General features: G+C 69.4%; 59 protein-coding genes and 1 pseudogene (2 of these 60 only partly in view). 30 read left to right on the forward strand and 30 right to left on the reverse strand.

Translation table 11 applies throughout. From position 1 onward, the window contains the following. Positions 1-270, reverse strand: the beginning of a protein-coding gene (locus tag BW733_RS09490) for an HAD-IA family hydrolase (protein WP_077349978.1). The gene continues 369 nt to the left of window position 1, outside the view; the window shows 270 of its 639 coding nt (coding positions 1-270); it begins with the start codon at positions 268-270; the stop codon falls past the left edge of the window. Positions 271-909: 639 nt separating this feature from the next. Here BW733_RS09490 and BW733_RS09495 point away from each other — a divergent pair. From BW733_RS09495 to BW733_RS09510, 4 genes are all read left to right on the forward strand, one after another. After that, positions 910-2,220: a hypothetical protein gene (locus BW733_RS09495; RefSeq protein WP_077349980.1), complete on the forward strand. Its 1,311-nt coding sequence runs from the start codon at positions 910-912 to the stop codon at positions 2,218-2,220. Between the two features lies 1 nt (position 2,221). Further along, positions 2,222-5,398, forward strand: coding sequence for a DUF7824 domain-containing protein (locus BW733_RS09500; protein WP_152024647.1), 3,177 nt, complete (start codon positions 2,222-2,224; stop codon positions 5,396-5,398). A gap of 101 nt (positions 5,399-5,499) precedes the next feature. Further along, positions 5,500-7,830 (forward strand): alpha-amylase family glycosyl hydrolase, encoded by a 2,331-nt coding sequence (locus tag BW733_RS09505; RefSeq protein WP_077349984.1) that lies wholly within the window; start codon positions 5,500-5,502, stop codon positions 7,828-7,830. 31 nt (positions 7,831-7,861) lie between these two features. Beyond that, positions 7,862-8,845, forward strand: a complete 984-nt coding sequence (locus BW733_RS09510; protein ID WP_161490198.1) for a diacylglycerol/lipid kinase family protein — start codon at positions 7,862-7,864, stop codon at positions 8,843-8,845. A gap of 39 nt (positions 8,846-8,884) precedes the next feature. Here the strand turns inward: BW733_RS09510 and BW733_RS09515 are convergent, their stop codons facing one another. From BW733_RS09515 to BW733_RS09540, 6 genes are all read right to left on the reverse strand, one after another. Then, a complete protein-coding gene (locus BW733_RS09515) occupies positions 8,885-9,484 on the reverse strand; it encodes a DUF4126 domain-containing protein (RefSeq protein WP_077349988.1) in 600 nt (199 codons plus the stop codon). A 48-nt stretch (positions 9,485-9,532) separates the two neighbouring features. Next, on the reverse strand, positions 9,533-10,171 hold the full coding sequence (locus tag BW733_RS09520; protein WP_077349990.1) for a hypothetical protein: 639 nt from the start codon (positions 10,169-10,171) through the stop codon (positions 9,533-9,535). Positions 10,172-10,285: 114 nt separating this feature from the next. Continuing rightward, positions 10,286-10,822 (reverse strand): hypothetical protein, encoded by a 537-nt coding sequence (locus BW733_RS09525; protein WP_077349992.1) that lies wholly within the window; start codon positions 10,820-10,822, stop codon positions 10,286-10,288. After that, the gene (locus BW733_RS09530; RefSeq protein WP_152024648.1) at positions 10,819-11,451 is read right to left on the reverse strand and encodes a hypothetical protein; all 633 of its coding nucleotides are present in this window, start codon (positions 11,449-11,451) and stop codon (positions 10,819-10,821) included. Before BW733_RS09530 ends, BW733_RS09525 begins: the two co-directional genes overlap by 4 nt. A 14-nt stretch (positions 11,452-11,465) precedes the next feature. Next, positions 11,466-11,930: a hypothetical protein gene (locus tag BW733_RS09535; RefSeq protein WP_077349996.1), complete on the reverse strand. Its 465-nt coding sequence runs from the start codon at positions 11,928-11,930 to the stop codon at positions 11,466-11,468. Between the two features lie 141 nt (positions 11,931-12,071). Beyond that, complete coding sequence (locus tag BW733_RS09540) at positions 12,072-12,641, reverse strand: hypothetical protein (RefSeq protein WP_077349998.1); 570 nt, start codon at positions 12,639-12,641, stop codon at positions 12,072-12,074. Positions 12,642-12,765: 124 nt separating this feature from the next. Between BW733_RS09540 and BW733_RS09545 the strand changes: the two genes are divergently transcribed. The 9 genes from BW733_RS09545 (at position 12,766) to BW733_RS09580 (ending at position 21,459) form a co-directional block, all read left to right on the forward strand. Further along, complete coding sequence (locus BW733_RS09545) at positions 12,766-14,853, forward strand: NAD(+) synthase (protein WP_077350000.1); 2,088 nt, start codon at positions 12,766-12,768, stop codon at positions 14,851-14,853. Between the two features lie 155 nt (positions 14,854-15,008). Beyond that, positions 15,009-15,359 carry an amino acid permease gene (locus BW733_RS18975; RefSeq protein ID WP_202970162.1) on the forward strand — a complete coding sequence of 117 codons (351 nt, stop codon included), beginning with the start codon at positions 15,009-15,011 and terminating at the stop codon, positions 15,357-15,359. Positions 15,360-15,455: 96 nt separating this feature from the next. Beyond that, positions 15,456-16,043 carry an amino acid permease gene (locus tag BW733_RS18980; RefSeq protein ID WP_202970163.1) on the forward strand — a complete coding sequence of 196 codons (588 nt, stop codon included), beginning with the start codon at positions 15,456-15,458 and terminating at the stop codon, positions 16,041-16,043. A gap of 71 nt (positions 16,044-16,114) precedes the next feature. After that, entirely contained in the window at positions 16,115-17,047 is a 933-nt protein-coding gene (locus BW733_RS09555) for a siderophore-interacting protein (RefSeq protein WP_077350002.1), read from the forward strand. Between the two features lies 1 nt (position 17,048). Beyond that, a complete protein-coding gene (locus BW733_RS09560; protein ID WP_077350004.1) occupies positions 17,049-18,083 on the forward strand; it encodes a FecCD family ABC transporter permease in 1,035 nt (344 codons plus the stop codon). Next, positions 18,080-19,117: a FecCD family ABC transporter permease gene (locus BW733_RS09565; RefSeq protein ID WP_077350006.1), complete on the forward strand. Its 1,038-nt coding sequence runs from the start codon at positions 18,080-18,082 to the stop codon at positions 19,115-19,117. Before BW733_RS09560 ends, BW733_RS09565 begins: the two co-directional genes overlap by 4 nt. Next, positions 19,114-20,007, forward strand: coding sequence for an ABC transporter ATP-binding protein (locus tag BW733_RS09570; protein WP_335755075.1), 894 nt, complete (start codon positions 19,114-19,116; stop codon positions 20,005-20,007). Before BW733_RS09565 ends, BW733_RS09570 begins: the two co-directional genes overlap by 4 nt. Further along, a complete protein-coding gene (locus tag BW733_RS09575; protein WP_077350008.1) occupies positions 19,959-20,999 on the forward strand; it encodes an iron-siderophore ABC transporter substrate-binding protein in 1,041 nt (346 codons plus the stop codon). The genes BW733_RS09570 and BW733_RS09575 overlap by 49 nt, the downstream gene beginning before the upstream one ends. A gap of 106 nt (positions 21,000-21,105) precedes the next feature. After that, complete coding sequence (locus BW733_RS09580) at positions 21,106-21,459, forward strand: ArsC/Spx/MgsR family protein (RefSeq protein ID WP_077352864.1); 354 nt, start codon at positions 21,106-21,108, stop codon at positions 21,457-21,459. A gap of 21 nt (positions 21,460-21,480) precedes the next feature. Here BW733_RS09580 and BW733_RS09585 read toward each other — a convergent pair whose 3' ends face one another. Next, positions 21,481-21,942, reverse strand: a complete 462-nt coding sequence (locus tag BW733_RS09585) for a hypothetical protein (protein WP_152024649.1) — start codon at positions 21,940-21,942, stop codon at positions 21,481-21,483. Between the two features lie 107 nt (positions 21,943-22,049). Between BW733_RS09585 and BW733_RS09590 the strand changes: the two genes are divergently transcribed. Then, positions 22,050-22,679, forward strand: a complete 630-nt coding sequence (locus BW733_RS09590; RefSeq protein WP_077350012.1) for a DUF1345 domain-containing protein — start codon at positions 22,050-22,052, stop codon at positions 22,677-22,679. A gap of 2 nt (positions 22,680-22,681) precedes the next feature. On the opposite strand, the gene ald is transcribed toward BW733_RS09590, so the two are convergent. Next, complete coding sequence (gene ald / locus BW733_RS09595; protein ID WP_077350014.1) at positions 22,682-23,794, reverse strand: alanine dehydrogenase; 1,113 nt, start codon at positions 23,792-23,794, stop codon at positions 22,682-22,684. Positions 23,795-24,019: 225 nt separating this feature from the next. Between ald and BW733_RS09600 the strand changes: the two genes are divergently transcribed. Continuing rightward, positions 24,020-24,868: a septal ring lytic transglycosylase RlpA family protein gene (locus BW733_RS09600; protein WP_169836075.1), complete on the forward strand. Its 849-nt coding sequence runs from the start codon at positions 24,020-24,022 to the stop codon at positions 24,866-24,868. Positions 24,869-24,927: 59 nt separating this feature from the next. On the opposite strand, the gene BW733_RS09605 is transcribed toward BW733_RS09600, so the two are convergent. Genes BW733_RS09605 through BW733_RS09615 form a run of 3 tightly spaced genes read right to left on the reverse strand, consistent with a single transcriptional unit; the run spans position 24,928 to position 27,509 of the window. Next, positions 24,928-25,830 carry a PfkB family carbohydrate kinase gene (locus tag BW733_RS09605; protein WP_077350016.1) on the reverse strand — a complete coding sequence of 301 codons (903 nt, stop codon included), beginning with the start codon at positions 25,828-25,830 and terminating at the stop codon, positions 24,928-24,930. Further along, positions 25,827-26,807, reverse strand: coding sequence for an ADP-ribosylglycohydrolase family protein (locus BW733_RS09610; protein WP_077350018.1), 981 nt, complete (start codon positions 26,805-26,807; stop codon positions 25,827-25,829). The genes BW733_RS09605 and BW733_RS09610 overlap by 4 nt, the downstream gene beginning before the upstream one ends. 33 nt (positions 26,808-26,840) lie before the next feature. Further along, positions 26,841-27,509 carry a DUF1707 SHOCT-like domain-containing protein gene (locus BW733_RS09615; protein WP_161490199.1) on the reverse strand — a complete coding sequence of 223 codons (669 nt, stop codon included), beginning with the start codon at positions 27,507-27,509 and terminating at the stop codon, positions 26,841-26,843. A 132-nt stretch (positions 27,510-27,641) separates the two neighbouring features. Here BW733_RS09615 and BW733_RS09620 point away from each other — a divergent pair, with 132 nt between their 5' ends. The 3 genes from BW733_RS09620 to BW733_RS09625 all read left to right on the forward strand — a co-directional run bounded on the left by BW733_RS09620 (position 27,642) and on the right by BW733_RS09625 (position 29,695). Then, positions 27,642-28,844, forward strand: a complete 1,203-nt coding sequence (locus tag BW733_RS09620; RefSeq protein WP_202970164.1) for an L-lactate MFS transporter — start codon at positions 27,642-27,644, stop codon at positions 28,842-28,844. A 312-nt stretch (positions 28,845-29,156) separates the two neighbouring features. Then, positions 29,157-29,399: a hypothetical protein gene (locus BW733_RS18265; RefSeq protein WP_161490200.1), complete on the forward strand. Its 243-nt coding sequence runs from the start codon at positions 29,157-29,159 to the stop codon at positions 29,397-29,399. Beyond that, positions 29,396-29,695 carry a sortase domain-containing protein gene (locus BW733_RS09625; protein ID WP_161490201.1) on the forward strand — a complete coding sequence of 100 codons (300 nt, stop codon included), beginning with the start codon at positions 29,396-29,398 and terminating at the stop codon, positions 29,693-29,695. Before BW733_RS18265 ends, BW733_RS09625 begins: the two co-directional genes overlap by 4 nt. A gap of 8 nt (positions 29,696-29,703) precedes the next feature. On the opposite strand, the gene BW733_RS09630 is transcribed toward BW733_RS09625, so the two are convergent. Then, entirely contained in the window at positions 29,704-30,300 is a 597-nt protein-coding gene (locus BW733_RS09630) for an HAD-IA family hydrolase (RefSeq protein WP_077350024.1), read from the reverse strand. 225 nt (positions 30,301-30,525) lie between these two features. On the opposite strand from BW733_RS09630, the gene BW733_RS09635 reads away from it, so the two are divergent. Both BW733_RS09635 and BW733_RS09640 read left to right on the forward strand, forming a co-directional pair. After that, positions 30,526-31,965, forward strand: a complete 1,440-nt coding sequence (locus tag BW733_RS09635; protein WP_077350026.1) for a purine-cytosine permease family protein — start codon at positions 30,526-30,528, stop codon at positions 31,963-31,965. Between the two features lie 7 nt (positions 31,966-31,972). Continuing rightward, positions 31,973-32,320 carry a YnfA family protein gene (locus BW733_RS09640; protein WP_077350028.1) on the forward strand — a complete coding sequence of 116 codons (348 nt, stop codon included), beginning with the start codon at positions 31,973-31,975 and terminating at the stop codon, positions 32,318-32,320. A 19-nt stretch (positions 32,321-32,339) separates the two neighbouring features. Here the strand turns inward: BW733_RS09640 and BW733_RS09645 are convergent, their stop codons facing one another. The 10 genes from BW733_RS09645 to dnaB form a co-directional block, all read right to left on the reverse strand. Further along, positions 32,340-32,993, reverse strand: coding sequence for an HAD-IA family hydrolase (locus tag BW733_RS09645; RefSeq protein ID WP_077350030.1), 654 nt, complete (start codon positions 32,991-32,993; stop codon positions 32,340-32,342). A gap of 70 nt (positions 32,994-33,063) precedes the next feature. Next, positions 33,064-33,414 (reverse strand): VOC family protein, encoded by a 351-nt coding sequence (locus tag BW733_RS09650; protein WP_077350032.1) that lies wholly within the window; start codon positions 33,412-33,414, stop codon positions 33,064-33,066. A gap of 35 nt (positions 33,415-33,449) precedes the next feature. Beyond that, the gene (locus BW733_RS09655) at positions 33,450-34,619 is read right to left on the reverse strand and encodes an FAD-dependent monooxygenase (protein WP_077350034.1); all 1,170 of its coding nucleotides are present in this window, start codon (positions 34,617-34,619) and stop codon (positions 33,450-33,452) included. Next, complete coding sequence (locus BW733_RS09660) at positions 34,616-35,140, reverse strand: TetR/AcrR family transcriptional regulator (RefSeq protein ID WP_077350036.1); 525 nt, start codon at positions 35,138-35,140, stop codon at positions 34,616-34,618. The genes BW733_RS09655 and BW733_RS09660 overlap by 4 nt, the downstream gene beginning before the upstream one ends. A gap of 38 nt (positions 35,141-35,178) precedes the next feature. Continuing rightward, positions 35,179-36,048 carry an iron-sulfur binding domain-containing protein gene (locus BW733_RS09665; protein ID WP_202970165.1) on the reverse strand — a complete coding sequence of 290 codons (870 nt, stop codon included), beginning with the start codon at positions 36,046-36,048 and terminating at the stop codon, positions 35,179-35,181. Then, positions 36,045-36,563 carry a DUF6553 family protein gene (locus tag BW733_RS09670; RefSeq protein WP_077350038.1) on the reverse strand — a complete coding sequence of 173 codons (519 nt, stop codon included), beginning with the start codon at positions 36,561-36,563 and terminating at the stop codon, positions 36,045-36,047. The genes BW733_RS09665 and BW733_RS09670 overlap by 4 nt, the downstream gene beginning before the upstream one ends. A gap of 9 nt (positions 36,564-36,572) precedes the next feature. Then, positions 36,573-36,899, reverse strand: coding sequence for an anthrone oxygenase family protein (locus BW733_RS20115; RefSeq protein ID WP_202970166.1), 327 nt, complete (start codon positions 36,897-36,899; stop codon positions 36,573-36,575). A gap of 21 nt (positions 36,900-36,920) precedes the next feature. Continuing rightward, positions 36,921-37,067: a hypothetical protein gene (locus BW733_RS18985; RefSeq protein WP_202970167.1), complete on the reverse strand. Its 147-nt coding sequence runs from the start codon at positions 37,065-37,067 to the stop codon at positions 36,921-36,923. Between the two features lie 62 nt (positions 37,068-37,129). Then, on the reverse strand, positions 37,130-37,789 hold the full coding sequence (locus BW733_RS09680; protein ID WP_077350040.1) for a hypothetical protein: 660 nt from the start codon (positions 37,787-37,789) through the stop codon (positions 37,130-37,132). 76 nt (positions 37,790-37,865) lie between these two features. Beyond that, entirely contained in the window at positions 37,866-39,224 is a 1,359-nt protein-coding gene (gene dnaB / locus BW733_RS09685; protein WP_077350042.1) for a replicative DNA helicase, read from the reverse strand. 590 nt (positions 39,225-39,814) lie between these two features. Here dnaB and BW733_RS09690 point away from each other — a divergent pair. The 5 genes from BW733_RS09690 to BW733_RS09710 all read left to right on the forward strand — a co-directional run bounded on the left by BW733_RS09690 (position 39,815) and on the right by BW733_RS09710 (position 43,680). Then, complete coding sequence (locus BW733_RS09690; RefSeq protein ID WP_077350043.1) at positions 39,815-40,129, forward strand: metal-sensitive transcriptional regulator; 315 nt, start codon at positions 39,815-39,817, stop codon at positions 40,127-40,129. A gap of 9 nt (positions 40,130-40,138) precedes the next feature. Continuing rightward, the gene (locus tag BW733_RS09695) at positions 40,139-40,348 is read left to right on the forward strand and encodes a heavy-metal-associated domain-containing protein (protein WP_202970168.1); all 210 of its coding nucleotides are present in this window, start codon (positions 40,139-40,141) and stop codon (positions 40,346-40,348) included. 170 nt (positions 40,349-40,518) lie between these two features. After that, positions 40,519-41,703, forward strand: coding sequence for a septal ring lytic transglycosylase RlpA family protein (locus BW733_RS09700; protein ID WP_077350045.1), 1,185 nt, complete (start codon positions 40,519-40,521; stop codon positions 41,701-41,703). A gap of 196 nt (positions 41,704-41,899) precedes the next feature. Beyond that, positions 41,900-43,288 carry a class II fumarate hydratase gene (gene fumC / locus BW733_RS09705; protein WP_077350047.1) on the forward strand — a complete coding sequence of 463 codons (1,389 nt, stop codon included), beginning with the start codon at positions 41,900-41,902 and terminating at the stop codon, positions 43,286-43,288. Between the two features lie 50 nt (positions 43,289-43,338). Continuing rightward, the gene (locus tag BW733_RS09710; RefSeq protein WP_077350049.1) at positions 43,339-43,680 is read left to right on the forward strand and encodes a hypothetical protein; all 342 of its coding nucleotides are present in this window, start codon (positions 43,339-43,341) and stop codon (positions 43,678-43,680) included. Here the strand turns inward: BW733_RS09710 and BW733_RS09715 are convergent. Continuing rightward, positions 43,620-44,222, reverse strand: a complete 603-nt coding sequence (locus BW733_RS09715; RefSeq protein ID WP_077350051.1) for a glycoside hydrolase family 127 protein — start codon at positions 44,220-44,222, stop codon at positions 43,620-43,622. The two genes, BW733_RS09710 and BW733_RS09715, sit on opposite strands and share 61 nt — an antisense overlap. Positions 44,223-44,224: 2 nt before the next feature. Between BW733_RS09715 and BW733_RS09720 the strand changes: the two genes are divergently transcribed. Beyond that, entirely contained in the window at positions 44,225-44,302 is a 78-nt protein-coding gene (locus tag BW733_RS09720; RefSeq protein WP_077352874.1) for a hypothetical protein, read from the forward strand. A gap of 43 nt (positions 44,303-44,345) precedes the next feature. Next, positions 44,346-45,162 (forward strand): annotated as a pseudogene (locus tag BW733_RS09725) (nucleotidyltransferase domain-containing protein). 12 nt (positions 45,163-45,174) lie between these two features. Here the strand turns inward: BW733_RS09725 and BW733_RS09730 are convergent. Beyond that, complete coding sequence (locus BW733_RS09730) at positions 45,175-46,458, reverse strand: glycosyltransferase (RefSeq protein ID WP_077350053.1); 1,284 nt, start codon at positions 46,456-46,458, stop codon at positions 45,175-45,177. A gap of 84 nt (positions 46,459-46,542) precedes the next feature. Here BW733_RS09730 and BW733_RS09735 point away from each other — a divergent pair, with 84 nt between their 5' ends. Then, positions 46,543-47,610 (forward strand): glycerate kinase, encoded by a 1,068-nt coding sequence (locus tag BW733_RS09735; protein ID WP_077350055.1) that lies wholly within the window; start codon positions 46,543-46,545, stop codon positions 47,608-47,610. Positions 47,611-47,617: 7 nt separating this feature from the next. Here the strand turns inward: BW733_RS09735 and cydC are convergent, their stop codons facing one another. From cydC to BW733_RS09755, 4 genes are all read right to left on the reverse strand, one after another. Continuing rightward, entirely contained in the window at positions 47,618-49,180 is a 1,563-nt protein-coding gene (gene cydC, locus BW733_RS09740; RefSeq protein WP_077350057.1) for a thiol reductant ABC exporter subunit CydC, read from the reverse strand. After that, positions 49,177-50,787: a thiol reductant ABC exporter subunit CydD gene (cydD, locus tag BW733_RS09745; RefSeq protein ID WP_077350059.1), complete on the reverse strand. Its 1,611-nt coding sequence runs from the start codon at positions 50,785-50,787 to the stop codon at positions 49,177-49,179. The genes cydC and cydD overlap by 4 nt, the downstream gene beginning before the upstream one ends. A gap of 101 nt (positions 50,788-50,888) precedes the next feature. Beyond that, positions 50,889-51,965: a cytochrome d ubiquinol oxidase subunit II gene (gene cydB / locus BW733_RS09750; protein ID WP_077350061.1), complete on the reverse strand. Its 1,077-nt coding sequence runs from the start codon at positions 51,963-51,965 to the stop codon at positions 50,889-50,891. Between the two features lie 14 nt (positions 51,966-51,979). Beyond that, complete coding sequence (locus tag BW733_RS09755; protein ID WP_077350063.1) at positions 51,980-53,470, reverse strand: cytochrome ubiquinol oxidase subunit I; 1,491 nt, start codon at positions 53,468-53,470, stop codon at positions 51,980-51,982. A 78-nt stretch (positions 53,471-53,548) separates the two neighbouring features. Here BW733_RS09755 and BW733_RS09760 point away from each other — a divergent pair, with 78 nt between their 5' ends. Next, a complete protein-coding gene (locus tag BW733_RS09760; RefSeq protein WP_077350065.1) occupies positions 53,549-53,902 on the forward strand; it encodes a BlaI/MecI/CopY family transcriptional regulator in 354 nt (117 codons plus the stop codon). Between the two features lie 116 nt (positions 53,903-54,018). After that, positions 54,019-54,462 (forward strand): cyanase, encoded by a 444-nt coding sequence (gene cynS, locus BW733_RS09765; protein WP_077350067.1) that lies wholly within the window; start codon positions 54,019-54,021, stop codon positions 54,460-54,462. A gap of 57 nt (positions 54,463-54,519) precedes the next feature. On the opposite strand, the gene BW733_RS09770 is transcribed toward cynS, so the two are convergent. Next, positions 54,520-55,144, reverse strand: the 3' portion of a protein-coding gene (locus tag BW733_RS09770) for a PPK2 family polyphosphate kinase (protein WP_077350069.1). Its footprint extends 605 nt past the window's final position; only the last 625 of its 1,230 coding nucleotides appear in the window; its start codon lies beyond the right edge, outside the window; it ends in the stop codon at positions 54,520-54,522.

The following is a 55,144-nucleotide window of genomic DNA, read 5'->3' on the forward strand; positions in this document are numbered from 1 at the left end:
CGCGGCGGCCCCCTCCATGGCGGGGGCGGGATCGCTCGACCACTCCACCTTCAGCGCCTCGTTGGCGGCCTCGAACTCCTCGGCCGGGATGTCGAAACGGGACGACAGTTCCTCGATGGCATGGCCGGTCGACTTACGCGTCAGCTTCGCCACCTCGGTCTCGTCGATGCTCCCGCCGTGCGAGCGCACGACGCCCGCCAGAGCCGCGTCCAGCGCGGGGTAGGTGTCAACGAGAGTGCCGCCAAGGTCCCAGAAAACGTGTCGAAGCATGGTCACACCCTAACCGGGCCGACCTGCCGGGCCGTCGCTCGTGGCTGGTGGCGTCGGGCAAGGTGGCAGTGCGCAACGGCCCGCGTCAGGGAGGGCGTCAGGTCAGTCTCGACGAGCCCCCGCGTGGGGATGACAGGGGTGAAATCCGGGCCGTCGATGGCGCCGGAGCCTGGTGCCCGATGACCAACTGATGGTGACACCCATACCGCGCTCGGCAGCAGGAGCACAGCCTGGCGCATGCATGGCACGGGCCTGGCGGCGCATCGCACAGCGCGGGAGCGCCCCGCTTCCGGGTGTGGTCGGCTCGGCTCTGGCCGCACGCCGGCGGTTGCCTCGTCGTCGTCGCTCCCAGAACCGGCAGGACGGTCGCGCTGCGCTGCGCGGTCCAGCACGAGTGGGGCGCCGCAGTCCGCTGGTTTTGTCGAGTGGATGACGTGCGCGCCGTGCCGCACGAGTGGGCGCCGAGCACGGAAGCGGTCTCATCGCACGCGGTTGCCTCGACGCCTCTCGGTACGAGGCGTCACCAGCGCCGCGGTGGGGCTTTCTTCGGCTGGACCGGCAGTCTGGCGAGTTTGACGCCTGGTAATTACTCTCGACTGGTCCAGCAGGAGTGTCGGGGGCGTGGCCTAGACTCCCCACATGAGTCGAGCCTTCCACGATGCGTCTGCCCTCGTCGACGACAACCTCGCGCTCGCGCTCGCCCCTGCACTGACTCCCGACGGACTGGCCGAGTCACCCATCTTCTTCAGCGGCTTCGCGGCCCAGCCGCTCGTGCTCGCCCGTGGCCTGCTCACCCTCGCCGACATCACCTCGACGCGCTACTTCCAGTTCTCGCCGTCGGCCCAGCGCGACCCCGTGCTGACGGCGCACGGAGACAGGCTCCGCGCCGAGGTGTTCTCCGCCTGCAACAGCGTCTACGCCAGGCTCGACCTGCTGCCTGACGCCTTCGACTCCGGTGAACTCGCCCACGGCACGACCAACGTCGACATCAACCTGGCCACCCGCGCCGCGCTCGGCCGCGTCGCGCGTGACCAACTCCTCCATCTGGACATCGGCGCCTCAGGCCTGACCGTCTCCACCCTCGACGAGACGGCGACCGAGCGCCCGGTCGAGATGCCGGCCAGATGGGTGCGTGCCTTCGGCAACGTGGCCGAGCTGCACCACGGGCTTCCGCACGCCTTCACGCTGAGCGGCCCGCTCGCCAAGGCCTTCCTCGCCGCGCTGCCCGGAGTCACCTCCACCGGCCGCGACGGCTGGCTCACGGCCAAGGGACAGCTCAGCCCCAGACGAGCGGCCGGAGGCGTCAAGGTGCGCGGCCTGCACCGGCTCGGGGCGTTGAAGCGGCTGCTGCCACACGTCACGGGTGCCTCCGTCCATGGAACGCAGGAACAGGGGTCGGTCGTCGTCACGGTCGACCTGCCCGGCGCCCGGATCACCCTCGGCCTGACCGACGAGGCATGGCGCGGCCACTCCGGCGAGGGATCCCTGCTGACCGGGCTCGCCGGTCCCCAGGCGCTGGAGGACGCCGACCTGCTCGCCGCTCTCCTGGCCTTCGAGCCGGTCATCGACCTGGGGCGCCTCGAACGTGACTCCGGGCTGACCACGCAACGGGTCAGGGGCGGCCTGGCCGTCCTCGCGGCCTCCGGCCGGGTCGGCTGGGATACGGCCGACGACGCCTGGTTCCATCGCGAGCTGCCGCACGACCCCAGCCACGTCGACAAGGACAACCCTCGCCTTGTCAAGGCCCGCGCCCTCGTCGAGTCCGGCTCGGTGCAGCAGGACGGTGACGGGGTGTGGAGGGTGACCTCCGGTGACGGCCCCGGCTACACCGTCAGGCGCGGCGACGGAGCGCTCACCTGCACCTGCACCTGGTACCTGCGTCACGGCACCGGCCGCGGCCCCTGCGCCCATGCGCTCGCCGCCGACCTGGCGAGCCGGGAACGGGCGTGACGTGAAGCAGAACCCGGATCTCTCCGCCGCGCTGGCCGTCTTCTACGAGCTCGGCTGGGGCACAGCCGACGTCTCCGAGGCCGCCACCTTGCCGCTCGGGACACCGGAGCAGCAGGCCATCGCCCGCCGCGGACTGGCGTCGGGCGACTGGGGAGAGTACGTGCGGGAGCGCGGCACCCACCGATGGAAGACGGCCGTCGACGCGAACGACGAGATGCTCGGCATCTTCGCGGTCCGGGTCGGCGTGAGCGCCGCCCGCGCGGCGGTCGTGTTGCCTAGGCGCGCGACCCCGGTCCTGATCAGGGTCGTGGAGGAACGCGGCGCCGCCTTCGTCCAGGCCTATGCGCGAAGGCGTGGATCACTGGGGCCGGTGATCGTCCCGCTGGTGATCCGGCTCGGGCTCGACCTTCCGGATGACCCCGGATACTTGCGGGCATGGGCGTGGTTCGCCTCCCATGTGCTGACGGGAAACGCCGCCCCCCGCGACCCCGGTGAGGTGTGGCCGGACGCGGAGCTGCTGTCCCAGCGGTTCGAGGAGCATCTCGAGGCCTGCGTCGCGGCCCAAGCCTTCCAGGACGGTGCGGTGGAGGAGATCGTGGCGCCGGCGGTCGAGAAGGGCTGGCTCGGGCGAGGGGTCGCCGTCGAGTTGGCGTTCACGGCGTTGAACGTCGCCACCCGGCCGGTCGACCGGAAGCTGTGGCTCAGGGTGCTCGATGACCTGTCGGTGACGGACGCGGAGATCCTGGCGCGGGGCGACCTCGTCGTGTCGGTGCTCAGCTACGGCGACAGCCAACCCATCGGGCGACTGGCTCCCGCCTTGATCGCGGGCGGCGACGACTCTCTGCTCGGCGACGTGCTCGCGGTCTCGCTCCCCACGACGGTCAAGAAGACCACCCTCCTCCTGCTGCGGGCGATGGCACAGCGTGAGCGGCCCTCCGGCGAGGTGGTCGAGCTCGCCGCGGCCCTCATCCCTGCGCAGTTGGTCAGCGGCGACGACCAGATCGTCAAGGCCGCCAAGGCCGTGACGGCGGCGTGGGGGATCGAGCCCCCGACAGATCAGGACCCCCAGGAACTGGTCCCGTGGCAGGATGCGCCGCGCGTGTGGGACGGAATGCGGTTCAGCACGCCCGAGCCCACTCCCGCCGCGCTGACCGAGGCGGCGGCCGTCCTGTTCGGACGTGGAGGTTCCGTCCACGATGTCGAGGTCGACCGCTTCCTCGTGCTGGCCAACGAAGTGGCGGCCACCGACCTCGAGGGATGCAGGTCGGCCCTTGCCGGGGTGCAGGAGAGTTGGACGCCCGGCCTGGCCCACGTCGGTCACTGGCGCTCCGGGAACATGGCGCATCTCCGTGCCAGCCGGAACGCAGACCCCGTCGGGGAGCGTGAGGCGCAGGTGATGCGGCGTCTCGGCGAACTGCCCGTCCTGGTGTCCATGCCGAGTTGGGAGGACCTGCGCATCGAGCCAGCGGACCTCCTGGCGCGCCTGCAGGAGTACGAGCGCCTCGGCGTCCCGGTCAGTGAGGCTGACCTCGGCCTTGCCCTCATGCGGACCGACCACCGAACGGCCGACCAGGAACTGCGGGCGTCGCTGCGCGGCCTGCGGGTCGCCGTAGAGACTGGCGGCTCGGCGGGCGCGATCGCCGCTGACTACCTTGACCAACCCCAGCAGGAGCCCGCCCTCGTCGAGGTTGAGCACTGGGGCTTCTTCGTGCCCGCAGAGACCCGGCCGGCCGCGGCACTGAGGCGCTTGCCCTCGCACTTTGTCGACGACCGCATGGACGCCTACGCCTTTCCTGGCTGGGGAGACGCTGGCTGGATCGATCTGCGCCAGGAAGACTGGGTCGACATCGGCCCCCTTGCGCGTCAGGCGGCCCGAAGGTCCGCCCCCCTCACGCCGGGGATGGCGGTGAATCTGATCGCCGCCCAGAGGGCCTATCCGCCCGCCGCGGGCGACGAGTTGACCACCGCCGTGCGCGAGGCCTGGGAGCGCGGACTCCTCCGCCCGGGCGTTCCCGACGTCGGACTGCTCGACTGGCACCCCACGCCCACCGCGCTCGCCGCCTTCGCCCGCGTCTGCCTCGAGCTTGCCGAGGAGTCGATGCTCGCGCTCGTCTGGCCGCTGCTCGACGACCTCGTCACGCTCTCACTCCAGCGGCCGAAACTGCTCGCCGGGACGGCAGACCTCGTCCAGGCGATGCTGTCCCTGCTCCCCTCCGTCCGCCACGCCGTCTCCGCAGGCGCGACCGGCGCCGACGCGCTGGCCCTACCGGGAGTGCGTGCCCTGGCCGAGCGGGGTGGTTCGACACGTGCGGCGAAGCTCGCGCGGTCCCTCGTGGCCGACCTCCCAGCCGCAACGCCTGCCCCGATCCCGGCACAGGCGCCGCCGCCGCGTTCCGAGGCCGACCTGACCAGCAGGTGGACGCAGACGGACGCCGCGGTGCCAGTGATCGGCGACGGCGTGGGGTTCACGCTGGTCGAGGACGAATGGAAACGTATCTGTCTCGACGCGACGCTCCCGAGTGGTGAACGGTTCCTCTGGAACGGGGTCAGCGACTTCGAGCTCTTCGCGGGGAGACTGCCGGTGCGCTCCATCGCCGAACGCACGGCCCGGCATCCGGACCTGTGGCTGTGGCTCACGCCCCGCGACGGGAGCCTCTGGGTCGAGCCGATCGAGATGAAGGACGGCCTCCCCGTCCGCGACACCCGGCCCGAGGTGACGCCTACGGAACTGACCGTCGCGACGGTGGCCGCCCTCCTGGTGACCTGGTCCCGGGTGGGGGAGGCCGGGCACCGACGGTCCGGGTTTGACGAGTCCGCACCCCGCCCGACCGCTGACGGCGTGCGCGAGGCGATCCGCCTCCTGCTGGAGAAGGGCCTCAACCCGAGGCCCCTCGCGCGGCTGATCGACCTCGAGCCGACCTGGTTGCCCACCCTGTGGCCGGTGCTGGCGCAGGCGGTCAGCGCCGCCGCAACGCTGCAGAGGCTGCCGACCTGGCTCAACCCCGTGCTCGACACCGCGCTGTTCCTCTCGCCCCAACTGGTGGAGGCCAGGCGTCACGGCTGGATGCCTGTACTCGACGAGGCTTGGCCGGGGCTGCGCGAGCTCGCCCAGCGCAAGGGGACGGGCAAGGCCCTGATCAAGGCGCGCGAGCTGCTGGCCGAGCTGGAGTCGGCCTGACGCCGTGACCCGCCCCCGACTCCGCGTCCATCACCGAGATGAATTCCCCCCCGACGACGGGAAATCACGTCAATTCGCTTGAACGTTCTAGAATTCGCATCATGTCCGAAGTCATCGCCATCGACGAGTCCTCCTGGTCGACCGCGGATTGGGCGCTCGGCGCCCACCCGTCGGCCGAAGGGATGACCTTCGCGGTCTACGCGCCAGTCGCCACCCGAGTCCTGCTCGAGATCTACCCCGAGGCCATGGGTGCGTTCGCCAGCGCCTCTTTCCCCCTCGCCAAGGGCCAGGACGGGGTCTGGCGCGGCAAGCTCCAGGGCCTCCAGCTCAACGCCCTCTACGGCTACCGCGTCTGGGGCCCGAACTGGACCTATGACGAGGAGTGGACCCCGGGGTCGTCCGCAGGCTTCGTGGCCGATCTCGACGAGGCGGGCAACCGGTTCAACCCCAACAAGGTCCTCTTCGACCCGTACGCGCGCGAGATCACGCACAACCTGTACACGGACAAGCTCGCGAAGCTCGGCGTCAACGACGGCGTATTCGGAGGCGGAGGCGACGACGTCAACGGCGTGCCCCGTCGCCTGATCGACACCGCCATCTACGCGCCGAAGGGCGTCGTGATCGCCGACTACACCGAGGTGACGGCCAAGCCGAACATCCCGGGCGAGCGCACCGCCATCTACGAGGTCTCCGTCGACCAGGCGACCGCGCATCCGTCCTCGACCCGGCTCGGCGATCTGCTCGCCGACGAGCCCGGCTTCGGCGCCGTCGCCAACATCCCCGACGAGTACCGCGGCACCTACAAGGGCGTCGGCATGCTCGCCCCCTACCTCAAGGCGCTCGGCCTGACCACGATCGAGCTGCTGCCCGTGCACGAGACCAACGCCTCCGAGTCGGGCCGCGACTCGAAGACCAACTCGTGGGGCTACATGACGCTGGACTTCTTCGCGCCCAACCGGCTCTACGCCCACGACCAGAGCTGGGGCGGCCCGACGCGCGAGTTCAAGGAGATGGTCTCGGCCTTCCACGACGTCGGCCTCGAGGTCTACCTCGATGTCGTCTACAACCACACCGCCGAGGGCGGCAACTGGGGAGGCGACGTCAACACCGTCGGTTTCACGACGCTCGGCGGCTTCGCCACGGCGGAGTACTACCAGATGACCGAGTCGAAGACCCTCGTCGACGGCGCGACCGGGACCGGTAACCAGATCAACTACTCCTCCGACGTGGCGCGCCAGCTCGTCCTCGACTCGCTGAGGTACTGGACCGACGACATGCAGGTCGACGGGTTCCGCTTCGACCTCGCCACCGTGCTCGGCCGCCTTCCGGGCGACGCCGATCCCGAGGACTGGGGCAATCAGAAGCGGTTCTTCAGCGACCACCCGCTCCTGGTGGCGATCGCCGACTTCGCGAACGAGAACGACATCGAGGTCATCGCCGAGGCCTGGGATCTCTGGGGCTACGAGGTCGGAAACTTCCCCAAGGGCTGGGGCGAGTGGAACGGCCGCTACCGCGACGCAGTGCGCCGGTTCACCAAGGGCGACGGCAACGCGCCCGGCTTCGTCGACATGTTCAACGGCGACTACCACCACTTCCACACCTCGGGTGGGGCGCAGAAGACGATCAACTTCGTCGACGCGCACGACGGCTTCAACATGGCCGACCTGGTCAGCTACCAGAAGAAGAACAACGACCAGCCCTACCCCTTCGGCCCGTCCGACGGCGGATCCGACGACAACCTCTCCTGGGATTCGGGGGGCTCGCAGCCGCTTCGCCGCCAGCGCGTCCGCAACCTGTGGGCGATCCTCTTCCTTTCGCGTGGCGTCCCCATGGTCGTTGCGGGCGACGAGTTCGGCCGCACCCAGAACGGCAACAACAACCCGTGGGAGCTGCACTCGCTCGCCATGTGCAACAACTACGCCATGATCCCGACCAACGCCCCGCAGCGGGTGCCCGTCGAGGCAGGCGTCGAGGCGCAGTACCACGACAACTTCGGTGAGTTCGACACCGATGCCGACGTGAACGGGCTGTTCCGGTTCGCCACCTTCATCGCGAACCTGCGCCAGCGGCATGACGCCCTCCAGCAGAACCACTGGGGCGATCTGCTCGCCGACGACCAGGACGTGTCCTACCTCTTCCGCACCCCGTCCGGCCAGGGCCACCCGGTTGACGGGGACCGCGCAGTGGGTGTTTACATCAACTCTCCCGGCGACAACTTCTGGGTGATGATCAACATGGCGAGCGTGCCGATCACGTTCACCGCCCCCGAACTGGAGGTGGGAACCTGGCGCGCGCTGATCAACACCGATGTCAGCGAGGAGTCGCACTGCAACTACTGGCCGGAGGGCGAGGGCCCGAACGTCTCCGGCGCCGTTGAACTGCCTGCGTGGACGGTTGCCGTGTGGCAGGAGCGTTCGTCAGATCACCGCTGACCGAGAGCCGACCATCGGTCAGAATGGGCAGATGCCAAACGCTGCAGTCGTCTACAACCCGACCAAGCTCAAGCGCGACGCGCTTGACGAGGTGCTCGAGCTCGCCAGGAAGAAGGCGGGTTGGAGCGAGACCAGGTGGTACGAGACCGAGAAGGGCTCGCCCGGCACCGAACAGGCGCGACAGGCCGTCGAGGACGGCTGCGACGTCGTGATCGCCGTCGGCGGTGACGGGACGGTCCGTGCGGTCGCCGAGGGCCTCGCCGGATCGGACGTGCCGCTGGCGCTCGTCCCGCGGGGCACCGGCAACCTTCTGGCCAAGAACCTGAAGCTGCCGATCTACGACCTGCCTGCCGCCGTGCAGATCGCGCTCGAGGGCCCCAATCGTGACATCGATCTCGGCTTCGTGGACTGGAAGCGTCCCGAAGGCGAGGAGGAACGCAAGGCGTTCGTCGTCATCGCGGGCATGGGCCTCGACGCCCAGATCATGTCGTCGACGGACGAGGAGCTGAAGAAGAAGGTCGGCGTGCTCGCCTACGTGAAGGCCGGCATGACCGCCCTGCTGAAGGACCGTCGGATGCTGATCCAGTACCGCGTCGACGACGATTCCCCGAAGCAGGCGAAGGTGCACACGATCCTCGTCGGCAACGTCGGGACAATCGGCCACAACGTCACCCTGATGCCGGACGCCTCGGTCGACGACGGCCAGCTCGACATCGTCGCGGCCCAGCCAAGCGGGCCGTTCGGCTGGTTCCGTCTCGCGTGGCGGGTGCTGGTTGACAACACCCTGCTGCGCAAGGTCAAGCCCCGCAAGTGGCGCGACCGCGACGACAACGCCAAGGAGCTCAGCTACCGCCAGGCCAAGGAGGTCACGCTCGTGCTGCGCGAGCCTGAGGAGATTCAGCTCGACGGCGACCCCTTCGGCAAGATCCGCGCGGTGCGCGTCTCGGTCGAGCCGAACGGGCTCGGCGTCAAGATGCCGATGGGCTGGGCGCCGGGCCCCAAACACGCCGCCTGACCTGTGCACCTTGGCTCATCGCAGCCTCCCGCATCACAGTCAGAGGCTTGGGTTCGGCTCCCGCTGGGCCCTGCGGTTGCGCAGCCAACGCCAGCCCTTCCTCGCGAAGCGCAGCAGCACGATGGCAAGGATCACCATGATGATCAGCAGGATGCCCGCGACGACGGCGGCCGCCACCGGGTAGAGCACCGCGAGCGTCGTGACGCCGACCACGCCGACATCGCCGGCGAGGGAGGCCCCGACGTTGGTCACCGGCTCCGGGGAGCTGTTCGCTGCCAGCCGGATGCTCGCCTTCGCGAGATGGCTGACCAGCGCGGTGAGGCCGCCGACCGAGGCGAGGGTGATGGTCCACAGGTCGCCCTGCGCCCCCGCCATGAGAGCGCCGATCGCGGCTCCCGCCACGGGACGGATCACGGTCGAGGGGACGTCCCAGATCGAGTCGACGACGGGAATCTTGTCCGCCACCAGCTCGATCACGGCGAACACGCCCATGATGATCAGCACGTCGGTGCGCTGCAGCCCGGCGGGGACGCTGTCGACGCCGAGGAAGCGGCCGAGCAGGCCGAGCAAGAGCACCGTCGCATAGGCGTTGATGCCTGAGGCCCAGCCGGCCGCAAACGTCATGGGAAGCATTTCCATGCCCAGCAGTATCTCCTGTGAAGGGGTTCTGCGTCGCGATGCGCGTGCTCAGGCGCGTCGTCGGAGCCAGGCGATCAGCCCCGCGAGCAGGCCCGCCCCCAGCGTGAGGGCCAGCGGGATGAGCATGCCACCCGGCACGCCCTCCACCAGGCCGGGCCGGTCGACAGCGATGGGGTGCCCGGTGCCGGGATCGACGAGCGTCGGCGGCGGAGCGCCGTCGGACGGGGTGAGCGGGTCGCCGAGCAGCGCCGTCAGATCAGCCGTCACCTGGGGGTCGCTCGTCCCGGTGCCGTCGCAGAGCGTGGTGCCCCAGCCGTCGATCCGCTCACCCATCACGTCTGCGTGGCGGGCGAAGACGAGGATCGTCGTGTCCTTCCTGAGGCCGTCGAACCCGCAGGAGGCCGAGCTCGAGGGTGTCGAGATCTCGATCGTCGAGGCGGCCTCGCCCTTCCAGACGCGGTCCACGTCGACGGTGACGACCGTCGGGTCGGAACTGCTGACGATCACCCCGCCCGGCGGCCTGACCTCGGTGATCGTCCCCTCGACCACAAGTTCGGCGAAGTCGGCGCGCTCCTGCGTCGTCGAGATCGCACAGCTGCAGGCGGCCGCCGGTGCGGCCTGCTGCCAGGCGATCCCCATCGAGCCGGCCACCATCAGCAGCGCGAGCAGACCAGTCCGGATGCGCATCACGGCACCGCCTTTCTCAGCCGGGTGTCGCCGTCGACACCCTGACCATACGACGCCGCGAGCGGCCACCCAGGTTGCCCCGGCCGAATGCTCCAGGTGCCCCGCGGGTGGCGGTCAGGCGAGCGTCAGGATCCAGGAGAGGGCGACGGTCGCGCCGATCACCTGGCGCACGTCTCGCAGGTCGGGCAGCCGGAAGGCTGGCTCCACGCCCGCGTTGTCGACCGGGTGCGGCTCACCGAGGTTCTGCACGACGAGACCGCGGAGGTGGTCGAGTTGGGCGCTGATTGCGTACTCATCGCTGACCTCCGGCTCGACGAGCAGGACCCGGTCGCCGACGTCCAGTCGCAGCGGCCCCTCGTGGCAGGGCGCGAACTCGGTTGTGACCGTCGTGCCCGCCCGTGGTACGCCCTTCCAGGTCTCGACGTAGGCGACGTCGTAGGTGGCCTTGCCGTCGCCGAAGGGCTCTGACTCGTCGATCACCTCGACCATGGCGACCAGGTCGGAGTCGGTGAGGCGCTGCGCGAACTGGGTCTCGAACAGGTCCTGCGTGACGGGGGTGCAGGCCGACGCGGGAGAGGCGGCGCCCCAGGTGAGAGCACCGACAACCGTCGCTGCGAGCAGGCACCGGGAGATGATGGCGCGGGTGGTCATTGTGACGTCCTTCCAGGGGCTTCCCTCTCCACGACGCGGTGCGAAGCAGGTGAGGTTGTCCTGCGTACCAGGCACAGGGCGGCGACGGCGAGTTGGAGTCCGACGAGGTTGACCACCAGCCAGCGCGCAGGAGTCGGCAGGATGCCCAGCGGGTCGACCAGCGCTGCGGGAACGGGCAGGGGGTGGTGCGTGTTGAGCCGGTCGAACCGCTCGGGATCGGTCGCCGCGGTCGCACCGTCGCCCCTGGCCTGCCTGAGTTCGTCGAGCAGTGAGAGGTTGGCGTCCCATACCCGGTAGCCGGTCGAGCTGTCCGACTGCAGGATCAGGACCCGGTCTCCGACGTCGAGGCGCGGACCTCCGCCGCAGTAGTGGGTGACGACGTCGACCGTGCCTCCCGGAAGTGGCGAGCCCTTCCAGATCTCGGTGTAGTCCACGTCGTAGCTGGCGTGGTTACTGAGGACGGGCTCGTGCTCGTCGACCACGGTGACGAGGGCGACCGTTGCCGACTCGTCGAACTGCTCCGCGACGGTGGGAGGATCGCCGACCGGCTGGATGTCGCAGGCCGATGCCGGCTCCGGGAGGCAGGAAAGGGCGACGGTCGAGACGGTCAGGAGCAGGGTTGCGACCATCGGTCGGAGCATGGTCAGGCCTTTCGTGTGATGGGTCTGAGGCCGATCGCGAGCCCGAAGGGCACGGCCAGGCAGAAGGCGGCGTACAGCATCAGGGCCAGCCGTGCCGGCCCGATCGCGGCGAGCAGGTGCTCGGCGGGCGGAGTTTCGGGATGGGTGGGTTCGGTGACCTCGTTGATCCGTGCGAACAGCTCCGGATCCCCCGCGGCGGTCAGACCGTCCCCGGCGACCGCGGTGACCTCCTCGATGCTCGGGTCGCCCCAACCGGTCGACAGGTCATAGGAACTGGAGATGTCCTCGGCCACGATCAGCACCTGGTCCCCGACGTCGAAGCGGCGCTCACCGCATGAGGAGTCCTGCACGGTCACCTGGGTATCGGGCAGGGGGTCGCCCTTCCAGAGCACCGTGACGTCGACGTCGTAGCTGGCGGACGAGGCTCCCACCGGTTCGTGCTCGTCGACGATGGTCACGAGCGCCACCAGGGCCCGCGTACCCGTAGCGTTGCGCAGGTGTCGGTAGCTGGTCGGGCGAGGTCAGCGAGCAGGCGGCCGCGCCTCCCGCGGAGAGTCCCTGGAGGGCCACCACGAGGACGACGGCGTCGGAAAGGGCGCAGATCCGCCTCATCGCGCGACCTCGACGACGAGCAGCGCGACGATCCCCGGTACACCGAGCAGGCCGGCTCCGATCAGCACCGGAACGCCAGAGCCGGAAATGGGATCGGCGGGGGCGGTCGCGACCTCGTCCGGCTCCCAGGGAGCGCCGAACCTGGCCTCGAGAGCCGCGTCCACCTCGGCGGGTGTCTCTCGTGGCAGGGAGCACCAGGTCGTGCTGTAGCCGCCATCGCCGTCGCTGTAGCCCCAGACGCGGAACTCATCCTCGACCCGGAGCTTTCCTAGCCCGCACGCGGGGATCTCGTGGTAGGTGCGAAGGGTGTTGACGCTCTGACGCCCGCCCTTCCATTCGCGCACGGTCGCGACCGTGTACTCGCCGAGGCTCCGCTCACCTGCAACGGTGCCGGCGGTCAGCACCCTGATCTCGGCGATCAGGTCGGCTCCGTCCATCAGCTTGTCGAGGTCCGGCTCCGCGCAGGAGCAGGCGGCGGCGCTCGGCGCATAGGTGATCTGGACGAAGCCGACGGTGGTCAGCGCGAGCAGCATCCCGGCCATCCAGGCGATCCATCTGCGACCCATCGTCACTCCTTCATCGGTGGGCCCGTCCGGCCCGTCACCCATCCACGACGCTGTCGCGCACGGGTGGGGTTGTCCCGGCTCCCGATCTGCGCGGAGGTGGGGCGCGACGTGCAAGACTCAGCGCATGGAGTTCACGTCGCTGTACAGCCACGGCTTCGCCCGCGTCGCCGCCTGCACCCCTTCCGTCGCTCTCGGTGAGCCGGACACCAACGCCGAGCGGATCGTCGAGCAGGTGCGTCAGTGCCACGACGACGGCGTCGCGCTCGCACTCTTCCCCGAGCTGTCGGTCAGTGGCTACTCGCTCGACGACCTCCTGCTCCAGGACGTGCTGCTCGACGCCGTCGACGCGGCCATCGTGAAGATCGCGGAGGAGACCGCCGACCTGATGCCGCTGGTGGTCGTCGGCGCGCCCATCGCCAACGACCGGCGGCTCTACAACTGCGCCGTGGTGATCCAGCGCGGCAACATCCTCGGGGTCGTGCCGAAGAGCTACCTCCCGAACTACCGCGAGTTCTACGAGAAGCGGCACTTCGCCGAGGCGGCAGGCGCCGATCTGGCGCCCCTGATCCGCCCCCACTGGCCGACGGCGGTCGACGACCCGGAGATCCCCTTCGGCACCGACCTGATCTTCGAGGCCGCCGACGTGCCCGGGCTGAAGGTCTTCGTCGAGATCTGCGAGGACATGTGGGTGCCGATGCCACCGTCGACACGGGCCGCGTTGGCCGGCGCCACGGTCGTGGCGAACCTCAGCGCCTCACCGATCACCATCGGACGCGCGGAGGACCGCGCCCTCATGGTCCGCTCGCAGTCGGCCCGCTGCCAGGTCGCCTACATCTACTCGGCTGCGTCCCTCGGTGAGTCCTCGACCGACCTCAGCTGGGACGGCCAGTCGATGATCTACGAGGCCGGTGACGAACTCGCCCAGTCGGAGCGCTTCCTCCCGGAGGCGTCGCTGCTGGTCGCCGACATCGACCTCGACAGGCTCGCCCAGGAACGCCTGCGGCAGGGCTCGATGGACGACAACGCCCGGGCGGTCGGCGTCGACGGTTTCGCCTTCACCCCCATCCTCTTCGAACTCGACCCGCCGACCACCGAACTGGGGCTCCGACGTCCCCTGAACCGGTTCCCGTTCGTACCCGACGATCCGGCCAGGCTGAACCAGGACTGCTACGAGGCGTACAACATCCAGGTCTCGGCTCTCGAGCGTCGAATGCTGTCCATGTCGGGCGGGGTCGCGGAGAAGGCGCCGAAGATCGTGATCGGCGTGTCCGGCGGGCTCGACTCGACCCATGCGCTCATCGTCGCGGCGAAGGCCTGCGACCGGCTGGGCCTTCCCCGCACCCACATCCTCGCCTTCACCCTTCCCGGCTTCGCCTCGTCGAGTCACACGAAGAACAATGCGACGCTGCTCTCCGAGGCCCTCGGCGTCACCTTCGAGACGGTCGATATCAGGCAGATGGCCGAGGCGCTGCTCAAGGCGCTCGGGCACCCGGCGGGCGACGGCGAGCCCGTTTACGACGTCACCTACGAGAACGTCCAGGCCGGCCTGCGCACGGACTTCCTGTTCCGAGCCGCCAACCAGCGGGGCGGGTTCGTGCTCGGCACCGGCGACCTTTCCGAGTTGGCGCTCGGCTGGTGCACGTACGGGGTCGGCGACCAGATGAGCCACTACGGCGTCAACGCGGGCGTGCCCAAGACGCTGATGCAGCACCTGATCCGCTGGGTCATCTCGTCCGGCCAGTTCCCCGAGGACGGCGTCAACGAGACCCTCGACTCGATCCTCAACACGGAGATCTCCCCGGAGCTGATCCCGGTCGCCGACGGGGCGAAGCCGCAGTCGACGCAGGACTCGATCGGCCCGTACGCGCTGCACGACTTCACGCTCTTCGGCGTGCTGCGCCGCGGGTACCGTCCGAGCAAGATCGCCTTCCTCGAATGGCACGCCTGGCGCGACGCCGCGGTGGGGGACTGGCCGGCGGGCTACCCGGAGGACGACCACACCGCCTACGACCTCGCCACCATCAAGAAGTGGATGGCCGTCTTCCTGAAGCGCTTCTTCGGCAACCAGTTCAAGCGCACCGCCATGCCGAACGGGCCGAAGGTGCTGGCCGGCGGTTCGCTGTCCCCGCGCGGTGACTGGCGGATGCCCTCGGACGCCTCCGCGAGGGTCTGGCTCGACGACCTGGAGGCCAACGTCCCCGATGCCGGTTAGGGGCTGGCCTGCCCATCGGGTCGGGCAGTGACTCGGCACGTGGCCGTCTCTCGCCGCTGTTGCGCGAGAAGCGGCGACCGGTCAGTGCCGCTCGCGCCTTCCGGGTGGGGGCGGGTTCGTCTCGCCTGGGGGCAACCCCTAGCGTGGTCCCTGCGATGCATGACTCCACTCTCACCACGGCAACTGCCGATGCGGACCCCGGGCTCGTCCGTGGGCTGAGCGTCCGACACATCCAGTTCATGGCGCTCGGCAGCGCGATCGGGACCGGCCTCTTCTATGGCTCGGCATCCGCGATCCAGGCCGCCGGCCCGATCGTGCTCGTCGCGTACATGGTGGCGGGCGCCGCCGTCTTCATGGTGATGTGGGCCCTCGGCGAGATGGCGGTCCGGCACCCCGTCTCGGGCTCCTTCTCGGAGTACGCCCGTCCTATCTCGGGCCCTTCGCGGGCTTCGTCACCGGCTGAACCTACGTCTTCGAGATGGTCGTCGTCGCGATCGCGGACGTGACGGCCTTCGCCGTGTACCTGGGGCTGTGGTTCCCGAACGCGCCACGCTGGATCTGGGTCCTCATGGTCATCGTCTTCATCGCCGCTCGGCGTCATCATGTCGCTCGCCCCGTGGGACTCGATCACCGGCGAGGCGAGTCCGTTCGTGCAGATCTTCTCGGCGCTCGGCATCCCGGGAGCCGCGCACCTGCTCAACGCAGTGGTGATCACCGCCGCCGTCTCGGCGATCAACGCCGACACCTTCGGAGCCGGACGCATGATGTTCGCCCTCGCGCGGCAGGGGCAGGCGCCCGCAGCGCTCGGCAGGACGACAGCGCGGGGAGTGCCGATCGCGGCGGTGCTGATCATGATCGGCGCCCTTGCGGTCGGAGTGGTGCTCAACGCCGTCGTGCCCGAGTCGGCCTTCGCCGTCGTTGCCTCGCTCGCCACCTTCGCGACGGTGTGGGTGTGGCTGATGATCCTGCTCGCGCACCTCGGGATGCGCCGACGGATGGGACGCGAAGGGGCGCAGGCCGACCGCTTTCCGGTGCCGCTGTGGCCGGTCGGTCCATGGCTCGCGGTGGCGTTCATCGTCGGGGTGATCGTGCTGCTCGCCGTGTTCGCCGCGACCAGGATCGCGCTCCTTGTCGGCGTGGTGTGGCTCATTCTGCTCGGGGCGGCGTGGGCGATCCGCCGCCGCGCCTGAGGGGGAGTGCTGCTTAGGCTTGCCTAAGACCGGCTATTAGGCAACGAAGATGTCGTGTAATACTTTTCCCGATGTCTTCTTCAGCAGCCGCGGCGACCGACACCCGCCCCGCCTACCGCGCCTTCCGGGTGCGGGTCGCTGAGCGCAGGCAACTCAGCCCGCACTTCACCCGGATCACCTTCACGGGGGACGAACTCGTCGACTTCGGGACGGCGGGACTCGATCAGCGGATCAAGGTCGTGCTTCCGCTGCCCGACAGCGGCTTCGACCACTTCCCGACGGTCGACGACTGGTACCCGGCCTGGCGAGAGTTGCCCACGGAGCAGCGCAACCCGTTCCGCACCTACACCGTCCGCGACATCAGACCAGAGGCGCTGGAGCTCGACGTCGACTTCGTCGGCCACGGTGACACCGGCCCCGCCAGCCGTTGGGCCGCCCGGGCCGAGGTCGGCGACGAGGTCATCGTCGTCGGACCCGATGAGCGCAGCCCTGGACGAGGCGTCGGCATTGACTGGCGCCCAGGTGACGTCGACACCATCCTCCTCGCGGGGGACGAGACCGCCGCCCCTGCCATCGGCGCGATCCTCGAGTCGCTGCCCGTCGACGCCACCGGTGTCGCCCTGATCGAGGTGCCAGAGGAGGGTGACGTGCTCGACCTGATCGCCCCTGACGGCGTGGACGTGCGGTTCCTGCCCCGCTCCGCCGCCGGGGCCCACGGAGAACGGCTGATCCCCGCCATGCGCGAATGGGTGGTGCGGACCTGCTGCGCGGCTGGCTGCGTCCCCGTCCCCGAACGCGCCTCGAGCTTCGATGAAGGCGACGACGCACCGCTGTGGGACGTCCCCGAGGGCACCAGCCTCGACGGCGACTGCTACGCCTGGATCGCGGGCGAGGCGGGCATGGTCAAGCAGTTGCGCCGCTTCCTCGTCTCCGACGCGGGCCTCGACCGCCGACGCGTGGCCTTCATGGGCTACTGGCGCCTCGGCCGGGCTGAGCTCGACTGACATGACCCCCACCGAATCCTCGGCACAGGTCGCCGGGGCGGCTCTGCGAGCCCGTCGTCGCTCGGCGTGGCTCGTGTTCCTCGAGGCGGCCGTCGTGCTCGCCCTGATCTGCTGCGCGAGTCTCCTGTTCGGGGTGCGCGACCTCGACGCTGCGACCGTCTGGCAGGCCTTGACCTCGCCGGTGGCCGAGAACGTCGATCACATGGTCGTGCTGCAGCAGCGGGTGCCGCGGACCCTGATCGGGCTGGCCGCAGGCGTCGCGCTGGGCGTCGCCGGGGTCGTCATCCAGGGCGTGACCCGCAATCCCATCGCCGATCCGGGCCTGCTGGGCGTCAACTCGGGCGCCTCCCTCGCCGTCGTCCTCGCCATCCAGTTCCTCGGCGTCTCGTCCGCGCTCGGCTACATCTGGTTCGCCTTCGCCGGTGCGGCAGCGGCGGCCGTCGTGGTGTTCTCATTCGGGCACGCCCGGCCGGTGCAGTTGGCACTCGTAGGGGCCGCGCTGGTCGCCTTCATCACCCCGCTGATCACGCTGGTGCTGCTGCGCGACCAGACGGCCTTCAACTCATACCGGTTCTGGGTCGTCGGCGCGCTCACCGGACGCGACCTGCGGGCGCTCGCCTGGATGCTCCCGTTCCTCGCGGTCGGGATCGGCATCGCCGCGTTCCTCGCCCACCGGCTCAACGGCCTCGCCCTCGGAGACGACGTCGCACGCGGGCTCGGTCAGGACGTACGCATCACCCGTGCCTTGAGCGCCGTCGCGATCGTGCTGCTCTGTGGCGTCGCCGTCTCCCTCGCAGGCCCCATCGCGCTGGTCGGGCTCGTCGTCCCGCACGCCGCACGCCGCCTCGTCGGGTCGAACCACCACCTGACCACCGCGCTGGCGATCCTCCTCGGCCCGATCATGCTGCTGCTCGCCGACGTGATCGGCCGCCTCGTCGTGACCAACTCCGAGCTGGAGGCAGGCGTGGTCGCCGCCTTCCTCGGCGCGCCGGTGCTCGTCGCGGTCGCCCGGGGCCGAACGGTGGTCGGACTGTGACCGCCATCGCCGCTCGCGCCGCGGCCATCAGGAGCCGACGCCACCGAGGGCTCCTTCGCCTGCTGCTCGTGCTGCTGGCCGCCCTCGTGCTGATCGGAGCGCTGACCGTCGCAGGCCTGATGCTCGGGGCCGCCGACCTTTCCGCAGACGCAATGGTGCGCGGCCTGCTCGGGATCGGCAGCAGGTCGGAGAACCTGATCGTGCAGACGCTGCGGCTGCCGAGGATCGAGGCCGCGCTGCTGGCCGGCGCCGCGTTCGGGCTCGCCGGCGCCGTCTTCCAGTCCGTGCTGCGTAACCCGCTGGCCAGCCCCGACATCCTCGGCATCTCCTCCGGCGCAAGCCTCGGCGCGGTGATCGCCGTGCTCGGGCTCGGCTGGAGCGGCATCGCGGTGTCGCTGACCGCGTTCGCGGGGGCAGGGCTGGTCGCGCTCCTGATCTGGGCGCTCGCGTGGCGGCAGGGACTGCACGGCATCCGCTTCGTGCTGGTCGGGGTGGGCCTCGCCTACCTCTGTGCCTCGTTGATCAGCTGGCTGCTCAGCCAGGCAGACGTGCGGGAGGCGCAGCCGGTGCTGCTGTGGACCGTCGGGTCGGTGGCCGACGTGCGTGGAGGGCTGCTCGACGTGCTCGGCTGGCTGGTGCTCGGCTTCTCGCTGCTCGTCGCGGTCAACTCCCGACCGCTGCGCGTCCTGGCGCTCGGCGACGAGCTCGCAGCCGGGCTCGGGGTGCGTCCCGACCGCGCCCGGATGCTCCTGCTGCTCGCAGGCGTCGGGCTCGTCGCCTCCGCGACCAGCCTCACCGGTCCGATCGCCTTCGTCGCGCTGCTCGCCGCGCCCATCGCCCGCCGTCTCCAGAACGACGGAGGGCCCGCCCTGCTGATCTCCATGGCCGTCGGCGCCGCGCTGACCTTGAGCGCAGACGTGCTCGGCCAGCACGCCGTGCCCGGCGTCGTGGCGCCCGTCGGCATCGTGACGGGGCTGATCGGCGCCCCCTACCTTCTGATCCTGCTCGCCAGGCAACGAAAGGCCTCAGCATGAACGCCAACCAGCACGCCTTCGTCGCCGAGGCGATCACCGTGGGCTATGACGGCCGGGTCGTCATCTCCGACCTCGACTTCGCGGTCCCCGCGGGGAAGGTGACCGTCATCGTCGGCCCGAACGCCTGCGGGAAGTCGACCCTCCTGCGCTCCATGGCCGGCCTGCACCCGCTCACCGCCGGGTCGGTCCTCCTCGACGGCAGCTCGATCGAGCAGCTCGGCCGCAAGCGCGTCGCCCGCACCGTCGGCGTGCTCCCGCAGTCCTCCATCGCACCCGACGGCGTCCGCGTGGCCGAGCTTGTGGCTCGGGGCCGATACCCGCACCAGGGCTGGTTCGGCCTCGTCCGCAGCGACGACGACCTCGTGGTAGCGAAGGCGCTCGCCGACACGGGAACCGCCGACCTTGCCGACCGCCGCGTCGACGAGCTCTCAGGCGGTCAGCGCCAGAGGGTCTGGATCGCCATGGTGCTGGCGCAGGCAACCGACATCGTCCTGCTCGACGAGCCCACCACCTATCTCGACGTCACCCACCAGCTCGACCTGCTCGACCTGCTCGCCGAACTGAACCATGAACGCGGCACCACCGTCGTGATGGTCCTGCACGAACTCAACCCTGGCCGCCCGCTACGCCGACCACCTCGTCATGATGCGCGACGGGGCGATCGTCGAGCAGGGCGTCCCTTCGGACATCGTCACCACCGAATCCATCCGCCACGTGTTCGGGCTCGACTGCCAGGTCGTCCCCGATCCCGTCTCCGGCACGCCGCTCGTCGTGCCCATCGGGCGACGCCACGCCGCCTGACCAACCACCCGCACACCGTTCGAAATCAAGGAGAACCCCCATGCGCACAGTCCTGTCAGCAGCCGCGGTCGCCGTGGCGCTCGCGCTGACCGCTTGCGGAGCGCCCGCTGCCGAAGAGAGCGCCACGCCCGAGCCTGCGGCCCCGACCTCCGCCGACGCCGCCGCGAAGGACAGCTTCCCCGTCGAGGTCAAGCATGCCCTCGGCACCACCACCATCGAATCCGAGCCCGTGCGCGTCGCCACCTGGGGTTGGGGGTCCACAGAGGCGGCCATCGCGCTCGGAGTGTTCCCGGTCGCCGTCGCCGAGCAGAGCTGGACGGTCGGCGAGGGCAACCTCCTGCCCTGGGTCGAGGCGGCCTACGACGAGGCCGGGGCCGAGAAGCCTGTCGTGCTGACCGACGCCGACGGCGGCGCGACCTTCCCGTACGAGGAGGTGATCGCCGCCGATCCCGACCTGATCCTCGCCCCCTACTCCGGCCTGACCCAGGAGCAGTACGACACCCTCACCGAGATCGCACCGACCGTCGCCTACCCCGGCGCGCCCTGGACCACCACGTGGCAGGACACGATCTCGATCTCGGCGCAGGCCCTCGGGCGCACAGCCGCCGGCGAGGAGGTCCTCGCAGACATCGACGGCACCCTCGCCGGGATGAAGGAGGCCCATCCGGAGTTCGAGGGCAGGACGGTCGCGGGCGTGTGGGACGCGGACGGCTTCGTCTACGTCTACACCGCGGCCGATCCTCGCGTCGGCATCCTCGAGGAGGTCGGGCTGAAGGTCGCGCCAAGCGTCTCGGAGCTGGACACCTCCGACGGTGGCTTCTTCTACGAGCTCAGCTACGAGCAGCTCGACAAGCTCGATGCCGACATCGTGATCAGCTACCACGACACCGAGGACGAGGCGAAGGCCTTCATGGAGAAGCCGGCCCTGCAGGCCATCCCCGCCGTGAAGGCTGGCCGGGTCGCCCAGGTGACCGACCCCGTCACCGTGTCGTCGGTCTCGCCGCCCACCGCCCTGACGTTCGACTGGGAGGGCGGCCTGCCCACCCTGATCGAGAAGATCGCGGCTGTCGCGGCCAAGTGACCCGTTGAACTGGCGGCCCGGAAGCATCGCCTCCGGGCCGCCCCTGCATCCTCAGGGCCCGCTCGGCGACCCTCCGCTCGGCACCGTCGGGGATAGGCTCGACGCCATGAGCGAGATCACCGTCCTGCACAACCCCCGCTGTTCCACCTCCCGTGCCGCCGTCGAGGCCGTCGAGGGGTCAGGGCTCGACGCCGAGGTGCGCAACTATCTCAAGGAACCGCTCACGAAGCAGGAGTGGCTTGACGTGCTGGGAAAGCTCGACGCCGCGCCGACCGAGCTCGTCCGTCGCGACCCCAACTTCGAGCGCTCCGGTCTCTCGGACGCCGACGTCGCCACGGCCGATCAGGTCGCGACCGTGCTCGCCGAGCAGCCTGCGCTCGCGCAGCGGCCGGTGCTGATCCGCGGCGGGCGGGCGATCATCGGTCGCCCGAAGTCTGCCGTGCCCGACTTCCTCGCCTGACCGCTTCGGCGCAGGTTCGCATCAGCCCGCCTGGTGCAGGGAGATGGTCGGGCCGTAGTCGTCGACCAGTTCGCAGTAGAACCGCCGCTGCGGGAAGAGCCTCGACACCCGGTCGAGCCACGCCTCGGCGAGACGTTCTCTGATCCAGTCCAAGATGTCCTCGTCCGCACCGTCGGTGGGCTCGGGCATGAGGTCCCACAGGTGGGTGTGGTTGAGCACCGACTCGATCCGGATGACGTCGCCGTCCAGCTTGTCCCACCAGGTGAGGAAGTTGCGCTCGGAGAACCTGTGGCGCAGGAGCACGCACCCGCGCACCTCCACGAATGCAGGAGTGAAGAGTTCGGACATCACCGCCGCTGGCGTCAGGCCCATGCCGTGGCGCAGGTAGAGGCCGTTGTCGCCCTCGTCGTTGCCCCACCACTGCCGCACTCCGGGAAGCGGAGGTGGGGGAGTGTGGCCGAGCACCCTTACTGGCAGATCCATCCGACGATGGTGGCAGGAGGGTGATCCACCAGAGCCGTCTGCGACCGCTGGGCCGGCATGCTGTCCGGACGGAGCGCGTCACCGCTGGGCGGCACTACCCTGAGCGGATGAAGCTCACCCGTGCCACCCGCCGACGACTACGGCAAGGAGTCGCCCTTCTGCTGGGCCTGGTGGCCGGGGTGATGGTCGGCCTGCTCACCCACCCGGAGATCGGGATCGCGACCGGGTGGGCTGTGTTCGTCTTCGCATACTGCCTGTGGACGTGGATCGTGCTGTGGCCCATGGACTCCGCCCAGACCCGCGTGCACGCCCGTGAAGAGGACCCAGGTAGGGGCTTCGCCGACGTGATCCTGATCGTCGCGTCGATCGCCAGCGTGGTCGGGATCGCGTTCGTCCTGGCCGCCGGGCACGTCTCGGACACGGCCTCGGCCATCATCGGCGTCGCGTGCGTCGTGGCGTCCTGGCTGCTGGTCCACACCGTCTACGGCGTCCGCTACGCGGACCTCTACTTCTCGGCGGCGAAACCGCCGATCGACTTCGGCGACGAGGCGCCCACCTACACCGACTTCGCCTACCTGACCTTCTGCCTCGGCATGACCTACCAGATCTCGGACACCAACCTGAAGACGCGGCTGTTGCGCGTCGTCGTGCTGTGGCACACGCTGCTGAGCTACTTCCTCGGCGCAGTCGTCCTGGCCTGCACCATCAACCTCGCCAGTGGGTTGGCGACAAGCTGAGCTCAGGCCACCACGTCGTCGAGTTCGACCCAGTCGCGGCCGAAGGCCTCGGCCACCGGGCGCGAGGTGAGGTGGCCGGCGTGTGTCGACAGCCCCTTCGCGAGGGCGGGGTCGCCGCGGAGGGCCTCGAGCCAGCCCCCGGCGAGGGCCTTCACGTAGGGGAGTGTCGCGTTCGTCAGCGCCCAGGTCGAGGTGATCGGGACGACCCCCGGGATGTTGGCCACGCAGTAGAACGTCGAGTCGTGGACGCGGAAGGTCGGGTCGGCGTGTGTCGTCGGGCGGCTCGACTCGAAGCAGCCGCCCTGGTCGATCGACACGTCGACGAGGACGGAGCCGGGCTTCATCCCCGCGACCATCTCGTCGGTGACCAGCTTCGGAGCCCGGGCGCCCGGGACGAGGACGGTGCCGATCACCAGATCGGCGCCGAGGACCTGCTCGCGCACCGACAGGTCGGACGAGGCCAGCTGTTGCACCCGGTTGCCCCACCTGGCAAGACAGAACCGCAGCTTCTCCAGGTTCGTGTCCAACAACGTGACGTCCGCTCCCATCCCCAGCGCGACCTCCGTGGCGTTCTGCCCGACGACGCCCGCGCCGAGGACGACGACCTTCGCGTTGGCGACGCCGCCGATCCCGCCCATCAGCACACCGCGTCCCCCCGAGTTCTTCAGCAGCTCGTGGGCGCCGACCTGTGGGGCCAGACAGCCCGCCACCTCGCTCATCGGGTACAGCAGCGGAAGCAGGCCCGACGACAACTGCACCGTCTCGTAGGCGATCGAGGTGGTCCCGGCCGCGAGCAGCGCATCGACCAGCGGCTCGTCCGCCGCGAGATGAAGGTAGGTGAAGAGAACCAGGTCATCGCGCAGCCTGTGATATTCCTCCTCCACCGGCTCCTTCACCTTCAGGACGAGCTCCGAACCGGCCCACAGGGCGTCCGCGTCGTCGACGATGTCGGCGCCGACGGCCCGGAAGGCATCGTCGGAGATCGACGACCCGACACCGGCATCCGTCCCGACCGCGACGGTGTGCCCCCTCGTCACCAGTTCATGCACGCCGACGGGGGTGATGGCCACCCGGTACTCGCTGTTCTTCACCTCACGGGGCACGCCGATCCGCATCCGAGCTCCTTTGCCATGGCGGTTGGAAACAGGTTATCGCCGCAGGTCACCGCGCAGATGCCATCCACGAATCCTCAGAATCACGAACCAGCCCGCAGAGCAAAACTCCTAGTCAACGCGATTCACCTCAACCAGCCTGAGAGGGTTCCTGAGAAATTCTTTGGAAATCGTGACATTTCCGTGTAGCGTCAGGCACGCTCACCCCCCGGAAGGACCGAGAACCACATGCTCAAGCGCCTCATCGTGGCCGCCATGGCGGCACTGGTCGGAACGACCATCGCGGTCGCCGCACCGCAGACCGCCCAGGCCAACGACGCCCGCGTCTACAGCACTCCCGGTGACCACCTGGTCAACGGGCGCTACTGGAACACCGAGTGCGACATGTACTCCGAGAAGGTCGTCCGCTGCACCACCGACATCTGGGCTGACAAGGTCGTCAAGGTCGGCGGCTCCTACGTCAAGCACCAGGGTTGGGTCTTCAACAACCTGACCTACCTTCACTCCGACCGTGGGCAGTGGGGGAGCAACCCGCTCGCAAGCAACCGCACCTGGACGGCCGAGGACGGCCGTCAGTGGCGCACCGAGTGCGACAACGCCACCACCGGTCGCGGCGGCTGCCGCAGCTACTCCAAGGCCGACGTGACCACGCTCGTCAAGGGCAAGGTCGTGCAGAAGGAGCAGTGGCAGTTCAACAACATCGTCCAGTTCTCCTCCTCGAGCGTCCCGGCAGTGACGACCATCCCCGCCGCAGCCCCGAAGCTCGACGGAGTTCCGGTCGAGACCCAGCCCGCCGCGTACCAGACCTGCAAGGCCTCGTACTACTGGCAGGGCCAGCGCACCGCCAACGGCGAGTACTTCAACCCCAACGGCTACAGCACCGCGCACCGCACGCTGCCCTTCGGCACGCAGGTCAAGGTCGTCAACCCGAACAACGGCAAGTCCGTCGTGGTCCGCGTCAACGACCGTGGCCCCTTCATCTCCGGCCGCTGCCTCGACCTGTCGCGTGCAGCCATGCAGGCCATCGGCGGCACCTCCGCCGGCGTGATCACCGTCAACTACCGGGTGCTCGGCTGATCCACCACGCAGCAACGCCCCGGACCGTACAGGTCCGGGGCGTTTGTCATGTCGCCGACTCAGCCCTCGAGGGCCCTTGTGAGCGCTTCCCTCGTCGGACCGCTTGCCGAACCAAGCCGACCGACCGCGAGCGAGGCGGCCACATTGGCCCGGTGCACCGCCTCCTCGACGCCAAGTCCCTCCGCGAGCATGGCGAGCATCGCGCCAGCATGCGCGTCGCCCGCACCGGTGCTGTCGACGACGGTGACCGGTCGACCCGGAACCCGCAGCGGGGCCTCTCCCCGTCGATGCAGCACCGAGCCTTCGGCCCCGATCCGCTCGACGATGACGGCGTCCGCGCGGCCCAAGCGGGCCCAGAGCGAGTCGACATCTCCGCCCAGGAGCGCTAACTCGCGGTCGTTGAGACTCGCCACGCTCGCCTGCGCGAGGACGGCGTCCAGCACGCCGTCGGGGATGTCGTCGACGAGGGGGCCGGGATCGAACAGCAAGGTCCGGGGCGCGTGGGTGCCCAGCCAGTAGGCGATCGTCGGCCCTGTCACCGGGTAGACGAGGTCATAGCCCGAGACGTAGACGGAGTCGTCGGGTGCCCAGTCGAGCGAGTCGAAGTCGTCCGGGGTGAGTTCCTGCTCGACGCCCGGGCTGGTCACGAAGGTGCGCTCACCGTCCGGCTCGATGAACCCGATGCTGGTTCCCGAGTCGCCGTCGCTCGAGCGGGGGAGCAGGATGGTGGCGCCGAGCCGGTCGAGTCCGTCGACCAGCATCGAGCCGATCGGGCCCGTCCCGATCCGGCCGAGCAAGGCCGTCTCCAGCCCGAGCCGGACCGCGGCCGCGACGATGTTGAACGCCCCACCCGGCTGCGCGACGACGGGCCCTGCGAGCACGTCCCCGCCCCGCTCCGGGAGGTTGGGCACGGTCATCATCTGGTCGCCGATCACGCTTCCGACGACGACGAGGCGAGTCATCGCCTCAACTCCAGCAGCCGGGCGGCGAGGCCGCGCAGGTCGAGGGTGGGATTCGCCGTCTCGAGGTAGGCCACCTCGTCCGGGGGGAACGCGTCGACGCCGTGGATCGCCCCGAGCACGGCCCCTGCCATGGCGGCCACCGTGTCGCTGTCCCCGCCGAGCGAGGCCGCGGCCAACACGCCGCCCCACGGGTCGTGCGGGTAGGCGGCCACGATCGCGAGAGCCGCGGGAACCGCCTCCTGGGTCGCCACGGACGTTCCGACGAGTGCGTCGATCTCGTCCAGCGGGTCTGGTCCCGAGGCGATGGACACCGCCCACCTGATGCGGCGCGCCACCGAGGGGCCAGGGGTGGAGTGCCCGCGTCGGGCACCCTCCTCGGCCGCCTCCACGGCGATGCGCAGCGCGTCGTGGACGTCTGCGCCCTCGATGCCCGCGGAGACGGCGGCGCCGATCGCGGCCGCCCCGGCGTTGGCGATGTGGGTGTTGTGGGTGAGCAGGTTCACGGCCTCGAGCCGGTCGACGAACGCAGCGAGCGGGAAGAGGCGGTGCGCGATCCCGAGCGGGGCGACGCGCATCGCCGCGCCGTTCGTGTCGCCCCAGCGCCCGGTCTCTTCGGCGGGAACCCCGTCCCGGAAGGCCTGGATCGCGCGGAGCGTTGAGGGCCCGAGCAGATCGAGCGAGCCCTTGGCCTCCATCTCGTGATGCCAGTCGCTCAGGGCGGTGGCGAAGGCGTGCAGGTCGACGACGCCGTCGCCCTCGATGAGCAGCCGCGCCAGGATCACCGCCTGTTCGGTGTCATCGGTGACGGTGCCTGCGGTCTGCCCGGGGCTGATCGGGTTCTCCTCCGGCCCGCGGTGGAAGCGGTCGAGGCGTCCATAGAGCTCGCGCACCCGTTGTCGGGTGAGCATCTGGGTCGGCATCCCGAGAGCATCTCCGAGGGCCAGGCCGATCAGGGCACCCTCCGCGCGCGCAGTCATGGCGCAAGCCTACGGGCCACGCCCCGCCGTTGGTCAGTGAGCGAGCTGTTGGTGGCCGGCCTGCTGAAGGGCGAGGCGCTGTTCCAGCTTGCGGATCTCGCGGGCCGTCGCGTAGCGCACCTTCCCGTTCGCGACGTGGCCGCGCATCACGATGCGGGGAAAGCCCTTCTCCGGTCGCGTGGCGACGTTCGAGTTGAACATGCCCTGGTTGCCGACCGAGAGCCGCTCCGTGTCGACTCCCCATCCCTGCGGGACGATGAACGTGGGAGAACCTCCGTGCGCGACCACCACCAGGTCGATCACGGGAGCGAGCGCGACGGCCTCCATGAAGTTGATCTTCACCGAGTGCCAGATCGAGCAGTAGAGCTCCATGAACGGTGGCACCTGCCAGCGACCATGCAGATTCAGGCTCTTCTTGTCCTTGCCGAGCATCAACGGGTTGTCCCAGGTCGAGCCGGGTCCCTCCAGCGCGGGGGTCACGTCGAGCAGGAAGGCGGCCAACTCGGCGCTGGGGACCAGATCTCCGACGATCCGGCGGAGCTCGCCCTGCGTCTTCGCCTCGAGTCCGACGGCGACCCTGCCGTTCATCTCGTCGAAGTCGAGTCGTCCATCGGCGGCTGCCTGCCGGACGAGTTCGACGGCGCGCTCCCGCTGCGCCGAGGTGATCCGGAGCTGGTCGTCGGTGTTGTCGTAGTTCTGCACCCCTCCATCCTCGCGGATGGGCGGGTCGCGCGCCTCCGTCTCGCGGTGGGATCTCCTCAGCCGCGAGGATGAGGTGCTGCTAACCGACCCCACCGGCCGCGCCCGATGGGGCATGGGGCAGACTTTCCCCTCGTGCGATTCCTGGCCCTGATCGGTGGAGTGCTGATCCAACTCGTAGTCGGCGGCGTGTACGCGTGGAGCCTCTTCGGTCGCGCGCTGCAGGCCCCCGAGGCGATGGCCCTCGGAGCCGTCGAGGCCACCGTGCCCTTCGAGGTCGCCATCGGCATGATCTTCATCGGCACCTCGATCGGGGGCCGCCTCCAGGACCGCAGCAGCCCTCGTGTCGTCGCGCTGATCGGCAGCGCCGTCTACGCGGGAGGCCTGATCCTCGCCTCCTTCGCCCGCTCCGCCGATGACTTCTGGCTGCTCGTGCTCGGCTACGGCGTGATCGGCGGCTTCGGCCTCGGCATGGCCTACATCGTGCCCGTCGCCCTGCTGCAGAAGTGGTTCCCGGCCAAACGCGCGCTCGTCACCGGCATCGCCGTCGGAGGGTTCGGCTTCGGTGCCACCCTGACCTCTCCCGTCGCCCAGGCACTGCTCGCCGACAACCCCACCAGCCCCGCCGCCGCGTTTCTCCCGCTCGGCGTCGGCTACCTGGTGCTCGGGGTTGTCGGCTCGTTGCTGATGTTCGCGCCGCCCGTCACCGCGAGCGGGTCGGCCGAGGCCGCGGGCGACCTGAGTGTCAGGGAAGCGCTGCGCACACCCCAGTGGTACCTGCTGACGGCCGTCCTCGTGGTCGCGGTCGCCTCCGGCATCTCGCTGATCTCGATGATGGCGACCGCCTCGGTCGAGGTGGCGGGTTTCGATGTCGCCGCGGCCGCGACCATCGTCGGGGCGCTCGCGCTGTTCAACGGGGCCGGGCGGATCGCCTGGGCCGCCGTCGCCCAGAGGGTCGGCCCGCTGCCGGTGCTCGCCGTCATCCTCGCGCTGGAGGGCATCTCGCTGATCGCGCTCCCGCACGCGACGGGCATCGGGTTCGTCGCCCTCGCGGCCGTGGTCTACCTCTGCTACGGCGGGGCCTTCGGCACCCTCCCCGCGGCCGCCGGAGCCTTCTTCGGCATGAGCCACGCGGGCGCCATCTACGGGCTGATGCTCGTGGGCTGGTCGCTGGCAGGCGTGGTGGGCCCCCTTGTCGCCACGTGGTTGGTCGGACCAGAGCGCAACTATCTCCTCGGCTTCACGGCGATGGGCGTCCTTGCCGTGCTCGGTGTCATCCTGCCGGTCACCCTGCGAAAAAACCTTCGCGGCACCCCCTCCCCAGTCCGGGCGGTTTAACGGTCAATTACCCTGGTTTGATGTCCGATTCCCTTTAGGTGGATCGGTTTCGAGCAGCTAAGGTGTGCCGAGCTTGTCCGTGGCAAGATCGATTGCGCCGGGCGGGCTGGCCCGTGCCTTGGTAATTAGGGAGAGAAAATTGCCACAGGGTGCCAGACGGAGCGCTCTCCAATCGCGCGCACGCCGTTTCGTGAGTGCAACGCTGCCTTAGGTCTGCTGGGGGGTGCACTCACCGGACTCACACAGACCGCTGAAGCGGCACCCGGCGATCTCGCATTCGGCGTCGTCACAGTTGACGCAAACAAGAACAACGTGGTCGACACCGGTGCCGCCGGCTCGAACGACCTTCCCGTGGCCGGCGTCACCATGACGCTGAAGGGGTCCAACCCCGCGCACCCCGGATGGACGACCACGACGAAGGCCGACGGCTCCTGGTCGTTCCCGGCCAGCGCCGACTACAGCGCCTCGCCCGGCCCGTTCACAGTGACGCTCAACGCGGACAAGGTCAACAGAGACGGCTACCTGGCACCTTCGCCGTCGCGGGTCACCGCGTGACCCACGGGGAGCCGCTACGCAATCTTCCCCAGCTGCGGGTGGGCGACGACGTGATCGTCGAGACCAGGGACGCGACCTACACCTACCGCCTGATCAATGACGGCGACTCGCTCGAGGTCACCAACCTGGCCACCTGGGTGCTCGACCCCGTTCCGGCAAATCCGGAAGGGGGAGTGCAGCCGGCCCAGGACCCGGGCCAGAGCCTGCTCACTCTTGTCGCCTGCGCGGAGGTGTTCCACACCGACCACCGCCTGATCGCGTTCGCCGAACTCGTCGACACCGAACCCCGCGGCTGATCCTCGGCTCAGAGGACGCCGAGGCCGACCAGCCAGATCCGGGTGTCGGCGTCGCTGGTCCAGACGTGTCCCTGCCAGCCTGTCTCGACGGCGGCATCGACGTTGGCCTGCTTGTCGTCGACGAAAGCGATCTCGCGGCCCTCATGGCCGAGTTTCCGCTCGACGTGGCGGTAGAGGGCCGGGTCGGGCTTGGAGAGGCCGATGGTCGCCGACACGAACAGGTGGTCGACATCGGAGCGCCAAGGGGCCTTGTCTGCCGCGACCTGCATGGCGCGCGGCGAGTTCGACAGGACAGCGACGGTGACCCCCGCGCCACGCACCTCGCGCAGCAGTTGGCGCGCCGTGGCCCGCAGTTCGCTCCAGCAGTTCGCGTCGAGCTCCGCGAGGTCGGCGATCAGCCCGGGATCGGACTCCACGCCGACCGCCTCGAGCAGCGGTCCCCAGTACTGCTCGTCCGGGACGCCCGCATCGTAGTCGACGCGCCCCTCCCAGTAGTGGGTCTCGAGCCTCTCCCGGGTCGTCCCGATGCGCTTGGCCAGCTCCGGGAGCAGCGACGGGGGAGAGGCGAGGACGTCGCCCAGGTCGAACACGACGGCGTGGATCATGGATCGATCCTAGCCGCGGCACACGCGCGCCGTCCCGGTTCGCGACGGCTCCGGGTCACGGTGGGCACGCGTGGCTCGTCCGCTGAGGCAGGCGCGTGGGCCGCGGCGGCCGGGGTCTCCGGTTCCCCGGTCGCGTCGGCCCACCGTCGGACGCGACGGAACGGTGCGCATTGCAGGACGTGGGGCCGTGGGGGGTCTAGGTTTATGGCCCAGAAAGGAGCCGACATGTCTGAACCCATCCGGCCCGAGGCAAGCGCCACCTCCATCGAGGTCAACGGCATCAACGTCATCGCCGAGGACGAGCGCAAGGGCGAGCCCCGTGACCTGTTCATGCCGTGGTTCGCGGCCAACATCTCGATCCTCGCGATCCCCTACGGCGTCTGGCTCCTCGGCTTCGGGATCTCGTTCTGGCAGGCGACGATCGCCGGCGTGCTCGGCGTCATCGCGTCGTTCCTGCTCGTCGGCTTCTCGTCACTTGCCGGAAAGGTCGGCTCCGCCCCCACCATGATCCTGTCCCGCGCCGCCTTCGGCGTGCGGGGCAACGCGCTGCCCTCGGTGATCGGCTACCTGATCCTCGTCGGCTGGGAGATCGTGCTCGTCACGCTGGCGACGCTTGCCACCAACACCGTCCTCGGCCGTCTCGGCTGGTCGACGGGCAACGTGTCGATGATCATCTCCTTCCTGATCATCGCCGCCATCATCATGGCCGCCGGAATCCTCGGCTTCGACGCCATCATGAAGGTGCAGACCTGGATCACCTGGGCCACCGCCGTGCTGACGGTCGTCTACATCGCCCTGACCGTTTCGCACATCAACCTCGCGAACGTGATGGCGATCCCGGCAGGCAGCTTCCAGGCGGTACTCGGCGCCCTCGTCCTCGCCATGACCGGCTTCGGCCTCTCCTGGGCGAACTCGGCCTCCGACTACTCCCGCTACCTTCCCCGCACGTCGTCGAGCTCCGGGGTGGTCGCCTGGACCACGTTCGGTGCATCGGTCGCACCCATCGTGCTCGTCATCTACGGCCTCCTGCTCGCAGGCTCCGACGAGAAGCTGAGCGAGGCGGTCAACCTCGACCCGATCGGCGCCCTCACCGCGATCCTGCCCCTGTGGTTCCTGATCCCGTTCGTCATCGTCGCAATCCTCGGCCTGGTCGGTGGCGCCGTGCTCGACATCTACTCCTCCGGCCTGACGCTGCTCGCCCTCGGGCTGCCGGTCAAGCGCTGGCAGGCCGCAGCCCTCGACGGGGTGCTGATGGTCATCGGCACGATCTACATCGTGTGGTTCGCGCAGAACTTCATCGGCCCCTTCCAGGCCTTCCTGATCACGCTCGGCGTGCCCCTGGCCGTCTGGGTCGGCATCTTCCTCGCGGACCTGATGCTGCGCCGTCAGGGCTACCACGACGAGGCGCTGTTCGACGCGAAGGGACCGTACGGCTCGGTGAACTGGACGTCGGTCATCCTCATGGTCGTCGGCTCGGTCATCGGCTGGGGCCTCGTCACCAACACCATGGCGAGCTTCACCCAGTGGCAGGGCTACCTGCTCGGCCCGCTCGGCGGCAAGGAGGGCCCGTGGGCGTACTCGAACCTCGGCGTCCTCGTCGCCATCCTGATCGGCTTCTTCGGCTACTGGGCCCTGTGCGGCAGGCGGGTCCGCCAGCAGCCGTGAGGACCCGGTGCTGACGCTGCGCTCCGTCGCTCTCTTCATCGCCGCCGCGGTGTGCGAGATCGGCGGGGCCTGGCTCATCTGGCAGGGCATCCGCGAGCACCGCGGGTGGGCCTGGATCGGTGGCGGTGTCGTCGCGCTCGGCATCTACGGCGTCGTCGCGACCCTGCAACCCGATGCCAACTTCGGCCGCATCCTCGCAGCGTACGGCGGCGTGTTCATCGTCGGCTCACTGCTCTGGGGCATGGCGCTCGACGGCTTCCGGCCCGACCGCTGGGACGTGATCGGCGCGCTGGTGTGCCTGGTCGGGGTCGCGATCATCATGTACGCCCCGCGCGCGGCGGTCGACGCAGGCTGAGGGCTGACCGCCCGCCGGGTCAGGCGGGGTCGGGGACCTCAACGACGAGGCCCGAGTCGGTGGCTGTGACGCTGACCGTGGACAGGTCGTCCACGACGGCGTGCGCTTCAGTGATCGCGGAGGCGGGATGCGACGTCGCGACGCCGAGCACCGGCCCGCCAGCCGCCAGGCCAGCACCGATGTCGGGCGGCGCGTCCTCCACCACGAGGCACCGCTGCGGCGCGAAGCCCAACTGCTGCGCAGCGAGGCGGTAGCCCTGCGGGTCAGGTTTCCCGTTGGACACGTCCTCGCTGGTGACCATCACCTCGGGGATGGGCAGCCCGGCAGTGCGAAGCCTCGCCTGCATGAGCGACCGGTTGCCGGAGGTGACCACCGCCCACCGGTGGGCAGGCAGCGAGGCAAGCAGGTCGGCCGTAGCTGGCAGGGCGGTGATCCCGTCGAGGTCCAGCGTCTCCAGGTCATCCAGGAAGCGGACGGCGTCGGCGCGGCCCACCTCGGGCAGGAACATCGCGATGGTGTCCTTGCTGCGACGACCGTGGCTCACGCTGAGCAGCTCGTCGATGTCGACGGCGTGGGCGTCGGCCCACACGCTCCAGGTCCGTTCGACGGCGGCGGTCGAGTCGACCAGCGTGCCGTCGATGTCGAACAGGATGGCATCAACCTCGAACCGCATCCGGCATGCTAGTCGGGCCTGGCGGGGGTGGGCCGGTCCAGGGGTGAGATCGCAGCGCCGGGCGCAATGATCAGTGGGTGGGCGACACGCAGAACTGGTTGCCATCGGGGTCGGCGAGCACCGTCCAGGCGAACCCGTCCATCTCGTGCCTGTCCACCTTCGTGGCGCCCGCGGCGAGGAGGCGCTCCACCTCCGCGTCGGGGTCGTCGGCTCCCAGGTCGAGGTGCACCCGGTTCTTGCCGGGGGTCGGGTCCTCGACCTTCTGGAACGCGAGGTTCGGCTGCGCGTCCCCGGGCGCGACGATGACGAACCAGCCGTCGTTGTCCTCGACGATCTGGCCACCCGTCGCCTGCGCCCACCAGGCGCCGATGGCCATCGGGTCGCGCGTGTCGAACGTCACCATTCCGAGTTTCAAAGTCATGGCCCCAGCCTACGGCTAGGCACCGACGGTATGGCTCAGGCTGGGACCTTCGTGGTACCGGAGTGGGTCGGCGCGCCACCGGAGAGCCTCCCGACGAACTTGGAGACGATCGGCAGCCCGGCCGCCCTGAGGCCGAGCCGCCGCAGCCGCAGCCCCAGTTCCGAGCTGGGGATGAAGGTCGACGCGGAACGTCGCGCGCTCCTCTGCACCTGCTCGACCTTTCCGCGCCAGGTCGACTCGTAGGCCGCGAGCCCGTCGTCGAGACCCGTTGCCGAGTCGAGCGCATCGCCGAGCGCGACCGCCCCGGCGATCGCGAGGGAAGCGCCCTGCCCCGCGAGGAGCGAGACGGCGTGGGCGGCATCGCCCATCAACAGCGTTCCTCCGAGGCGCCAGCGCGGCACGACCGACTGGGCCACCCGGTCGATGTAGGGGGTCTCGACCTCCGCCTCGGCCACCGCGCTGGCGAGCGGGCCGTTGCGGCGCGCGATCCCCGCGATCCAGGCTGCAGGGTCCTCGGGCAGCCCCCGCGCGGAGCGTTCCACGGCGAAGCCGGCGACCCAGTCGTCGTCGACCGCGTACATCCCGAACTGCTCGCCCTTCACGTCCGAGAGGAACACATCCCCGCCCAACCGGCCGCCGATGCCCGGCGCGTGGAAGTGGCCACCACCGACCCGGTAGCCGAGATCCAGCACGAACTCGTTGGCCGGACCGAACAGGAGACTGCGGAGCCCTGACGAGAGCCCGTCGCAGCCGAGCACGAGGTCGGCCTCGATCCCCGTGCCGTCGGTGAGCGTGGCCTCCACCCCTGACCGGCGTCGGGTCAGCTCCGCGACCGAGACCCCGAAGCGCTGGTCGATCCTCGCGGGCAGGCCCGCACGCAGGGACAGTTCCACGTCCTCCCGCAGAATCGAGGTGAACCGTCCGCGGGCCGCAGCGCGGACCAGGTCGAGGCCGATCCTCGCGGTGACCCGTCCCGATGCGTCGCGGGTCACCAGTCGCCGGTAGTCGTGGCCGCGCCGTCGGATCTCGTCGATCACCCCCAGGCGCGCCGCCGCTTCCCAGCCGGGGCCGAAGAAGTCGATCATGTAGCCGCCCGTGCGTGGGGCCGTCGCGGCCTCCACGATGGTGACGTCCCAGCCGCGCTCGTCGAGCACGCGGGCGCAGGCGAGGCCGGAGATGCCGGCCCCTTGGATGAGTGCCTTCATGGTGTTCCTCCCAGGATCTCGAGTAGTGCAGCCGTCGCCTCGGCGACGGGGAAGTCGGGGTCGAGGCTGGCGTGGAGGCCGATGCCGTCCATGCCCGCGGTCAGCGCGGCCGCCTTGGCTGCCGCCGTGTCCGGATGGACGCCCTCCCGGCGCAGCACGTCGGCGACCGAGTCACGCAGGGCAGCCATGAAGCCCCTTGTCGCACGGGCCGCGGACTCGTCATGCATCGCCGACATGGTCATCTCGCTGAGCAGCCGTGCCCAGTTCGGCCCGGTGTCCATAGAGATGGCGGACTGGAGGTCGCGCCGGGCGATGGCCTCGGTCAGCGCGACGCGAAGCGGCTCGAGGCCGCGCATCGCCGCATCGATGCGCAGGTCCTGTTGGGAGGCGAAGTGGTAGTGCACGACGCCGGGCCGAACCCCCGCCCGGTCCGCGACGGCGCGGGTGCTCGCCTGCGCCCAGCCCTTCTCGAGGATCACGTCCAGCGCGGCGTCGAGCAGCTTCTCCGAGGTCGTTGCCATACCCAACCGTACCCCGTTTTGGACAGTCGTCCAAAGTCTCAGGGTAGGCGGAGCCCTTCCGGCGTCTGCCGGGCGAGCCCGTCGGTGACCAGGCCCGATGCCGCGCGAAGCAGCTGGGCCTCATCGGGCCAGGCGATGTCTGTGAGGGGGACGGCGGCCTCGGTGGCGCGGAGCGCGGCCATGATCCGACCCCGGCACTGCCGGTCCGTTCCCTCCCACGCCTGGGCGACCCGTGCGGGGCCCTCCCAGGCGGGTCGGCCCGCTGCGAGCCACGCGCAGCCCTCCGACACGGGACAGTCCCCGCACCGTGGGGAGCGCGCCGTGCACACGACGGCGCCCAACTCCATCGCGGAGGCCGACCACAGCGCGGCATCGGCGTCGCGATCAGGGACGAAGGCGAGTGCCTCGCGGCGCTCGTCCGCCGTCTCGTGTGCCGCCGGATGCTCCACGCCGCGGTGGTACCGCGCAAGCACCCGGCGGATGTTCACGTCGAGGACGAGCGAGCGTCGCCCGAACGCGAAGGCCAGCACTGCGGCGGCCGTGTAACGACCGATCCCGGGCAGCGCGAGCAGCGCCGCCTCGTCCTCGGGGACCACCCCGCCGTGACGCTCGACGATGGCGGTCGCGCTCTGACGCAGGCGCAGCGCCCGTCGTGGATAGCCGAGCCTGCCCCACGCCCGCAGCACCTCGTCCACCGGGGCTGCCGCCAGGTCGCCCGGGGTCGGCCAGCGCGTCATCCACTCGCGCCATGGCGCCTCGACCCGCGAGGCGGGCGTCTGCTGCAGCATGATCTCGCTGACCAGGACACCCCAGGGGGTCGTGTCCGCCGCGCGCCACGGCAGGGGTCTTGCCTCGGCTGCGAACCACGCTCCGAGCCCCGCGTGCAGTGCCGTGTGGTCTCCGGTCACGCCATCGGATCGAGAAGATGCCCGACGGCGTCGGCTGCGGAGGCGCGCTTCGTGAGCGCCCCGCGCAGCGCCGGCGCCCCGTCGGGAAGCGCCTCGAGGTAGCCCTCGACCCACAGCCGGGGCAGCTGTCGCGCCGTGTCGGTCTCGAGGTTGGAATCGACGATCACCGACAGCGCGGAGGCGGCTTCGTTGGCGATCTTTCCGCGCAGTTCCTCGGGTGAGAGGCGCTTGAGGCCGAACATCGTCGAGGAGTAGGCCGGGTCGGTCAGGGTGGTGTCGAAGTAGAGCCTCGCCGCGTCGCGCAGGGCCTCGAAGTAGGCCTCAGGGCCTGCCTCCGCGAGGGCGGGCGCGGTATCGGCGACGAACGCGTCGATCGTGCGGCGGGCCCTCCGGGCGTCGGAGAGCCGCCCGTAGCCGCGCCCCTCGATCACGAGGGAGAGCCAGAAGCCGAGGAAGTGGTCGGCCTTTGCCGCCTTCGTCCCGTAGCGCGCGCGATCCAGTTCGGGAGAACTCATGCCCGAAACCTATAACACCCGGCAAGCGCCGGGAGCGCGGCCCGGCGATCGGTTCATCCGCCGCTGGACAGTGAGGCGGCGAGGCAGGCCCCCCGCAGCTGACAGGGCCGCCCGGAGAAGGTTCGCCCTGCCCCAACGTCTCGCGAACCGAGGCCAGCCTCCATCCCCGACGGCGCGGGCGAGGACGTTGTTGAGTGGCACCTTGACCGTCACCGTCACGACGAAGCTGGCAAGCGCCAGGCCGGCGCCGACCAGGGCCAACGGGGAGCGGCCGGTCGCCACCTGGGCGACCAGCACGGCAGCGGCCGCGGCGGCCCCGCCGAAGAGGAGCGCCATGAAGGGCGGCCGGAGTGCCTGCTAGTTGACGGCCCGCATGGCGTCGGTGGCCGTCGTGTGGTCGCCACGGTCAAGGGCGGGGAGCACCATCGTGGTGAAGGCGAGGTACACACCGGAGGTGAGGCCCGCGGCCGTTGCCGCCGCGATGGTCAGAGCTGAGATGAGCACGCGTCTCCTTCGGGTGGTGGCTGCCGACTGCCCGGGCTTACGGCACGATGAAATGTCGGGGATCAGGCGGACTCGTCGAGCTCCATCCCGAGCCTGGTGAGCTCAGTCATCGCGGCCTCGTAGGCCCCGCGGTCGCGGGCCGTCACCCAGGCCCAGGCGCCGCCGTCGACCTCGACGAGGGCGTCGGGGAGGGAGGCGAACCAGGTGGGGTCGGCCGGCCAGGTGATCCGCAGTGACAGCACGTCGAACTCAGCGCGCAGCCGGTCGACCGCCTCGTACGGGACCTGGCCGTTGGCCCGCGGCAGGTCGGCACCGGAGAACTTCACCGCGAGCAGGACCCACCCGACGGCGAACTCGGAGACGCTTGAGAACTCGCGCACCCACCGTCCGGAGTCGGGGTCGCGCAGGTCGACCGGCGGGTCGTCGGCGGCGATCTCGCTGAGGGGGACTGCCCACTCAGTGACGCCCTGCGCCTCGCGCGCGATGACGAGGTGGGTGTCCTCGGGCCGCCAGGCATCGGGCGCAAGGACGGTGTCCTGAACGCCCCACACGTCGTGTCGCGCGGCCCTGGCCGCCAGGGCGGCGAGCGCGGGGGAGAGCGGCCCCAGGCGTCGCGCCGCATCGCTCAGATCGGGTTCGGCAGCCTGCTCGCCAGGCGGGAACCAGCGGCGCACCAGCGAGTCCACATAGTCCCAGCGCCACGCGGTATCGGCCGGGATCATCGACGGCTCCTTCGAAAGCGGCGGCTTCGGTCCAGCCACTCTACGTCGGTTCCGGGAAGGTGCGCGCTCGTCAGACCTAGATGGGCGCGTTGGTGAAACGGCTGTAGTGGCCCTGGAACAGGGCGTCGATCTTGCCCGTCTCGCCGTTGCGGTGCTTCGGGATGTGGAAGGTGGCGAGGCCGCGCTCGTCGTCGGTCGGGTTCTGCGAGTACATCTCCGGGCGGTGCAGCATGATCACCATGTCGGCGTCCTGCTCGAGCGAACCCGATTCTCGCAGATCGGAGAGCTGGGGGACGCCGTCTTTGCGCTGCTCCGTGTTACGGGAGAGCTGGGACAGCGCGATCACGGGGATCTCGAGCTCCTTGGCGATCAGCTTGATCTGGCGGGAGAACTCGGAGACCTCGAGCTGGCGCGACTCGACCTTCTTGCCGGAGCTCATCAGCTGGATGTAGTCGATGGCGAGCAGCTGCAGGTCGTTGCGCTGCTTCAGGCGGCGGGCCTTCGCGCGGATCTCCATCATGGTCAGGTTGGGTGAGTCGTCGATGAAGAAGTTCTTCTCGGCGAGGATCGCCGCCTTGTCTGTGATGCGCTGCCAGTCGGACTCGTCCATCTTCGCGCCACCGCCGCGGATGCGGTTCAGCGGGATGGACGCCTCGGCGCTGAGCACCTTCATCACGATCTCCGTCCGGCTCATCTCGAGCGAGAAGAACGCGGCGGTGAGGTTGTGGTGGATGGCCGCGCTGCGGCAGATGTCGAGCGCGAAGGTCGACTTGCCGACGCCGGGGCGGGCGGCGACGATGATCATCTGCCCGCCGTGGAAGCCGTTGGTGATCCGGTCGAGCTCCGTGAACCCGGTGGGAACGCCCGAGATCCCGTCACCGGAGTTCTGGATCGACTCGATCTCGTCGAAGGTGGGCTCGATCAGCTCGCGCAGCGACTTGTAGTCCTCCGAGGCCTTCTTCTCGGTGACCTCGAAGAGCGTCTGCTGGGCCTCGTCGACGATCTTGTCGACCTCGCCCTGGCCCTGGTAGCCGAGCTGCGCGATGCGGATCGACGCGTTGACCAGGCGCCGCAGGACCGCCTTGTCCCGCACGATCTCGGCGTAGTAGGGGGCGTTGGCAGCGATGGAGACGCTGGAGAGGAGGTCGTGCAGGTAGACGGCGCCGCCGACCTTCGACAGTTGGCCGGACTTGCCCAGTTCGCCGGCGACCGTGATCGGATCGGCCGGCTCGCCTCGGCCGTAGAGGTTGATGATGGCGTCGAAGATGGTCTCGTGGTTCGGCCGGTAGAAGTCGACGCCGCGCAGCACCTCGACCACATCGGAGATGGCGTCCTTCGACATCATCATGGCGCCGAGCACACTCTGCTCGGCCGCGAGATCCTGGGGCGGGGTGCGGTCCAGCTCACGGTCGTCGTAGACGGGAGCCTGGGTCATGGCACCTCCTGCGCGGATTCTTCAGGGCAGGACTCAGGTTAGGACACCGTCCAGACAGTTTCGAACCAGCGTTCCCGGCTGCCTGTTCGCAACCCTGTGGGCGGGCTGTGGACAGCTGTGCACAAGTGGCAACCGGGCCGTACTGGAGGTGTGGACGACGGCGTGCGCTGAGCGTGAAACCAGCGTCACCAAATTGTTATAAACCCCGACTCGGGAGATTTGTCCACAAATCGCCGTCGCGCCCTCGCCTGCGCGGCCGAGGCGACCCCTCGCTGTGTGGCCGAACGGCGGACGGGGTCCGAGGGGCGCGCCTTGAATCGGCATTCACAAGGGGCGATGCGGTGATGCGAGACGGCTGGACGTGTCGACCGGCCATCTGCTATGGGCGATGTTCCCACGCGTTCGGGCGCGTCGCCGTCGCGGGTTATCCACAGGCCATGTGGGTTGTGTGTGGACAAAACCGGGAGGACCGTGCCGTGAGGTGCCCGTAGGGCTGCCGCGACGCCCGTGGCGACCGCGCCCGGGGCGGCGGAAACGTTGTTGTGGCGCTTACCCCAGGGGGGTATCATGGACCCATCGAAGGAGGGTCCATGTCAGAGAGCGTCGAGCAGCAGTCCTGTCACGTCGAGTACGGATACGCGCCCGAGAAGGCGAGCTATCTGCGGCGCCTGAAGCTCATCGAGGGGCAGACGCGCGGCATCGCGCGCATGGTGGAGAACGACCAGTACTGCATCGACATCCTGACCCAGGTCGCGGCCGTGACGAGCGCGCTGAAGGCGGTCTCGCTCGGGCTGCTGGAGGACCATCTTGAGCACTGCGTCGCCGATGCCGCCCGTCAGGGTGGCCCGGAGGCCGATGCGAAACTCGAAGAGGCAATGCAGGCCATCAAGCGCCTTGTGAAGTAGGAGGAACCCGTGATCAGCAACTACACCGTCACCGGCATGACCTGTGGCAACTGCGTCAACCACGTGACCGAGGAGGTCAAGGAGGTGGAGGGCGTCAAGAACGTCAGCGTCAGCCTGGAGGGTGGCGCCATGGCGATCGAGTCCGACGAGCGCATCCCGTTCGACTCCATCGTCGAGGCCGTGCGCGAGGCCGGCGAGTACACGGTCGTCGAGGCCTGAGCCATCGCCGCCGGAGCCCCTGCCGCTCGCGGCAGGGGCTCTTGTCATGCCCGCCACGGCGCACTTCCTGAGAATCTTCAGGATTCGTTTGGGAATCCCTCAGGAAAGGCTTAGGATTAGCGCGTCCGGCACCCCGGGCCATCCCTCAGATCTTCTGGAGAACACCCCCGATGGCAAAGGTCCTCATTCCCGCAATCGCTGGTGGCGTCGCGCTCGCCGTCGTCGGTGGCGTCGCCGCGGCGACGGCCCTGCACAAGAACGACGTGCAGGTCTCGGTCGACGGCGAAGTCTCGACGATCGCGGTGCGCGAGCGCACGGTCGCCGAGGTGCTCGAGCTTGAGGGCATCGAGCTCGGCGCCCACGACGTGGTGCTGCCGGCCGCCGACACCGAGATCACCGACGGTCTCAACATCTCCGTCGCCTACGGCCGCCCCCTGCAGCTCACCGTCGACGGCGAGGAGCGCACGGTGTGGACCACCGCCCGCAACGTGGGCGACGCCCTTGAGCAGCTCCGTCTCGACGAGACCGACTCGAAGCTGTCGGCCACCCGCTCCGCCGGCATCGGGCGCGAAGGTCTCGACCTGGAGATCGCCACGGCGAAGGACGTCACCCTCACGGCCGCAGGCAAGGCGACCCCGGTCAGGCTCGCGGGCACCGTCCAGGACGTGCTCGACAAGCAGGGCATCAAGCCCGACGCGGACGACAAGCTCACCCCGGCCGCCGACATCGTGCTGACCGACGGGCTGAAGATCGCCTTCGTCAAGGTCGACGTGAAGACCTCCACCAAGGCAAAGGAACTTCCGTTCGAGAAGAAGGAAGTCAAGTCCGAAAAGCTCGAGAAGGGCAAGGAGAAGGTCACCACCGAGGGCGTCAAGGGCAAGGCGACCGAGACCTACACCGACGTCTACAACGACGACAAGCTGGTCAGCTCCACCCTGAAGTCGACGGTCGTCGACACCGAGCCGGTCGACGAGGTGACGACGGTCGGCACGAAGGTGGTCGTCGAGGAGAAGCCCGAGGCGACCGATGAGCCGTCCACGAGTGGCTCGTCCAACGAGAATCTGACGCCCGCCGTCGGTTCCTCCTGCAAGGCGTCCTACTACTGGCAGGGCCAGATGACGGCCAACGGTGAGCAGTTCAACACCAACGACCTGACCGCAGCGCACAAGTCGCTCCCGTTCAACACGCGCGTGAAGGTGACCAACCCGAGCAACAACAAGTCGGTGATCGTGCGAATCAATGATCGAGGTCCGTACATTTCGGGGCGTTGCCTTGACCTCTCGCGCGCAGCGATGCAGGCTATTGGTGGAACCTCCGCGGGAGTGATCACGGTCAACTACCAGGTGGTCGGATAGTCACCGATATCGGTCCCGGGAAAATCGGGACCACCAGTATCTGGTAAAGTACCCAAAGTGGCCCTGAAATGGGCCCCCAAGAGCCGCCCGGCCCGCTGCCGCCCCCCAAGAGCAGCGGGCCGGGCCCTTTTTTATCCCCGCCACGGATGGCTGCCGAGGGCTCCCGCAGCAGCGCCGGAGCGGGTACCGTCGTGACATGGGCAATCGCATCGAAAAAGACTCCATGGGTGAGATCGAGGTCGCAGAGGACCAGTACTGGGGAGCGCAGACTGAGCGCAGCCTGCACAACTTCGACATCGGCCGCGACACCTTCGTCTGGGGGCGCGACATGATCCGCGCGCTCGGCGTGCTGAAGAAGGCGGCCGCACAGGCCAACGCCGAGCTGGGCGAGCTTCCCCGGGAGACGGCCGACCTGATCGTCCGCGCGGCCGATGAGGTGATCGAGGGCAGGCTCGACGACCACTTCCCGCTCGTGGTCTTCCAGACCGGATCCGGCACGCAGTCCAACATGAACTCCAACGAGGTCATCTCGAACCGGGCGATCGAGCTCGCAGGCGGGGTACTGGGCTCCAAGACGCCCGTCCACCCCAATGACGACGTGAACCGCGGCCAGTCCTCCAACGACACGTTCCCCACCGCGATGCACATCGCCGTGGTCAGCGAACTGAACTCCCGCCTCTACGACAGCGTCGCCCGACTGCGCGATGTGCTCGCGGAGAAGGCGGAGGCTTTCGACGATGTCGTCATGGTGGGGCGCACCCACCTCCAGGACGCGACACCGGTGCGCCTCGGACAGGTGATCGGCGGGTGGGTGGCCCAGCTCGACTTCGCGGTGGAGGGGATCAGGACGGCGGACGGGCGGGCACGTGATCTGGCGATCGGCGGCACCGCGGTCGGCACCGGCCTCAACGCCAATCCCGCCTTCGGAGCGCTCGCCGCGGAGAAGATCAGCCAGGAGACCGGGCTCGAGTTCCGCCAGGCAGACAACCTCTTCGCCGCGCTCAGCGCCCATGATTCGCTCGTCGAGGTGAGCGGGGCGCTCCGCGTCCTCGCCGGAGCGCTCATGAAGATCGCCAACGATGTGCGCTGGTACGCGAGCGGTCCGCGCAACGGCATCGGGGAGATCACCATCCCGGAGAACGAGCCGGGAAGCTCGATCATGCCGGGCAAGGTGAACCCCACCCAGTCGGAGGCGATGACCATGGTGGTGGCCCGGGTCTTCGGCAATGACGCGACGGTCGGCTTCGCCGGCTCCCAGGGCAACTTCCAGCTCAACGTCTTCAAGCCGGTGATGTCGCACGCCGTGCTCGAGTCGATCCGGCTCATCTCCGACGCCTGCGTCTCGTTCACCGACCATTGCGCGGTGGGCATCGAGCCGAACCTGGAGCGGATCAGGGAGAACCTCGACTCGAACCTGATGCAGGTCACCGCCCTCAACCCGCACATCGGCTACGACAACGCAGCCAAGATCGCCAAGCAGGCGCACAGGGAGGGCACCTCGCTGCGCGAGTCGGCCCTTGCCAACGGCGTCAGTGCCGAGGACTTCGATGCCTGGGTCGTTCCCCGGGACATGACCGGCCGCTGAGCCTGGGACCCCCGCCCCTCCGGCCCTCGAGCATCACCCAGAACAGCGATGTGCACGTCCCGGCCGTCGCGGGCGCCAACGACAACGCGGCGAACCAGAAGGTGCTCACCCCCGCGGAGGCCGCGGAGATCATCATCGCGAATGGGATCGAGAAAGGTGCCTACCGGGTGCTCGTCGGCAGGGACGCGCGGGTGATGGTGGTTCACCAGGCTCGTCCCCGAACGCGCCATGACCACCATCGCGGACAAGATGTCCGGCCTCCTGACAAGGGCGGGCTGACGAAGGCCGACGGCGGCACCAGATCGGTGGTGCTGCCGTCGAGGCGCGGCGGTCAGGACCCGGGCAGCCAGACCCGCATCGTCGAAGGGCCGCGGTTGGCCCAGGAGTGGTAGGGAATCAGCGGCACGTCGAAGGCCTCGCCCGTTGCGGCTCCGGCCTCACCTCCGTACGGCCACCCTGCGTCGGCGGCCGAGAGGCGTCGACCCCGCACGACGGCCCCGGCGCCGAGCGCTTCGACGCCCGCATCCGCGTCAACGACCAACTCGTTGACGCTCAGGTCTCCCGGCAGGTCCACCGACTCCGCGCAGAGCACGAATGGCCCCCGCTCGACGGCGATGGTGCCGCGCACTGCGTCGATCCGGCTGTCCGGGCGTGTTATGCGGGGCTCGAGCGGCAGCCGCAGCACCACCACGTCACCCGCGGACACGCCCTCGACCCGGTGCGCGCCCGGTGCGACAGGTGAGCCGTCCACGGTGGCGCCCTCGGCCCAGGCCGGGATGCGCAGGTCGAGCGCGAAGGGGACCTCTGCCTCGTCGATGCTCACCCTGACCTCCGGATCGTACGGATAGTCCGTCTCGACACGCAGCGAGATCCCGTCCAGGCGCATCGTAGAGGGCCCGTACTGGACGATCGCCACCCCGTCATCTTGCACCATGGATCGAGTACTACAACACTGAACGTCACCACAGCGCACTCGGAGGCAAGCCCCCGATCAGCCGGGTGCTACCAACCTGATGGCCGGGTACATCTAGGGTGGAAGTCGAGGGGGAGGTGATCCATGATCAGCAGCCTGACCGACGACTTCGACCCGGTCGTCGTCGACACCATCATCGCCCGTCTCGACGCCGTCGCCTCCGACGAGGGCGTCGCCATCCCCTGGGCGATCGAGTCGGGGAGCCGTGCCTGGGGGTTCCCCTCCGGACAGCGACTACGACTGCCGCTTCCTCTACGTGCGCCCCGCCTCCCAGTACCTGAGCCCCTGGCGCAGGCGCGACGTCATCGAGACCCCGCTCGACGAGGTCTTCGACGTCAACGGCTGGGACCTGATCAAGGGTGTCGAGCTCGCCGTGCGCGGAAACGTGACGGTCCTCGAGTGGCTCCGTTCGCCGCTGATCTACTTCGGCGATCCCGACTTCGCGGGCACCCTGCCCGCGCTCTGCGAGCGGGTCGCAGACCCGGCGGCAGTGCGCAACCACTATCTGCGGCTCGGCGCCCACGCGTGGGAGTCGTCGGGTGCCGCAGAGGGAGGCGAGGCGATCTCGAAGCGCGTCTTCTACGCGCTGCGCCCAGCCCTCGCGCTGCGGTGGATGCGGCTGCACGGCAGGCCGGTGCCGCCCATGCGGCTGGCCGACCTGATCGCCGAGGCTCCCGTGGATCAGGCCGTTGCGGAGGCGGTCGAGGTCATGGTCGCCGAGAAGGCCGTCACCCGCGAACTCGGGACCGCGCCGGTCCCCGAGCCGGTCCGGCGGATCATCCGTGAGGAGTTCGCCTCGGCCGAGGATTCCTCCTCGGCGACGGCCGATCGCCCCACGTCGCGCCAGCTGGCCGAGGACGTGTTCGCCCTTCTCGTGGAGCGCTTCGGCCCAACACGCTGACGGCCTGCGCGTTCAGCGCGGGATCAGCGCGCCCGCCGCGACCTCTGCGTAGATCTGCAGCATGGCCTGCGCCTGGGATTCGATCGTCCACTGCGACGCCAGCTGCACGGAGCGGCGCGACGCGTTGCGCGTCCAGTCCTCGTCGTCGAGCCGGTCGATCACGCGCAGCAGGCCCGCCGCAAGCGACGCGGCAGTCGGGCGGGTGATCTCGCCGTTGACCCCTGGCTCGATCACCAGCTGCAGTTCGTGGTCGACGGAGACGATTGGCAGCCCCGCGAGGGCGGCCTCGTGCAGCACGAGCGCCTGGGTGTCGGTCAGCGACGGGAAGGCGAACACGTCGGCCATGCCGTAGTACGCCCCGAGAGCGTCCCGCTTCTGCTCGCCCGGGAGGATGACCCGCCCGCCGTCGCGCCCGGCGGCCAGCACCTTGCGGATGTGCGAGTAGCGTTCCCAGTCGCCCACGACGCACAACCGGGCGCCGGGACGCTGCGCGTGCACGAGCGTGAAGGCGTCGGCGAGCAGCGGGATGCCCTTCTCCGGGGCGATCCGGCCGACGTAGAGCACGAGCGGTCCGTCCGGATGCTCGAACGGTGGGGGGCCGGGTGGCAGCGGATCGACGCCGTTCGGCACGACCCGGATGTTGGCGTTGGTCGAGATCAGGCGACACCGGTCGGCGGTCTTCGGTGAAGGGGTGGTGACGAGGTCGGCCGTCTCGAGCATCTTCTGGCACAGGCCGAGCAGCAGGGCGGTCGACCTGCCCCGGTCCTCGTAGCGGACCTCGGCGAGGCGCAGGTCGTGGGAGTCGAGCACCTCGCCCTTCGTCAGCCGGGCGAACGCCTTCACCACGCCGGTCAGGAGGGGAAGGACGGCGGAGTAGTGGTCGGCGTAGGCGTCGAAGTCGGTGTGCCAGGTCAGCAGCATGGGGATGTCGAGCCTGCGGGCGATCCAGGTGCCGAGGGCGCCGACAGTGCCGAAGCCGTGCACGTGGATCACGTCCGGCCGCAGGTCGGCGATCTTGTCCATCGTCTTGTCGAAGTGCCTGCCGCTCGCGACGCGGGTGGGCATCTTCGGCACCTTCACCGACGGCAGCCGGATCTCGGTGCGACCGGCCCTCCCGTGGTGCGGGTTCGGTCCCTTGGCCGCCGGGGCGACGACGATCACCTCGTCGCCTGCGTCGAGCAGGTTGCCCTCCAGCTGCTGGACGGCGTACATCAGGCCGTTGCTGCCAGGCCCGTAGTTGTCAGTGAACTGCGCCACCTTCAAGGGGCGCTGACCGCCGTGGGCTGCTTGGATCACCCCGTCACTCTATCGAATGAGTGTCCACCGCAGCAGAGCCGCCAACCCGTGGTGTGCGGGCCGTGGGCGCAGTAGCGTCTAGTCATGCGCGTGGTGATAGCCCCTGATTCGTTCAAAGGCACCGTGATGGCGGCTGCGGCCGCACAGGCCATCGCCACCGGGTGGCGGCGGGCGAGACCGGACGACGACCTGGTGCTCGCACCCATGGCGGACGGGGGTGAGGGCACCCTCGACGCGTTCGAGACGCTGACGGGGGCGATCCGCGTGCCGGTCGCCGTCGTCGACGCGCTCGGCGGCCCCCGCGTGGCCTCTTGGGTGCGCCTGCCGGACGGGACGGGGGTGGTCGAGCTCGCCGAGTGCTGCGGGCTGCTGACCATCGAGCACCTCGCGCCGAGGCAGGCGCACACCGTCGGCTTCGGGCTCGCGATCCGCGCGGCCCTCGAGGCGGGCGTGGAACGGCTGCTGCTCGGCATCGGCGGCAGCGCCTCCACCGACGGCGGGGCGGGGTTGCTCTCCGCGCTCGGGGTGGAACTGCTGGACGCGGGAGGGGCCCTTGTCGAGCGTCCCGGCAATGTGGAGCTGCCCGACATCGTCGCGCTCGGAGGCAGCCCGCTCCGCCCTCCCACGGGCGGCGCCACGATCCTCTGCGATGTGACCAACCCGCTCCTCGGGACCGATGGCGCGGCCGCCGTCTTCGGGCCGCAGAAGGGAGGCGCCTCGCTGGTGGACGAGTTGGACGCCAACCTCGCTAGCTGGGCGCGCCTGCTCGGCGCGGACGTCGACGCGCCGGGTTCGGGGGCGGCGGGCGGGGTCGGCTACGCGTTGCAGTGGTGGGGCGCGGAGACTGCCTCGGGTGCTCGGCGCGTGGCCGAGGCGATCGGTCTCGACCGCGCGATCGACGGCTGCGACCTCGTGGTGACAGGTGAGGGGAGCTTCGACGCGCAGAGCGGCTCAGGCAAGGCCGTCTCCGTCGTGCGCGACCTCGCGGGCGACCACAGGGTCGCGGTGATCGCAGGCAGGATCGAGGCCGACACCTCCGCGCTCGCCGCGGCTCGTTCGCTGTCCGAGCTGCACGGGGGCCGCGCGCTCGAGGAGACGGAGGTGGTCCTCGCCAAGGCGGCGCGGACGCTGGCCGAGGGCTGGCGGGACTAGCTCGGGCTCAGCGCGACAGGCGGTGCGTCCGGTCGCAGGCGGCGACCACGTCCGGGTCGTGGGTGATCACCAGCACCGGGTCGCCGTCGAAGGCCGCCCACACGTCGCGCATCAGCGCATCGGCGGTCTCCCGGTCAAGGTGCTCGGTGGGCTCATCGAGGATGATCAGGTCGTGCTCGCCGACGAGCAGCCGGGAGAGGGCGAGCCTGCGGCGCTCGCCTCCCGAGAGGGTGCCCCCGCCCTCTCCGATGCGCCGGTCGGGGTCGATCGGCAGGCCCGCGCGGGTGAGGGCAAGCGTGATCTGGTCTGGCGTGGCGTCCCGGTCCCCGATGCGCACGTTCTCGGCGACCGTCGTGGCGAAGATGTGCGCGTCCTGTTCCAGGTAGCCGACCCTGCCGCCGCGGACCACCTCACCGGAGATCGGCGGGATCAGGCCCATGGCGGTGGCCGCGATCGTCGTCTTGCCCACCCCGGAAGGGCCGACGAGCGCCACCCTGCTGCCCGGCGTGACGCTCAGGTCGACGCCGCTCTGCACCGGCCCCGAGGTGGGCCAGCCGACCGTCGCGTCGATCAGCGTGAGGCCCGGCTCGGCAGCGGTGCCCGGCGTGACGTCGCCGGTGCCTACCGGCGGCTCGTCGAGCAGCTCTGTGATCCGGTCGAGCGCTGAGCGGGCGCGGGTGTAGGTCTGCGCCGCCTGGGCGAAGGTGCTGAGCACCTCGTGCATGGCGAGCGGCGTGAGCGCGAGGACGGCGAGGAAGCGCGGGTCGAGCGCCCCGGAGGAGATGGCGGCCGTGCCGAAGATGAGCGCGGCGCCCACGGCGATCCCCGCCGCGAGGATCTGGACGCCGTTCGCGATCCCGCGCACCCAGGCGCCCCTTGACTCTTGTCTGCGCAGTTCGTCGTCGACGGCGAGCAGCCGGTCGAGTTCCTCCCCGTCGGCGTCGTAGGCCACCAGGTCGGTGGAGGTGAGCGCCAGCTCGCGGATCCCGTCGGCGAGCCGGCCACGCGTGGGGACGGACTCCTGGTCCGGCCGCAAGCTCATCCGCTGCGTCCACAACGGCGCGACGACGCCCGCGAGGACGGCGGTGACAAGCAGGGCGAGTGCGCTCGCAACGTTGAACACGGCGAGCATCACCGTTGTGCCGATCACGACCACCGCCGCGGAGGCGAAGGGGATCACGACGCGCACCACGACGTCCTGGATGGCGGTCACGTCGGAGACGACGCGGGTGAGCAGGTCGCCGCGCCGTCGGCCGATCAGCGTCGTGGCTGCCAGCTTGTCGTAGACGCGCACCCGGAGGGCCGCCTGCATCCGCAATGCCACGTCGTGGCCGACGATCCGCTCGACGTAGCGGAACGCTCCGCGCGCGATGCCGAAGGCGCGCACCCCGACCGCCGCCGGCTGCAGATACAGCACCGGAGGGGCGAGCGCGGCGAAGGAGATCAGCCAGGCGGAGACCCCCATCAGCGCCACGGAGGAGGCGGAGGCGAGGGCCGCGAGCAGGACGGCGCAGATCATGCGGCGTCGACCGTTGGGGACGGCCGCGATCAGGTCGGAGACGAGCCTCATGCCTGCACCACCTCGACCACGCGGTCGGCCGCCTCGAGCACCGCCGGGCGGTGCGAGACGATCAACGCCCCGGCTCCGGTGTCGCGCACCGCGTCGATCACCCGGGCCTCGGTCTCGGCGTCGAGGCCGGCTGTCGGCTCGTCGAGGATCAGGTAGCGGGCGCCTCCACGGCGGATCCGGACAAGGGCGCGGGCGAGCGCGACGCGGCGCAGTTCGCCTGCCGAGAGCCCCTCGCCGTCATCGCCTACCGGTTTGTCCCGGCCGAAGTCGGCACCGGCGTCGCGCAGGGCGGCCTCGACGTCCTCGGCCGTTGCGTCGGGGGAGCCGAGGGCGACGTTGTCGCCGACCGTTCCGTTGAGCAGCCCCGGCTCCTGCGCGACCCAGGCGAGCTCGCGCCGCCAGGAACGCAGGTCGACGTCGGCCAGCGGCTGGTCCCCGACCAGCACCGAGCCGGACGCCGGGGAGAGGAAGCCCATGGCCATGGCAAGTGCGGTCGACTTGCCGCCTCCGGAGGAACCGCTGAGCGCGACGACCTCACCCGGGTCGACCCGCAGCGACAGGTCCTCCACGGCGGGGGAGTCGCCCCCGGGATAGGTGTAGGAGACCCGGTCGAGGACCAGCGCCCCGGAAGGTGCGGGGAGGGTGCCGGTCGTCTCGGTCGCCTCGTCGATGATGGCGAACGCGGCGTCGGCGGCGGCCACACCGTCGGCCGAGTCGTGGAAGTGGACGCCGACCTGGCGCACAGGAAGGAAGGCCTCGGGGGCCAGTATCAGCACGAAGAGGGCGGTGGGGAAGTCGACGTCGCCGTAGACGAGGCGGAAGCCCACCGTCACCGCGACGATCGCCACCGAAAGCGTCGCGAGGAGCTCGAGCGCGAAGGACGAGAGGAACGAGACGTACAGCGTGCGCATGGTGGCCTCGCGGTACTGCTCCTCGCCGAGCTCGACTCCCTTCTTCTGTGCCCTCGCCCGAGCGAAAGCCTGCAGCGTCGGCAGGCCGGCGATCAGGTCGGCGAAGTGGTTGGCGAGCCGGTCCGCCACCGCGAAGCTCTTTCTCGTCGCCTTCTCTGTCGTCCAGCCGATCAGGGCCATGAACACGGGGATCAGGGGGAGGGTGAACACGATGATCAGGGCCGACTGCCAGTCGGCGAACAGGATGGCCGCGCCGACGATGAAGGGAACGGTCGCCGCGAGGCCGAGCTGGGGGAGGTACTTGGAGAAGTAGCCGTCGAGGGAGTCGAGGCCCTGGGTGAGGGTCCGCACGAGCGAGGCGGACGAGGCGCCGCCGACCGGGGTGGCCAGACGTGCCTTCAGCACGTCGCGGCGAAGCGTCGACTTCACCTCCGCCGCGCTGCGGTGGGCGAGCACCGAGCTGAGCCAGGCGAGGACGGCGCGCCCCGCGAACACAGCGAGCAGCGCGATCAGGGCGCCCTGCCAGCCGCGGGGGAAGGCCAGCTCGGCGAAGGCCCGGGTGATCCAGTCGGAGAGTAGCCGTGCCTGCAGAATCAGGAGCACTGCTGTCGCGACGCCGACGGCGACGCTGGCGATCAGGAACGTCCTGGTCGCCTTCGCGCGCCTGAGCAGCCTCGGGTGGATCGGTCCGGCCATTGCTTCAGTCTCCCACTTCGCGGAAGGGCTCCCGTCCCGGAGCCCGGGTGTGCGAAGGGCCCATCCCCGGTCCGGAGATGGGCCCTCGCGTCAGGTGTGGCTCAGTAGGCCGTCTCCACCTCGTCCGGGATGTTCTTGGTCGAGATCCTCTTGTGGAAGACCCAGTAGGACCAGGACTGGTAGGCGATCACGATCGGCACGAAGATCACGGCCGCCCAGGTCATGATGGTCAGCGTCGTCGGCGAGGACGCTGCGCTGATCATGTTGAGCCGCTCCGTGACGGCGATGCTCTCGTCCTGGGCGAAGCCCAGGTTGCCGTACATCTTGAGGAAGACGCCGGCGAACAGTGCGACGATCGAGACGCCGGTGCCGAGGAAGCCCCAGCCGTCGCGGCCCTTGTTCAGCGCGATCGCCGCGCCGAGGATGGCGAGGATCGAGACGATCCCGGCGATCCAGGCGAAGACGGTGAAGTCGCCGAACTCAGACTTCGCAGGCCAGAAAATGTTCTGGCAGATCACGAACAGCGCCACGAGTGCCGCGGCGAGCCAGGCGCCCTTCGCGCCGAGCGACTCTGCGTTGTCGTGGATGTGGCCCTTCGTCTTGAGCGCGATGAACGCCGCGCCGTGCACGAGGAAGAGCACGACGAGCATCACGCCGCCGAGCAGGGCGAACGGGCCGAACAGTCCGAAGAACGAGCCGTTGAAGTGCAGCCCGTCGTTCGCCAACCCGATGATGAAGTTCGCGAAGCCGACACCGAAGACCAGCGAGGGAAGGAACGAGCCGATCGTGGCGAACCAGTCGAGCATGGTGCGGTAGGCGGTGTCGGGGTGCTTCGAGCGGTACTCGAAGGCCACGCCGCGCAGGATGAGGCCCACGAGGACGAGCAGCAGGGGCACGTAGAGGCCGGAGAAGAGGCTGGCGTACCAGCCGGGGAAGGCGGCGAACATGGCGCCGCCGGCGGTCAGCAGCCACACCTCGTTGCCGTCCCAGACGGGGCCGATGGTGTTGACGATGACGCGCTTGTCCTTCTCGTTCTTGCCGAGCACGGGGATCAGCATGGCGACGCCGTAGTCGAAGCCCTCGAGGAAGAAGTAGCCGAGCCAGAGGACGGCGACGAGCAGGAACCAGACCCAGGTGAGGGTCGGGACTGCGACGGTGCTTTCAAGCAGGGTGAGCATGATCGGTTCCGTCCTCAGTACGCGAAGGTCAGGGGAGCGTCGGGATCCGTCTGTACCTCAACCGGCGCGACCTCGGGCAGGCCCTTCTTCGCGTACTTGAGGAACAGCCAGACTTCCAGCACGGCGAGGCCGCCGTAGATCAGCGTGAACGTGATCAGGGAGAACAGCACCGTCCCGGCCGACACAGTCGGCGAGACGCCGCTTGCCGTCGGCAGGACACCTGCCACCACCCAGGGCTGGCGCCCCATCTCGGTGAAGATCCAGCCGAAGGAGATGCCGAAAAGCGGAAGCAGCGGCATCGCGAACATGGCGACGGTCCAGGGGAGGCCAGGCTTCGGGAGCTTGTCCTTGCGCACCAGCCACAGCGTCAGGATCGACAGGCCGATGCCGACGAAGCCGAAGCCCATCATCAGACGGAACGTCCAGTAGGCGATCGGGATGTTCGGCATCGGGTCGAGGTCCGGGTAGTTGGCGGCGAGCTGGTCGGCGAACTCCTGCTGCAGCTGCGTCTGGGAGCCGTCGAAGCGGCGGAAGCCGTCCTCCTTGAACTCCTCGCGCAGGTCGTTGATGCCCTTGACCGTCTCGTGGCCGGACATGAACGACAGCAGGCCGGGGATCTCGATCGCGAACACCTGCTCGGTTCCCTCGCGGTTGCCGATGGTCAGGATCGAGAAGGGGGCGTTCTCGGTCGTGTTGAACAGGCCCTCGGCCGCGGCCATCTTCATGGGCTGCACCTCGGTCATGGCCCGCGACTGCTGGTCGCCGGAGATGACGGTGGCGACCGAGGCGGCCAGCATCACCCAGGCGCCGAACTTCACGGCGAACCGGTAGGTCTTCTCGTCGCCAGGTGTGGCCTCGCCGTCCTTGCGGATCTTTCCGAGGTGCCAGCCGGCGACGGCGGCGATCAGGCCACCGGCGACCATGTAGGCGGAGGCGATCACGTGGGGGAAGGTGACCCAGAGGATCGGGTTGGCCAGCACCTCGAGGAAGCCCTCGACGCCAGCGATCTCGGCGCGACCGGTCGCCTCGTTGAAGGTGGTTCCGACGGGGTTCTGCATCCACGAGTTCGCGGCGAGGATGAAGATCGCCGAGAGCATGGTGCCGAACGCCGCGGCGTAGATCGTGAGGAGGTGGATCTTCTTCGGCAGCTTGTCCCAGCCGAAGATCCACAGCCCGATGAAGGTCGACTCGAGGAAGAAGGCCAGCAGCGCCTCGAGCGCGAGCGGCGCGCCGAAGACGTCACCGACGAAGCGCGAGTACTCGGACCAGTTCATCCCGAACTGGAACTCCTGCACGATGCCGGTCACCACGCCGAGGGCGAAGTTGATCAGGAACAGTTTGCCGAAGAACTTGGTGAGTCTCAGATAGGCGTCCTTGCCCGTCTTGACCCACATCGTCTGCAGAACCGCGACCAGCATCGACATCGCGATGGTGATCGGAACAAAGAGGAAGTGGTAGACGGTCGTGATGCCGAACTGCCACCTGGCCAGGGTCACCGAGTCCATGCTCAAAACGTACTACGCAATGTCGTAAAACGACAACCTGTCGCAATCTTGGGGGCCTCATGCCCTTATGCTTACGCCATGGCGTCGCGAGGAGAGCTTGAACAGCGCGTGATGGAGCTGCTGTGGTCCTCCAGCGCGCCCTTGAGCGTCGCTGATGTGCACTCCCTCCTGTCGAGCGAGCGCGAGCTCGCCTACACCACCGTCATGACCGTGCTCGACCGGCTCTCGAAGAAGGGGCTGGTCGACCGTGAGCTCGTCTCACGTGCCTGGCAGTACCGGGCTCACTCCTCCCAGGCCGAGGTCATCGCCCGCGAGGTCTGTGGCCTGCTCTCCGAGGTGAATCCCGAGGTGCGCGCCGAGGCCCTGCGGTTGGTCTCCATGTATCTGACCGACGACGAGCGTGCCGCCGTCGCCGACAACGTGCGCATCTGAGTCGACGCTCGCCCGCTCCGTGCCGGGTCCATGCCAGACGCGAATCGCCTTTTCCGGCGCGCCTTGGCTAGGTTTGGCAGAACCATTCAGATAAACACGCGAAGGAGCGGTGCATCATGAACGAGGCCAAGGCGAAGGCTGCCGAGGAGATCCGGGCGGCGAAACAGAGGGAGGGACTCTCCTGGGCCGAGATCGCCGAGGCGATCGGCAAGCCGAAGGAGTGGACCGTCTCCGCCCTCCTCGGGCAGCATCCCGTCCCCGAGGCTGCGGCGGTGAAGGTGGGCGAACTGCTCGGGCTCAGCGACGAGTCGGTGCAGGCGCTGCAGCGTCAGCCCTACCGGACGGGGCTTGGCGATGCTGCCAACGATCCGACGATCTACCGCTTCATCGAGGCGATCAACGTCTACGGCCCGGCGATCAAGGAGTTGATCCACGAGGAGTTCGGCGACGGGATCATGAGCGCGATCAACTTCAAGCTCGACGTGTCCCGACGGCCCGACCCCTCGGGTGACCGGGTCGTGGTGACCCTCGACGGCAAGTTCCTCGACTACAACTGGTGACCGGGTCGGCGGCACCGGCCTCGGTGCCGCCGTCATCGGTTCATGGGATGAGTCGGCTCACTTCTTGTCCTTCTTGCCCTTCTTCTTGGTCTTCTTCGAGTCGTCCTTCGTCTTTGACTTCTTGGCGGCCTTGTCCTTGACCTTTTCGTCGACGGCGATCGCGTCCGCGGAGGCGGGGATGGTGGCCGCGGTCGCGGCCGCGAGGTCGGGGGCCATCTCCTCGAGCAGGGCCTGCTTGTCCTCAAGGGTCGTGGCGAGGTCGGCCTCGAGTTCGGCCCGGCGCGACTCGATCGCGGCGATCGCCGACTCGCGGGTCGCGTCGTCCGCGTGGGCGTCGCGCAGTTCGGCGGCCTCGAGGCTGACGTCCATGCTCGCGTCGATGGACTTCTGCACAATGCCGGCGGTCTCGGCGACGGACTCGGCGTACAGCTCGGGCGACATCGTCTTCGCCAGCCTTCGCCGCTGGACGTCCGGGCTCCAGCGCACGCGTGGCCACTTCAGCTCCATCTCGATCAGGGCCCGGGTGAGGATCTCCGTGATGGCGAGGCGCGGGTACCACTTGCGGTCGGCGGGCAGCACATACCAGGGTGCGTGCTCCGTCGAGGTGCGGCGGAAGACGTCGGCATACGCCTCCTGGAACTGGTCCCACTTGGAGCGGGTGCCCAGGTCGCCGGTGGAGTAC

This window comes from Tessaracoccus flavescens, assembly GCF_001998865.1.
Lineage (GTDB): Bacteria > Actinomycetota > Actinomycetes > Propionibacteriales > Propionibacteriaceae > Arachnia > Arachnia flavescens.

Coding starts and splice junctions, on each gene's coding strand:
- BW733_RS09495 (WP_077349980.1), top strand. CDS start 910: ATGAGTCGAGCCTTCCACGATGCGTCTGCCCTCGTCGACGACAACCTC.
- BW733_RS09505 (WP_077349984.1), top strand. CDS start 5,500: ATGTCCGAAGTCATCGCCATCGACGAGTCCTCCTGGTCGACCGCGGAT.
- BW733_RS09510 (WP_161490198.1), top strand. CDS start 7,862: ATGCCAAACGCTGCAGTCGTCTACAACCCGACCAAGCTCAAGCGCGAC.
- BW733_RS09515 (WP_077349988.1), bottom strand. CDS start 9,484: ATGGAAATGCTTCCCATGACGTTTGCGGCCGGCTGGGCCTCAGGCATC.
- BW733_RS09520 (WP_077349990.1), bottom strand. CDS start 10,171: ATGCGCATCCGGACTGGTCTGCTCGCGCTGCTGATGGTGGCCGGCTCG.
- BW733_RS09525 (WP_077349992.1), bottom strand. CDS start 10,822: ATGACCACCCGCGCCATCATCTCCCGGTGCCTGCTCGCAGCGACGGTT.
- BW733_RS09530 (WP_152024648.1), bottom strand. CDS start 11,451: ATGGTCGCAACCCTGCTCCTGACCGTCTCGACCGTCGCCCTTTCCTGC.
- BW733_RS09540 (WP_077349998.1), bottom strand. CDS start 12,641: ATGGGTCGCAGATGGATCGCCTGGATGGCCGGGATGCTGCTCGCGCTG.
- BW733_RS09545 (WP_077350000.1), top strand. CDS start 12,766: ATGGAGTTCACGTCGCTGTACAGCCACGGCTTCGCCCGCGTCGCCGCC.
- BW733_RS18975 (WP_202970162.1), top strand. CDS start 15,009: ATGCATGACTCCACTCTCACCACGGCAACTGCCGATGCGGACCCCGGG.
- BW733_RS18980 (WP_202970163.1), top strand. CDS start 15,456: ATGTCGCTCGCCCCGTGGGACTCGATCACCGGCGAGGCGAGTCCGTTC.
- BW733_RS09555 (WP_077350002.1), top strand. CDS start 16,115: ATGTCTTCTTCAGCAGCCGCGGCGACCGACACCCGCCCCGCCTACCGC.
- BW733_RS09560 (WP_077350004.1), top strand. CDS start 17,049: ATGACCCCCACCGAATCCTCGGCACAGGTCGCCGGGGCGGCTCTGCGA.
- BW733_RS09570 (WP_335755075.1), top strand. CDS start 19,114: ATGAACGCCAACCAGCACGCCTTCGTCGCCGAGGCGATCACCGTGGGC.
- BW733_RS09575 (WP_077350008.1), top strand. CDS start 19,959: ATGCGCACAGTCCTGTCAGCAGCCGCGGTCGCCGTGGCGCTCGCGCTG.
- BW733_RS09580 (WP_077352864.1), top strand. CDS start 21,106: ATGAGCGAGATCACCGTCCTGCACAACCCCCGCTGTTCCACCTCCCGT.
- BW733_RS09585 (WP_152024649.1), bottom strand. CDS start 21,942: ATGGATCTGCCAGTAAGGGTGCTCGGCCACACTCCCCCACCTCCGCTT.
- BW733_RS09590 (WP_077350012.1), top strand. CDS start 22,050: ATGAAGCTCACCCGTGCCACCCGCCGACGACTACGGCAAGGAGTCGCC.
- ald (WP_077350014.1), bottom strand. CDS start 23,794: ATGCGGATCGGCGTGCCCCGTGAGGTGAAGAACAGCGAGTACCGGGTG.
- BW733_RS09600 (WP_169836075.1), top strand. CDS start 24,020: ATGCTCAAGCGCCTCATCGTGGCCGCCATGGCGGCACTGGTCGGAACG.
- BW733_RS09605 (WP_077350016.1), bottom strand. CDS start 25,830: ATGACTCGCCTCGTCGTCGTCGGAAGCGTGATCGGCGACCAGATGATG.
- BW733_RS09610 (WP_077350018.1), bottom strand. CDS start 26,807: ATGACTGCGCGCGCGGAGGGTGCCCTGATCGGCCTGGCCCTCGGAGAT.
- BW733_RS09630 (WP_077350024.1), bottom strand. CDS start 30,300: ATGATCCACGCCGTCGTGTTCGACCTGGGCGACGTCCTCGCCTCTCCC.
- BW733_RS09635 (WP_077350026.1), top strand. CDS start 30,526: ATGTCTGAACCCATCCGGCCCGAGGCAAGCGCCACCTCCATCGAGGTC.
- BW733_RS09645 (WP_077350030.1), bottom strand. CDS start 32,993: ATGCGGTTCGAGGTTGATGCCATCCTGTTCGACATCGACGGCACGCTG.
- BW733_RS09650 (WP_077350032.1), bottom strand. CDS start 33,414: ATGACTTTGAAACTCGGAATGGTGACGTTCGACACGCGCGACCCGATG.
- BW733_RS09655 (WP_077350034.1), bottom strand. CDS start 34,619: ATGAAGGCACTCATCCAAGGGGCCGGCATCTCCGGCCTCGCCTGCGCC.
- BW733_RS09660 (WP_077350036.1), bottom strand. CDS start 35,140: ATGGCAACGACCTCGGAGAAGCTGCTCGACGCCGCGCTGGACGTGATC.
- BW733_RS09670 (WP_077350038.1), bottom strand. CDS start 36,563: ATGAGTTCTCCCGAACTGGATCGCGCGCGCTACGGGACGAAGGCGGCA.
- BW733_RS20115 (WP_202970166.1), bottom strand. CDS start 36,899: ATGGCGCTCCTCTTCGGCGGGGCCGCCGCGGCCGCTGCCGTGCTGGTC.
- BW733_RS09680 (WP_077350040.1), bottom strand. CDS start 37,789: ATGATCCCGGCCGATACCGCGTGGCGCTGGGACTATGTGGACTCGCTG.
- dnaB (WP_077350042.1), bottom strand. CDS start 39,224: ATGACCCAGGCTCCCGTCTACGACGACCGTGAGCTGGACCGCACCCCG.
- BW733_RS09690 (WP_077350043.1), top strand. CDS start 39,815: ATGTCAGAGAGCGTCGAGCAGCAGTCCTGTCACGTCGAGTACGGATAC.
- BW733_RS09700 (WP_077350045.1), top strand. CDS start 40,519: ATGGCAAAGGTCCTCATTCCCGCAATCGCTGGTGGCGTCGCGCTCGCC.
- fumC (WP_077350047.1), top strand. CDS start 41,900: ATGGGCAATCGCATCGAAAAAGACTCCATGGGTGAGATCGAGGTCGCA.
- BW733_RS09715 (WP_077350051.1), bottom strand. CDS start 44,222: ATGGTGCAAGATGACGGGGTGGCGATCGTCCAGTACGGGCCCTCTACG.
- BW733_RS09735 (WP_077350055.1), top strand. CDS start 46,543: ATGCGCGTGGTGATAGCCCCTGATTCGTTCAAAGGCACCGTGATGGCG.
- cydC (WP_077350057.1), bottom strand. CDS start 49,180: ATGAGGCTCGTCTCCGACCTGATCGCGGCCGTCCCCAACGGTCGACGC.
- cydD (WP_077350059.1), bottom strand. CDS start 50,787: ATGGCCGGACCGATCCACCCGAGGCTGCTCAGGCGCGCGAAGGCGACC.
- cydB (WP_077350061.1), bottom strand. CDS start 51,965: ATGCTCACCCTGCTTGAAAGCACCGTCGCAGTCCCGACCCTCACCTGG.
- BW733_RS09755 (WP_077350063.1), bottom strand. CDS start 53,470: ATGGACTCGGTGACCCTGGCCAGGTGGCAGTTCGGCATCACGACCGTC.
- BW733_RS09760 (WP_077350065.1), top strand. CDS start 53,549: ATGGCGTCGCGAGGAGAGCTTGAACAGCGCGTGATGGAGCTGCTGTGG.
- cynS (WP_077350067.1), top strand. CDS start 54,019: ATGAACGAGGCCAAGGCGAAGGCTGCCGAGGAGATCCGGGCGGCGAAA.